This is a genomic window from Micromonospora sp. NPDC004540 (genome assembly GCF_040610095.1).
Classification (GTDB): domain Bacteria; phylum Actinomycetota; class Actinomycetes; order Mycobacteriales; family Micromonosporaceae; genus Micromonospora.
The window spans coordinates 1-49,559 of the sequence record NZ_JBEXLR010000042.1; the positions used below are offsets into that span (position 1 = coordinate 1).

Here is a 49,559-nt window from a genome sequence, read left to right on the forward strand (position 1 = left end):
TCGACGTGCAGGAGCTGGTCGCGGACGGGTACGGCGACGCCGCGCAGGGCGCGTTGCCACTGATCGTCCGCTACCAGCAGCCTGCCGCCGGCCGGCGCCGACCTGCCGGCGCTGCGCCCGGCCGAGCTGGCCGCGGCGCTGCGGGCCGCGCCGACCGACGGGGTACGCGGGTTCGTGGCCGACGCCCCGGGCAGCGGCACCGTGCTGCTCGCCGCGCCGCCCGGGCTGCCCCTGGCGCCCCGCTTCGGCCCCGGCTCGGCGGCGGCGCACGCGGCGAGCGGGGCGCTGCCGCTGGCCGGCGGCTGGCCCACCCTGCGTCGGGACGTGGACACCCCGGCCGACCTGACCGCTGCCGCCCGGCTCGGCGCCGGCCCGCGTACCGCCGCGCTGCTGGCCCGGGCCGGCCGCGACGTCGGGTACGGTGCTGGCATGCAGGGCACGGTGGCCACCTACGACGCGTCGACCCGCAGCGGGATGCTGCTCCTCGACGACGGCACCGAGCTGGCCTTCCCGGCCCGTGCCTTCGACGCCTCCGGGCTGCGGCTGCTCCGGCTCGGGCAGCGGGTCCGGATCGAGCGGGACGCCGCCGGCGAGGTCGTCCGGGTGACATTGCCGACGATGGCGTGACCAACCTGCCCCGAGTTCATTTTCCGTTCACCGTTCTCGGGGAATCATGAGGTGGTGAGCACCCCTCGCGAGCACCCCGACCGTCCCCGGCACCTCATCGACCCCGGCGCGCCCCGCAACGGCGCGTCGACCCGCGGCGCCGACGGCCGGTTCCGCCGCGTCCGCCCGCCCGAGGAGAGCGTCAGCCCCGAGCCCGCGGCGGCGGCCTCCGCCGGGCTGGAGGAGTCCCTCGACCCCGTCGAGGGGCCGGGCCCGGAGGCCGCGGCGCCGGCGGCCCTCCCGTTGCCCGAGGACCGGTTCTTCAACCGGGAACTCTCCTGGCTCGACTTCAACGCCCGGGTGCTGGCGCTGGCCGAGGACCCCCGAACGCCGCTGCTGGAACGGGCCAAGTTCCTGGCCATCTTCGCCAGCAACCTGGACGAGTTCTACATGGTGCGGGTGGCCGGACTGAAGCGCCGGCTCTCCGCCGGCCTGCCGGTCCGCGGCGGCGACCGGCTGCCGCTGCGCACCCAGCTGGAGCGGATCACGGAGAAGACCGCCGACCTGGTCTCCCGGCACGCCGCCTGCTTCGTCGACGACGTGCTGCCGAAGCTCGCCGAGGCGGACATCCGGATCCTGCGCTGGAGCGACCTCGACGACGCCGAGCGGGAGCGACTGCGCACCTGGTTCCGGGAGCACATCTTCCCGGTGCTCACCCCGCTCGCGGTCGACCCGGCGCACCCGTTCCCCTACATCTCCGGCCGGTCGCTGAACCTGGCCGTCTCGGTGCGCGACCCGGACGGCGGCTCGGAGCTGTTCGCCCGGGTGAAGGTGCCGAACAACGTGCCCCGGTTCGTCCGGGTGGCCCGCGACCAGCCGGGGGTGCGCTTCCTGCCGGTGGAGGACCTCATCTCGGTGCACCTCGGCCAGCTCTTCTCCGGCATGCAGGTGGTCGAGTGCCACCTGTTCCGGGTCACCCGCAACGCCGAGGTGGAGGTGGACGAGGACCGCGACGAGGACCTGCTCCAGGCGCTGGAACGGGAGCTGGCCCGACGCCGGTTCGGCCCGCCGGTGCGGCTGGAGGTGGCCGCCTCCATCTCCGACCACATGCTGGAGCTGCTCGTCCGCGAGCTGGACATGGACGGCCACGACGTGCTCCGGGTCCGCGGCCTGCTCGACCTCTCCGCGCTCTGGCAGGTCTACGGCGAGGCCGACCGCCCGGACCTCAAGGACCCGCCGTTCGTGCCGGCCACCCACCCCCGGCTCGCCGAGGGCGAGGTGCCGCGCAGCGTCTTCGCCACCCTGCGGGACGGGGACGTGCTGGTGCACCACCCGTACCACTCGTTCGCGACCAGCGTGCAGCGCTTCATCGAGCAGGCCGCGGCCGACCCGAACGTGCTGGCCATCAAGCAGACCCTCTACCGCACCAGCGGCGACTCCCCCATCGTCGACGCGCTGGTCGACGCGGCCGCCGCCGGCAAGCAGGTGGTGGTGCTGGTCGAGCTCAAGGCGCGTTTCGACGAGGTGGCCAACATCGGCTGGGCGCGCACCCTGGAGCGGGCCGGCTGCCACGTGGTCTACGGCCTGGTCGGCCTGAAGACGCACTGCAAGACCGCGCTGGTCGTACGCCAGGAGGGCAACCAGATCCGCCGCTACTGCCACATCGGCACCGGCAACTACCACCCGAAGACCGCCCGGCTCTACGAGGACTTCGGCATGCTCACCGCCGATCCGGAGATCGGCGCCGACCTCACCGACCTGTTCAACGTGCTCACCGGCTACAGCCGGCAGACCGCGTACCGGCGGTTGCTGGTGGCCCCGCAGGGCATCCGCAGCGGCCTGGTCGAGCGGATCGAGCGGGAGATCGAGCACGTCCGGCTGGGCATGCCGGGCCTGGTGCAGTTCAAGGTGAACGCGCTGGTCGACGAGGAGATCACCGACGCGCTCTACCGGGCGTCCCGGGCCGGGGTGCACGTGGATCTGCTGATCCGGGGCATGTGCACGCTGCGGCCGGGGGTGCCCGGGCTGTCGGAGAACATCCGGGTCCGCTCGATCGTCGGCCGGTTCCTGGAGCACTCGCGGATCTTCCGGTTCGGCAACAACGGCGACGCGGAGTTCTGGATGGGCTCGGCCGACCTGATGCACCGCAACCTGGACCGCCGGGTGGAGGCGCTGGTGCAGGTGAGCGACCCGGTGGCCCGGGCCGAGCTGGACCACGTACTGACCGCCGCGTTCAGCCCCGAGGTGGACGCCTTCGAGCTGGCCGCCGACGGCGGCTGGCACCGGCGTACCGGCACCGACGACACGCCGCTGACCCATCTCCAGGACCTGCTCCTGCAGCGGGTCGGCGGGAGGGCGGGCTGAGCGGACCACGGCGCGCTCGGGGCGGGCATACGGTGAGCGGATGACGGACGACGAGCCGGTGCGGATCCGGGCCGCGGGCGGGGTCGTCTGGCGTCCGGCCGCCGGCGGCGTCGAGGTCTGCCTGGTGCACCGTCCCCGGTACGGCGACTGGTCGCTGCCCAAGGGCCAACTCGACGCCGGCGAGCACCCGCTGCGGGCCGCCGTCCGCGAGGTCGCCGAGGAGACCGACGTCCGGGCCGTGCCGCAGGTACGCCTGCCCACCGCCCGCTACCGCAGCGAGGGCCGGTCGAAGGCGGTCGACTACTGGTCGATGCGGGCCGCCGCGGAGGGCGGCTTCCAGCCGGACACCGAGGTGGACGAGGTCGCCTGGTTCCCCGCCGACCGGGCGGCACGACAGGTCAGCTACCCGCACGACGCCGAGGTGATCGCCGCGTTCGCGGCGCTGCCGCCGGTCACCGCCACCCTGCTGCTGGTCCGGCACGCGCACGCCGGCAAGCGGGGCACCTGGACCGGCCCGGACAACGGCCGGCCGCTGGACGCCGAGGGCTGGGCCCAGGCGCAGGCGCTCGCCGCCCTGGTGGCGCTGGTCCGCCCGGCGCGCCTGGTCTCCGCCTCGGCCCGGCGTTGCGTGCAGACCCTCGACCCGGCGGCCGCCCTGCTCGACCTGCCCATCGAGGTGGTCGGCGACCTCGACGAGCCGCGGCCCGGCCAGCAACCGGACGAGTGCGCGCTGGCCGCCGCGGCCCGGCTCGTCGCGCTGGCCGGTGCCGGGGAGACGGTCGCGGTGTGCAGCCAGGGCAAGGTGATCCCGGGCGCGCTGGAACGGCTGACCGGCCTCGCCGACGACTTCACCACCCCGAAGGGCGGCGGCTGGCTGCTCGCCTTCACCGGCGACCGTCTCCTCTCAGCCGACCGGCTCTGAGCCCGCCCAGTCCCGGCGGCTCAGGGCAGGGCGAGGGTCACCGCGACCGGCAGGTGGTCGCTGGCGGTGCTGCGCGGGGCGGTCACCCCGGACGGGGTGAGGCCCGGCGAGACGAGGACGTGGTCGATCTGGGTGCGCGGGTCGTCGGCCGGGCTGGTGGCCAACGGGCGGGCCGCGGCCAGCCCGTCGACCAGCCCGGCCCGGGTGAACTCGGTGAACGCCGGATCGCCGGGCTCGGTGTTCAGATCGCCGCCGAGCACCAGCGGGCGGCCGGCCGCGTACCGGGTGGCGACGGCGGCGACCTCGCGGGCCTGGGCCACCGGGCCCTCGCCCGGCGGCGGTTGCAGGTGGGTGGCGACCACGGCGAGGTCCCGGCCGCCGAGGTCGAGCGTGACGCCGAGCGCCTGCGCCCCGGTCGGCGCGCCGTGCGCGGCCAGCGGTCGGGTTTCGCCGGCCCGCACCGGGAAGCGGCTCAGCACCGCGTCGCCCCACACCGGATCGGCTGCGGGGGCGAAGACGTACGGCATCCGCAGCCGCCCGGCGAGCAGGGCGAGGGTGTCGTGGCCGCCGTTGAGCAGCCAGCCCCGGTCCACCTCGCTGAGCAGCACCACGTCCGGTCGGCTGCCGTCGACCGCCCGGGTCAACGCGTCGAGGTCGAGCCGTCCGTCCAGCCCGAACCCCATCCGGATGTTGTACGCCACCACCCGTACCGCCGCGGCCGGCGTCGCGGGCGGGTGCGGCGCCGGGGCCGGCCGGTGGATCCCGCCGCCGACGGCGGTCAGCAGCATCGCCCCGAGGACCGTCCACGCCGGCACCGGCGGGCGGAACAGGCGGGCGGCGCCCGGCGGAGCGACCACGGCCACGGCGGCGACGGCGAGCGCCGCCAGCACGGGCACCCAGCCGTTCGGGTAGCCGAGGTCGTAGGCGGCGTAGTAGGCCACCGCGCCGACCGCGAAGCCCAGCATCCCGCCGACGACGGCGAACCCGCGCCGCCCGCTGCCGTCCCTGCCGCCCGCGTCCGGCTCGGCCGGCTCGCCGAAGCCCGCACCCGCGCCCGGCCCGGTCGCCAAGCCAGCACCCGCGCCGGCGGCGGAGTCGGGCGTCGTGGCGGATTCCGGGGCCGTGGTGAGGTCCGAGGCCGTGGCGCGGTCCGGGGAGGTTGCGGCGGAGCCGGGCGTCGCGGCCGCGTCGCGGCCGTTGCCCGGGCCGGTCGTCGCGCGGACGAGCGCCCGGCCGGAGCGGCGACGGGCCAGCGCGTCCCCGCGCTCGGCGATGGTGTCGACGAGGGCGAGGCAACCGCCGAGGCCGGCGGCGGTGAGCAGGACCGCCGCCGCCAGCCAGCCGGCCCGGTCGGACGCGAACAGCCCCGCGCCGGCCACCAGCGCCGCCGGCCAGAGCAGCCGGGCCACCAGTCGAGGCGGCCGGACGAGCACCGCCACCAGGAACAGGCCGATCGCCAACTCGGGCACCGCCGCGAGGTGGGCCGGGGGCAACGCCAGGCCGGCCAGGGCCGCCGAGCCGGGCCAGTACGAGGCGGCCGCGTCCCACACCGCCGGTGCGAGCGCCAGCTGACCGGCCAGCAGCAGCACCGGGCCCACCAGCAACCAGGTCAGCCGTCCGGTTCCCCCGCCCGGCCACGACGCCGCTCCGGCACGACCGGCCGAGGCAGGACCGGGGAACTGGGTGGAATCGGCTGACGGGGCGGCCGCCGGCCTTTCCGCGCGGCGGAGCACGGCCGGCGGCCACGAGGCCGACTGCGCGACGAGGAAGGCGCCGACCAGCAGGACGCTCACCGTCCATCCGAGCACGCCGCCCCGCCAGACCGCGTCCTCGGTGCCGGACAGGGCATGCCCGACGGCGGCCCCGGCCAGGCCGAACGCCAGTCCCGGCACCGGCCGGACGAGCGTCGCGGCGGTGGCGGCGAGCCAGATCAGGCCGGCGAGCAGGCCGGTGCAGGCCAGCCAGAGCTGGATCCGACCACCGGGCGCGGCGGTCAGGGCGAGCCGGGTGGCGGCCAGCGCCCCGGCCGCGACCAGGCCCACCGGGCGCGGGCCGAGCCGGCGGGCCAGGACGGGCGCGGCGAGGGCGAGCACGAACCAGCCGAGGGCGAAGGCGCCGAGGAGTTCGGCCGGGGTCTCGGCCGCCCGGCCGAAGATGGTGATGATCGACGGCAGCCACACCCGCAGCACGTCGAGCAGGACCACGACGCCCAGTGCGAAAGCGGCGGTGGGGAGGTGACGGTGGCGCACGGGCGCCCCTCTTCTCGTGACCGACGGGGGTTTTCGGCACGAGGATTCTGCGGGCCCGCACGACGGTGGGTCAACGCGTACCCACGAAAAAGGGCGCTCACCGCGAACGGTGAGCGCCCTTCAGGCCGTGCGGTCAACGCCGGGTGGCGGCCTTCTTGGCCGGAGCCTTCTTCGCCGGCGCCTTCTTGGCGGCCGGCGCCTTCTTGGCAGCCGTCGTCTTCTTCGCCGCGGTGGTCTTCTTGGCCGCGGTGGTCTTCTTGGCGGCGGTCGTCTTGGCCGCGGCCTTCTTCGCCGGCGCGGCCTTCTTGGTCGCGGCGGTGGTCTTGGTGGCCTTCGCCGCCGTGGTCTTCTTGGCGGCGCCGGCCGCCGCGGTCTTCTTCGCGGCGGTCGCCTTGGCCCCGGCCGCCTTCGCGCCGGTGGTCTTCGCGGCGGCCGCGGCGGTCTTCCTGGCGGCGGCCGTGGCCTTCGGCACCTTGCCGCTGGCCACCATCTCCTTGAAGCCCGCGCCCGCGCGGAACGTCGGGACGGAGGTCTTCTTGACCTTCACCGCCTCGCCGGTCCGTGGGTTGCGCGCTGTTCGGGCGCCCCGGACGCGCTTTTCGAACGCTCCGAATCCGGTGATCGCCACCTTCTCGCCCTTGGTGACCGCCGCCTGGACCTCAGCGAGAACCGCGTCGAGAGCGGCCGTCGCCGTCTTCCGGTCCCCCAGGCGAACGGCGAGCGCCTCGATGAGCTCGGCCTTGTTCACGACTTCCTCCCGATTGTGCAACTGACTCGACGCGAGCCATTCTGCGCGCACGGTATGCCCTGTGCTGCCTGGACACAAACATTCGGTGGAAAAAAGCCCTTGTGTCGTAACGGATTCGCCCCCACCGGCCGGGCCGGTGGGGGCGAAAAGCTATCTGCGGTCAGGCGACCGAGGGCAGGAACGACGGCCGGGACGCCTCGTAGGCGCTGATCTCGGGCTCGTGCCGAAGGGTGAGTCCAATGTCATCCAAGCCCTCCATCAGCCGCCAACGGCTGTGGTCGTCCAGCGGGAACGCCCAGGTGGCATCGCCGGCGTGGACCTGGCGGGCGGCGAGGTCGACCGTGATCGGGGTGGTCGGCTCGGATTCCACGAGATCCCACAGTTCTTCCACGGCTTTCAATTCCAGCTCGACCGGAAGGAGACCTTCCTTGAGCGCGTTGCCGCGGAAGATGTCGCCGAAGCGCGGCGCGATGACGGCCCGGAAGCCCCAGTCCCGCAGCGCCCAGACGGCGTGCTCCCGGGAGGATCCGGTGCCGAACTCGGGGCCGGCGATCAGAATCGACGCACCCGAATGGGCGGGATCGTTGAGCACGAATGACGGGTCCTCCCGCCACGCGTTGAACAGACCGTCCGCGAATCCCGTCCGGGTCACCCGCTTGAGGTACACGGCGGGGATGATCTGGTCGGTGTCCACGTTGGATCGCCGCAGCGGCACGGCGGTGCCGGTGTGGGTGGTGAACTTGTCCATCTCTCGGCTGCCCTTCTACAGGTCGGCGGGGGCGGCCAGCCGGCCGACCACGGCGGTGGCGGCGGCGACCGGCGGGGACACCAGGTGGGTACGCCCGCCCCGGCCCTGGCGGCCCTCGAAGTTGCGGTTGGAGGTCGAGGCGGAGCGCTCGCCCGGCTTCAGGGTGTCCGGGTTCATGCCCAGGCACATGGAGCAGCCGGCGAAGCGCCACTCGGCGCCGGCGTCGGTGAAGACCTTGTCCAGCCCCTCCGCCTCGGCCGCCTCGCGGACCGCGGCCGAGCCGGGCACCACCAGCATGCGTACGCCGTCGGCGACCTGGTGCCCGCGCAGCACGTCGGCGGCGGCCCGCAGGTCCTCCAGGCGGCCGTTGGTGCAGGAACCGACGAAGACCACGTCCACGGCCAGGTCACGCAGTGCCGTGCCGGGCGTGAGGTCCATGTACTCCAGGGCCCGGCGGGCGGCGACCCGCTCCGGCTCGGTGACGAACTCCTCCGGGTCCGGCACGGCCGCGCCCAGCGGCGCCCCCTGACCGGGATTGGTGCCCCAGGTGACGAACGGGGTGATCCGGCCCGCGTCCAGGGTCACCTCGGTGTCGAAGCTCGCCCCCTCGTCGGTGGGCAGCGTCCGCCAATACTCCACCGCCGCGTCCCAGTCGGCCCCCTGCGGCGCGTTGGGCCGCCCCTTGAGGTACGCGAAGGTGGTCTCGTCCGGCGCGATCATGCCGGCCTTGGCGCCCCACTCGATGGACATGTTCGCGATCGTCATCCGGCCCTCCATGGAGAGGTTCCGGATCGCCTCGCCCCGGTACTCCACGATGTGACCGCGCCCGCCGCCGGTGCCGACCTGGGCGATCAGGGCGAGCACGAGGTCCTTGGCGGTGACGCCCGGGCCGAGTTCACCGGTGACGTTGACGGCCATGGTCTTCGGGCGGGCCTGCGGGAGCGTCTGGGTGGCCAGCACGTGCTCGACCTCGCTGGTGCCGATGCCGAAGGCGAGCGCACCGAACGCGCCGTGGGTGGCGGTGTGCGAGTCGCCGCAGACGATCGTCATGCCCGGCTGGGTGAGGCCGAGCTGCGGGCCGATGACGTGCACGATGCCCTGGTTCTCGTCGCCCAGCGGGTGCAGCCGTACGCCGAACTCGGCGCAGTTGCGGCGCAGCGTCTCGATCTGGGTGCGGGAGGTGGGGTCCGCGATCGTGAGCAGGTCGCCGCGCCGGGAACGGAAGGCCGGGTCGTCGTATCCGGTCGGGGTGTTGTGGTCCTCGGTCGCGATCGTCAGGTCGGTGCGGCGGACCCGCCGGCCGGCCAGGCGCAGCCCGTCGAACGCCTGCGGGCTGGTGACCTCGTGGAGCAGGTGCAGGTCGATGAAGAGCAGGTCCGGCTCGCCGGCGGCGGAGCGAACGACGTGCGCGTCCCAGACCTTCTCGGCCAGGGTCCTCGGTTGAGTGACTCCCACCATCTGGACATCCTAAATTCTGGGAGGTAAGTTTCGGCTTGTGGGACACAGTATGAGCGGTGTCGGCGTTCTCGACAAGGCGGTGGTCATCCTGGCCGCCTGTGTCGACGGCGCCAGCCTGGCCGAACTCGTTGAACGCACCAAGCTGCCCCGGGCCACCGCGCACCGGCTGGCACAGGCGCTGGAGATCCACCGGATGCTGGTCCGGGACACCCAGGGCCGCTGGCGCCCGGGCCCCCGGCTCGGCGAGCTGGCCAACGCCGCGCCGGACGTGCTGCTGACCGCGGCCGAACCGCTGCTCGCCGCGCTGCGCGACGCCACCGGGGAGAGCGCCCAGCTCTACCTCCGCCGCGCCGACGAGCGGATCTGCGTGGCCGCGGCCGAGCGGGCCAGCGGCCTGCGGGACACCGTGCCGGTCGGCTCGGTGCTGCCCATGACGGCCGGTTCCGCGGCGCAGATCCTGCTCGCCTGGGAGCCGCCCGAGGCGGTCATGCCGCTGCTGCCCCGGTCGAAGTTCACCGGCCGCACCCTCGCCGAGGTACGCCGCCGCGGCTGGGCGCAGAGCGTCGCCGAGCGGGAAGCCGGTGTGGCGAGCGTCTCGGCCCCGATCCGCGACCGCACCGGCCGGGTAATCGCCGCGATCAGCATCTCCGGCCCCATCGAGCGCCTGGGCCGCCGCCCGGGCGAACGCCACGCCATGGCCGTCGTCCGCGCCGGCCAACGCCTCTCCGGCCTGTAACCCTGCCCCCCAGACTGGTTGATCATGAAGTTAGCGGCGGTCTCGGAGATCAGGAACGCCGCCAACCTCATGATCAACCGGGCAAGGGGTGGGGTGGAACGGCGAACGGCCCGTCTCGCTCTCGCGAGACGGGCCGTTCGGTTTGGTAGCCCCGACCGGATTCGAACCGGCGCTACCGCCTTGAGAGGGCGGCGTCCTGGGCCGCTAGACGACGGGGCCAGGCACTTTTCCTGCTTCACCGCCCTGCCGGGCGGTGCGGCAGTAGTCTAGCGGCACCACCTCCGGCCCCGGCGAGGGGGTCGGGCAGCAGACGAAGCGACGGAGCAGACAAAAACAGCCCGCCCCACGGGGTGGGACGGGCTGTCAGCGCTTGTAGCCCCGACCGGATTCGAACCGGCGCTACCGCCTTGAGAGGGCGGCGTCCTGGGCCGCTAGACGACGGGGCCAGAACTTCGTGCTTCCGCGCCCTCGCGGGCGGGAAGCTGCACTCTATCAGAGATCATCTGCCGCCTCTCTCGCGAGAGGCGGAGCGGAACTCCGCCAGAATCCAGCGTCCGGGATTCTCGCGAATCCGCGGCTGCGCTGGGGTACCAGGACTCGAACCTAGACTAACTGAACCAGAATCAGTCGGGCTGCCAATTACCCCATACCCCATTGGCCCCTTGCGGCGCCAGGAATGAACTTTACCCTCCCGGTGCCGACAGGCCAAATCCAACCCCCCGAACCGCCCCTGAGCTGCGGAAACGAGGCGTCGGACGCATCAGGCGACCGGTACCACCGGGTTGGTGAGTTCGCCGATCCCCTCGATCCGCACGGTGACCGTATCCCCGTCGGTGAGCGGACTAACCCCGGCCGGCGTGCCGGTCAGCACCACGTCACCGGGGAGCAACGTCATGACGTGGGAGATGTACGACACCAGGGCCGGCACGTCGAAGACCATGTCCTTGGTCCGGCCGAGCTGGCGTACTTCCATCTCCTCCGGGTTGCGGCCCACCTCACAGCGGACCTCCAGGTCGGCGACGTCCAGCCCGGTGGTGATCCACGGCCCGATCGGGCAGAACGAGTCGAAGCCCTTGGCCCGGGTCCACTGCCCGTCGGAGCGCTGAAGGTCCCGCGCGGTGACGTCGTTGGCGCAGGTGTAGCCGAAGATGGCCCGCTCGGCGGCGGCCCGGTCGGCCCGGCGCGCGCCCGGCGCGCCGATCACCACGGCCAGTTCCGCCTCGTGCTCGACCTGCTTCGAGAAGATCGGCAGCCGGATGGCGTCCCGGGGACCGATCACGGAGGTGGACGGCTTGAGGAAGAGCAACGGCTCCTTGGGCACCTCGCTGCCGTGCTCGGCGGCGTGCTCGGCGTAGTTGCGGCCGACGCAGACCACCTTGCTCGGCAGGATCGGCGAGAGCAGCCGGACGTCGGAGAGCGCCCAGCGGGCGCCGGAGAACTGGATCTGCCCGAACGGGTGGCCCTCGATCTCGGCGATGGTCAGGCCCTGGGGCCCGGCCTCCGACTCGCCCTCGACGACCCCGAACGACATTCCCTTGGCATGAGCGAAACGAGCGATACGCACCCGGCCAATCTATCCCCGGCGACCGGCCGGGCCACGCCGGACGCGGCCACGGGCTCCGCCGGGCGGGCGGCGCGCCACGATACGCCGGCCCGGGCGGCCCGGGGCGGGATTGCCGGCTTCGTACCCGCCCGGCGGTCCCGGGCCCATAGCTTCGGGGCCGGAGGTTCGTTCGTATGCCTGCATCGAGACGACACCACAGGACCCTGGCAGTGCTGGTGAACTGCCTCGGCATCATCGCCGCCGTGCCGGCGCTGCCTCTGGCGGCGCCCCGGGCGGCGGCCGCGCCCCCGCAAGCGGCGGCTCCGGCGGCAGCGGCGGAGCCGGCAGCGCAACCGGCGGCTCCGCCGGGTGCGCCGGCCCGGGCCACCCCGATCCCGACCGGGATGCCGGCGGCGCCGCCGGCGATGCCGACCACCAAGGCGGCGCCGATCCAGCTGAGCAAGCCACCGGTCACCGTGGCGGTGGCGGCGGCCGGCACCCCGGCCCCGGGTTACCGGATCCGGGTCCACAACGCCGGGCCCACGCCGGTAGAGACCACCGTCCGGCAGGAGTTGCCGGCCGGGTCCCGGGCGACCGCGGTGACCGGCGGCGGCCGGGCCAACCGCCCGATCGGGTCGGCCACCGCCAACGAGGTGACCTGGCGGCTGCGGCTGCCGGCGCGGAGCACCACCACGCTGAACACCGCGCTGAGCGGGGCCTCTGGGGGCCGGTCGGTGACCGCGCCGACCTGCGCCTACGGCACCGACGGCACCCGCCCGTACGACTGCGCCACGGCGACGTGGACGGGGCCTACGGTCCCGGCGGCGAAGGTGACCGCGGCCCCGGCCTGGCGCCGCCCGCCGGTGCTGCTGGCCGCGCTGGCCGCGCTCCTGGTCGTCACCGGTGGCGTGCTGTGGTGGGCGTGGCGGCGCCGGCGACCCGGCCCGGCGCGGGCGGCCACCGGCACCCCGCCCGGCCCGACCCGGCTCGCCGCCGGCCTGCCGCCGACTGCGGGCGGGGCGGGTGGCCCGGCGGACCGTGGCACGGTCTACCCACGCGCGGCCATGCCCGCCCCCGCCGGGCGACGCCGGCGGCCGCCGATCTGGCTGGTGGTCGGGGTCGCGGCGGCGGTGCTGGCCGGCGTGGTCGGCGCGGCGGCGTGGACGGCCACTCAGCGGGTCGCCGCGATGGACACCACCAAGCAGCCGACCAGCGGGGCCTGGGTGGGCAACAGCGTCACCGGCGCGCTCGGCGTCCCGCTGCGGGAGACCGCGTTCGAGTTCACCGTCTACCGGCTGGCCTGCGGCGCCGGGACGCTGCCCGCGACCACGGCGGGCGGCCGGCAGTGCCTGGCCACGGTCGGGGTGCGCAACCTCACGCCCGGCGAGCAGACCTGGCACGGGCAGTTGCAGCGCGCGTACCTGCCCGGGGGCAACTGGGTGGCCACCGACGAGAGCGCCACCCGGGTGGCCAACCTGGGCCGGGACGTCTTCGCCCAGCCGGTCGCGGCGGGTTCCCGGGTGCTGCTGCCGCTGGTGTTCACCGTGCACGGCGACGACCCGCCGAAACAGTTGGAGCTGCGCAGCGGCGTCTTCTCCGCCGGGGTGCGGGTGGACGTGCGGTGACCGGGGGCCGGGCGGCGGTCGTACCCTGGGGTCCGTGACCGCCGCCCTCGCCCCCGCCACCGCGCTCGACGCGGCCGACTGGCAGGCCCGGCGTCGCGCCCACGAGGAGCGGGTGGACGCCTGGCTGGCGCCGCACCTGGCCCGCCGGCGCTCCGGGGTGAAGCATCCGGTCGAGGACTTCCTCTTCACCTACTACTCGCACCGCCCGGCGCAGCTGCGCCGCTGGCACCCGGGGGCCGGGGTGGTGCTTCGCGACGCGGACCCGGCCGAGTTCGGCCGGGACTACCGCGCCACCGCCGCCGGGCTCACCCTCGACACCGCCGGGGTACGCGCGCGGCGCGCCGAGTCGATCGACTGGATCCGTACGCTGCTCGCGGCGACCGCCGGCCGCCCGGCCCACTTCGGCTGCTTCGGCATGCACGAGTGGGCGATGGTCTACCGGCAGACCCAGGACGAGGTGCGGCACAACGCCTGGCCGCTGCGGCTCAGCCCGGCGGCCACCGCCGCGGTCGTCGAGGAGCGCGGCGTGCGGTGCAGCCACTTCGACGCGTACCGGTTCTTCACGGCGCCGGCCCGGCCGCTCAACGTGCTCACCCCGACCCGGGAGAGCCAGCACGCGCTGGAGCAGCCGGGCTGCCTGCACGCCAACATGGATCTCTACAAGTGGGCGTACAAGCTCTCTCCGCTGGTGCCGTCCGAGCTGGTCGCGGACGCCTTCGCGCTGGCCCGGAAGATCCGCACGCTGGACATGCGGGCCAGCCCCTACGACCTGGCCGACCTCGGTCACCCGCCGGTGCGGGTGGAGACCCCGGAGGGCCGGGCCGAGTACGCCGCCGCCCAGCGGGGTTTCGCCGAGCGGGCCAGCGAGCTGCGGGCCCGGCTGCTGGCCGCCCTCGACGAGGCGGAGCAGCCGGGCTGAACGGGGGTCAGCCGGCCGGGTGGCCCCGGTGCGCGGCCCACTCCGCGGCGAGGATCGACATCACGGTGGCGTCCACCCAGCCGTCGCCGTCGCGGAGCACCTGCCGCAGCGTGCCCTCGGCCACGAAACCGACCTTCTCGTAGGCCCGGCGGGCCCGCGGGTTGAAGGCGAACACCTCCAGCCCGATCCGGTGCAGGCCGAGCTGCTCGAAGCCGTACCCGACGATGAGCCGGACCGCCTCGGTGCCGAGCCCGCGGTCCCGCCCGGCGGGGCCGATCAGGGTGCGGAAGTTGCAGCTGTCGTTGTGCCGGTCCCACTCGTTGAGGACGACCTCGCCGACGCAGGCCCCGGTCGCCCGCTCCACCACGGCCAGGTCGAGCCGGTCGGGCTGGCTGTTGCGGCTGCCGTACCAGGCCCGCAGCCGGGCCGGGTCGAGCCCCTCCCCGGGCGGGCTGCCGGTGAGCCGGCCCACCTCCGGGTCGGCCAGGATCGCCTCGAAGGCCGCCACGTCGTCGTCGACGAACGGGCGTAGCAGGACGCGCTCGCCGGTGAGGGTGGGCTTGACGGAGAAGTCGCTCGGCACCCGGGCATTCTGGGCGGCGGCTGATCCCCGGCTCAAACCCTTTTCGGGTCCGCGGCGGTCAGTCGCCGTCCACCCGGCGGTCGCGCTTACGCTGGGACTGCCGCTTCTTCTCGGCCAGCCGGCGTTCCTTGGCCGCGCGGGACGGGCGGGTGGGGCGGCGCGGCTTCGGCGGCGGCGCGACCGCCTCGCGCAGCAGCGCGCCCATCCGCTCGCGGGCCGCCTCCCGGTTGGCCAACTGCGCCCGGTACTCGCTGGCCGCCACGGTCAGCACCCCGTCGACCAGCCGGCCGGCGAGCCGGTCCAGGGCACGGGCGCGCAGCGCCTCGGGCACGCTCGGCGACCCGGCCAGGTCGAAGCTCAGCTCCACCCGCGAGTCGGTGGTGTTGACCCCCTGACCACCCGGGCCGGACGAGCGGGAGAAGCGTTCCCGCAGCTCGGCATCCGGGATCACGAGCCGGTCGGTCACCCGCAGTCCGTCGTCCACGCACCGAGGCTAACGGTCGGAGCGGTGACCCGGGGTGGCGGTCACGGTCGGGGTCGGGGTGGGCCCGGGGCCCTCCCGTTCGTGGTCCGACCCGGCCGCCGCGTACGCCGCCGCCCCGACCAGCAGCAGCGCGATCACGCCGATCTTCAGGACCACCGCCCGGATCGCCATCCAGGCGGTGCGCCGTGCGCCCGGGACGGTGGTGCGGATGGTCTGGTAGTCCTTCCAGCCCCGCTGCGCGCGGGCGTACGACGCGCCGACACCGGCGCCGATGACCAGGCCCACCAGGAGGAGGGCCGCGATGACAGCTTGCTCCACCCACGCCAGTATCCATACTCAGCGTAATATTTCCATGGCCCGATGCTCCCAGGCCGGATATCCGACAGTTCTCCCTTCCGGTCCGGACGGTTCGGCGGGACGGCGCCGGCCAGGGCGCCGGGCCGGTCAGCCGCCGCGGCCGATGATGGTGTCGGCGGTCTGCTGGACCTGGTCGATCGGGATGGCGAACCCGATGCCGATCGAGCCGTTGCCGTCGATGGTGGCGATGGCCGTGTTCACCCCGACCACCTCGCCCCGCGCGTTGACCAGCGGCCCACCCGAGTTGCCCGGGTTGATGGAGGCGTCGGTCTGCACCGCGGTGTGCCGGCCGCTGCCGATGCGCACCTGGCGGTTGAGCGCGCTGACGATACCGGCGGTGACGGTGCCGGCCAGGCCGAGCGGGGAGCCGACCGCGAGCACCGGCTCGCCCACCCGGGTGGAGTTCGGCTTGGCCAGCGGCAGCGCCGACAGCCGGGCCGACGCCGGGACCTTCAGCACCGCCAGGTCGCTGCCCGGCTCCCGCCCCACCACCTCGGCGGTGAACCGGCGCCCGTCGGAGGTCTCCACCGTCACCGGTCCGGAGCCGCCCCGGGCCAGGATGTGGTCGTTGGTCACGATGTGCTGCTCGTTGTCGATGGCGAAGCCGGAGCCGGTGGCCGACGCGCCGGACGTCCCGCCGACCATCACCGAGACCACCCCGGGGACGGTCTTCTCGGCGGCGGTGACCAGCTCCGCCGGCACCGGCGCGGCGGCCGCCGCCGCCGGCCCGGGCGCGTCCCGGTCGGCCGCCCAGGTGCCGGCCGCCGCCCCGGAGACGGTGGAGAGGGCCACCACCGCCGCCGCGCTCAGCAGCCGGCCGCGCCAGCTCCGCCGCGCCGCGTCCCGCTCGGACCCGGGTACGTCCCAGCGCGGGCGTCCGTCCGGGTCCAGCTCGGGCGAGACGAACCACGGGCCGCGCGGCTCACCGAGTCCGGTCTGCACTGCCATACCTGGGCTCCTCACGTGTCGTGCGTCGTCCGGTGTCGTGCGTCATCGGGTGCGGGGTCAGGGCAGCCGGGAGAACCACCGCAGCGATCCGGCGGCGGCCCCCATGGCGAAGATCAGCCCGAGGCCGATGAAACGGGCCGAGATGTCCTGCCGTTCCTTGCGGTAGCCCACCGAGGTGCCGATGTCCTCGTAGACGGCGCGCAGCTCGGCGCTGGTGGACGCCTCGTGGAAGCCGCCCCCGGTCTCCTCGGCGACCGCCTTGAGGGTCTGCCCGTCGACCGGCACCTGGATCGCCCGCCCGCCCCGGTCCACGGAGCCGGACGGCGTGCCGAACGAGATGGTGTGCACCGGCACCTTGGCCGCCACGGCCTGGCCGGCCGCCTCCATGGGGTCCATGCCGGAGGTGTTCGCGCCGTCGGAGAGGATGATGATCCGCGCCGGTGGCGGGTCCTTGGCCGCCTTGGCGTCCAGGCTCTTCACGGCGCCCAGCGAGGTGCTGATCGCCTCCCCGATGGCGGTGCCCTGCACCCCCGTGATTCCCTCGGCGAGCCGCTCGACCCCCTCGTCCAGCGCCTCCCGGTCGGTGCTCGGCGGCACCAGCACCGCCGCGCTGCCGGCGAACGCGACGAGCCCGACGTTGAACTCCTCCGGCAGCCCGTCGACGAACCGGCGGGCGGCCTCCTTGGCGGCGGTCAGCCGGTCCGGGTCGACGTCGCCGGCGAGCATCGAGGTGGAGACGTCCACCGCGACCACCACGGTGGCCCGCTCCCGGGGCACCCGTGCCTCGGCGTTGGGCCGGGCGAAGCCGACCACCAGCAGCGCGAGCATGGCGAGGAAGAGTCCCGCCGGGACGTGCCGGCGCCAGGCCGGCCGCCGCGGCGCGACCCGGTCGAGCAGCCGGAGGTTGGTGAAGCGGACCGCGTACCGGCTCTGCCGGCGCTGCAGCACCAGGTAGCCGGCGACCAGCCCGACCACACCGAGCAGGAGCCAGAGGCGGGCGGGCGACTCCCAGGTCACGCCGCACCTCCCCGGGCCGCGGCGGGTGCGGCGGCCAGCCGCCGTTGGGCGTGCACGTGGCGGACGATGTCCGCGCTCCAGTCCCGGTCGGTACGCAGCGCCAGGTGCGTCGCCCCGGACCGGCGCAGCGCGTCCCGCACCTGGTCGCGCTGGGCCACGGCGGCCTGCGCGTACCGCTCGCGCAGGCCCGGGTCCCCGGTCCACACCTCGCGGTGCGAGCCGGTCTCCGGGTCGACCAGGGTGACCAGCCCGACGTCGGGCAGCTCCAGCTCGCGCGGGTCGGTCACCTCGACGGCCAGCACCTGGTGCCGGACGGCCAGCCGGCGCAGCACGGCCTCCCAGGCCGGGACGGCGTCCGGGTCGTCGGGCAGCCCGTCGAGGAAGTCGGAGACGACCACCACCAGCCCGCGCCGGGTGGCCATCCGCTGGATACCGTCCAGCCCGTCGTGCAGGGCCGGCAGGGGTTTCTCCCGGTAGCCGTCGGTGCGTGGCGCGCCCAGCAGGGCGCGAAGCAGCCCGAGAAGGTGGGTCCGCCCGCCGCGGGCCGGGAACCGACGGACACCGTCCGGGGTGAGCACCTGGCCACCGAGGCGGTTGCCGACGCCGGCGGTGAGGAACCCGACCGCCGCCACCGCGGCCACCGCGAGTTCCCGCTTGTCCAGTGTGGCCGTGCCGTACTCCATGCTGGGGCTGGCGTCGACCAGCAGCCAGGTGGTCAGCTCCCGGTCCGCGTCGACCTCGCGCACGTGCGGGACGGTGGTCCGGGCGGTGACCGCCCAGTCCATCCGACGTACCTCGTCCTCGCCGGGGCGGTACTCCCGGCTGCCGGCCGCCTCGCTGCCGGGGCCGGGCAGCAGGCCGCGGTACTGGCCGTGCAGCAGCCCGTCGAGCCGCCGGGTGACGGTCAGTTCCAGCCGGCGCAGCCGCTGGTCGGGAGCGAGGTCGGCCAGTCCGGGCTCGGCCAGGGTGGGTGCGTCCCGGCGTCTCATGCCGCCGCCAGGTCGGGCGCCGCCTCCGGGTGCCCGGTGACCACCCGGGGTGGCGGCACCGCCTCGACCAGCCGGCGCACCAGCGACTCGGCGGAGATTCCGTCGGCCACCGCGTCGAAGGAGAGCACCAGCCGGTGGGCCAGCACGTCCACGGCCAGGTCCCGGACGTCCTCCGGGAGCACGTAGTCCCGGCCGTGGATCAGCGCCTGCGCCCGGGCCGCCGCCACCAGGCCGAGCGTGGCCCGGGGGCTCGCCCCGTACGCCAGCAGCGGCGCGATCTCGGGCAGCCCGAACCGCCCCGGGTCCCGGGTGGCGAGGATGAGCCGGACCACGTACTCGGCGAGCGCGTGGTGGACGAAGACGTCCGCGGCACGGCGCTGGAGCTCGCGTAGTCGGGCCGGGTCGAGCACCGGGCGGGCGGTCGGCTTCTCGGTGCTCATCCGGTAGAGGATGGCCAGCTCGTCGGCGTCGCTCGGGTAGTCGACGACGATCTTCATGAGGAAGCGGTCGCGCTGCGCCTCGGGGAGCTGGTAGACGCCCTCCGACTCGATCGGGTTCTGCGTGGCCAGCACCAGGAACGGGTCGGGGACCGGCCAGCTCCGGCCGCCGATGGAGACCTGCCGTTCGGCCATCGCCTCGAGCAGCGCCGACTGCACCTTGGCCGGGGCCCGGTTGATCTCGTCGGCGAGCACGAGGTTCGCCATGATCGGGCCGAGCTCCACATCGAACGCCTCGGTGGAGGCCCGGTAGATGCGGGTGCCGACGATGTCGGAGGGGACCAGGTCGGGGGTGAACTGGATCCGGGAGAAGGTGCCACCGACCACGGTGGCGAGGGTCTGCGCCGCGAGGGTCTTGGCCACCCCCGGCACGCCCTCCAGGAGGCAGTGGCCGTCGGCGATGAGGGCGGTGAGCAGGCGGTCGACGAGGCGATCCTGCCCCACGATCACGCGTTTGACCTCGAAGAGGGTCTGTTCCAGCTCGACGCCGCTCGCGTCGGCATCGACCGGGCTGGGCACGCTGGCCAGGGTGTCCGAGATGTCCGTCACGGTGCTTGCTTCCCGTGCCGACGTACGGGCAAACGTCGGATTATCGGCCCCTGGCCGACCCTTCCCGGCCCGGACCGGGACGACTCCCCCGGCCGGTTCGCAACGGCGCGAGCAGGGCCGGGCCGGGGCAGACCGGGTCAGGCGGCGACGGCAGCCGGCCCCCGCCCGGGGCGGGAACCGACTGCCGCGCGGCGGTGGTCAGTTGGCGATGAGCAGGTGGAACGGCCGGTCCGCGTACCCGCCGCCGGAGCTGCGCGTCTGGACGAAGACCGCGTTCGGGATCAGGTAGCGGGGCGCCACCGACACCTCGCCCGCGGGCGGCACGTTCGCCGCGTCGTTGGTGCCGATCGTGGCGTGCAGACCCTTGAGGTGGACGGCGTAGTCGAGCGTCACCTGGTACTGGCCGGCGTACTGGCCCGGCACCGAGGGAGAGAACTTCTTGGCGCTCACGACGTTCGCGGAGTGCTGGAGCAGGGTTCCGTTGCTGCTGATCACCGCCCACGCGACGAGCCCGGGCGTCGGCGCGGCGAGGGTGGCGTTCAGCGCAGCCTTCGCCGCCCGGCTCTCGGCCGCGCTCACCGCGGGCTGGTGGCCGGGCTGCCGGGCACCGGGCTGGCCGGCCTCGGCCGGGGCCTTCGCCGCCGGGTGGGCGGCGGCCGCGATACCCCCGCCGGCCAGGGTGAGGGACAGCGCGGCGAGGGCCACCACCGTCGCCTTGCGCTTGAGGAATGTGGCCATGACAGATCTCCCTTTTCTGACCGTGGTGACACGGCCGACCCGCGTGCGGTGCGGGACGGCTGGATTCGACACGCCAGCCAGGTGCGGAAAATTGCGGGCCATCGGGGGACCCCACGTCGTCAGCGCACCGTGAATGTCGAGCTGCACCTGGCTCTGAACTGGGCTTACTACGGAGAGTCGCGACTCCTCGACCACGTGCAACCTAACACCGGAAAAAGCGGAGGGTCAATATTTCGCATTACGGCGCGCCATTGGAAATACGCTTTCGACAATTGTGAGAGGTGAGGGTCCGCCCATTCACGAAACGCCCGCGTGGGCACCGCCCCGGGCGGCCGGCCGGTAGCGTGACGGCCGTGATCACGACGAGTGGGCCGGCACCGACCGGCACCCGGGTCCGCCGGTTCGCCACGATCGCCTGCTGGCTGGCGGTCGCACCCGTGGCCGCCTGGGCGGTGCTCCGGCTGGCCGGGCTGGAACGGGGGCCGCTGGTGCAGGCGGTCGCCTTCACGCCGTACGTCGCCGCCGCCGCGCCGGCCACGGTGGCGCTGGCGCTCGCCCTCCGGCGCCGCGCGCCCGCGGTGGTCGCGGCGCTTGCCGCCCTGGCGCTGCTCGGCGCGGTGGCGCCGCGCGTCGTCCGCGACGACCGGCCCACGGTCCACGGACCCGTGCTCCGGCTGCTCACCGCCAACCTGCGCAAGGGCGGCGCCGACCCGGCCCGGGTGGTGGAGCTGGTCCGCACGCACCGGGTCGACGTGCTGACCGTGCAGGAGTTCACCCCGCAGATCGCCGCCGAGCTGGACCGGCTCGGGCTGGCCACCCTGCTGCCCTACCGGATGCTCAACCCTGAGGTCGGCACCACCGGCTCCGGCCTGTACGCGCGCCACCCGCTCAGCGGGACCGGCTACCGGCGCAACCAGGGCTCCCTCTTCAGCCAGGCGTACGGGACGGTGGCCGTGCCGGGCGCGCCCCCGCTGCGGGTCGAGTCGACGCATCCGGCCGCCCCGGCCGTGGTCGGGTGGGTGCCGAACTGGTGGACCGACCTGCGGGCCCAGCCGCCGGCCACCCCGCGGGGCGGATTGAGCATCCTGGCCGGTGACTTCAACGCCACCCTCGACCACGCGCCGCTGCGCGACCTCATCGACACCGGCTACGTCGACGCCGCCGCCGCGGCCGGCGCCGGGCTCTCCGGCACCTGGGGCCCGTACGACGGCGACCCGATCCCGCCGGTCACCATCGACCACGTGCTGGTCGACCGGCGCATCGCGGTGGACGCGGTCAGCGTGTACGTCGTGCCCGGCAGCGACCACCGCGCCGTGCTGGCCGAGCTGCGACTGCCCGCCGGGTGAGCCGGCTCAGACCCGGGCCCGGTCCAGGCCGTAGGTGAGAGCGTCGACCAGGGCGTGCCAGCTCGCCTCGACCACGTTGGGGTGGACGCCGACCGTGGTCCAGTCGCGGCCGGCCCCGGCTGTCTCCACGAGCACCCGGGTCACCGCGCCGGTGCCGTGGCTGCCCTCCAGGATGCGGACCTTGTAGTCGGCCAGCTCGAACTCGCGCAGCTCCGGGTAGTGCCGCGCGAGTGCCACCCGCAGCGCCTCGTCCAGGGCGTTGACCGGGCCGTTCCCCTCGGCGGTGGCGATGACGCGCTCGCCGCGTACCCGGATCTTGACGGTGGCCTCGGAGACCACGGCGCCGTCCTCGCGGTGCTCGACCAGCACCCGGTAGGACTCCAGCGCGAACGGCCGGGCCGGCGCGGCGTCCGGCAGCTCGGAGCGGACCAGCAGCTCGAACGAGGCGTCGGCGGCCTCGAACGACCAGCCGCCGGCCTCCAGTTCCTTGACCCGGCTGGTGACCTTGGACAGGGCGTCCGGATGGCCGGCCAGGTCCAGGCCCAGCTCGCGGCTCTTGAGCTCGACGCTGGCCCGGCCGGCCATCTCGGTCACCAGGATCCGCATGTCGTTGCCCACCACCGAGGGATCCACGTGGTTGTAGAGCAACGGGTCGACCTTGATCGCGCTCGCATGCAGCCCCGCCTTGTGGGCGAAGGCGGCGGCCCCGACATAGGCCTGGTGGGTGTCGGGGGCGATGTTGGCGATCTCGGCGATGGCGTGCGAGACCCGCACCATCTGTTCCAGGCAGCCCTCCGGTAGGACGGGCATGCCGAGCTTGAGCTGGAGGTTGGCCACGATCGCGAAGAGATCGGCGTTGCCCGGGCGCTCGCCGTAGCCGTTGGCGGTGCCCTGGACGTGCCGGACGCCGGCCTCGACCGCGGCGATCGTGTTGGCCACCGCGCAGGCGGTGTCGTTCTGGGCGTGCATGCCGAGCAGCTCCGGGGTGATCCCGGTGCGCGCGGTGAGGTCGGTGATGGCGGCGGTGACCTGGGAGGGCAGCATCCCGCCGTTGGTGTCGCAGAGGACGAACCGCTCGGCCCCGGCGGCGAGCGCGGTCTCCGCCACCGCGGCGGTGTAGGCCGGGTCGTACCGGTAGCCGTCGTAGAAGTGCTCCCCGTCGACGAAGACCCGCCGCCCCTGCGCCACCAGGTGCGCGACCGTGTCCCGGATCATCGCCAGGTTCTCCTCGGCGGTGGTGCGCAGCGCCCGCTCCACGTGCCGCAGGTCCGCCTTGGCGACCAGCGCCACGGCCGGGGTCCCCGCGTCGAGCAACCCGCGCACCTGCGGGTCGTCCTCGACCGCGACGCCGGCCTTGCGGGTGGCCCCGAAGGCGACCAGGATCGCGTGCCGCAGCTCCAGCTCGGTGCGGGCCCGACGGAAGAACTCGGTGTCCTTCGGCACGGCGCCCGGCCAGCCGCCCTCGATGAAGCCGACCCCGAGATCGTCGAGCAGGCGGGCCACCGCCAGCTTGTCGACCACCGAGTAGGTGAGCCCCTCGCGCTGGGCGCCGTCGCGCAGCGTCGTGTCGTACACCTGGAAGGTCATGGGAGTCCTCTTCTCGAACCTGCGGGGAGCAACAAAAAGACCCCCCGCGGATGCGGGAGGTCTGCGCGCTCGGCGAGGGGGAAGGCCGGCGCGCTAGCTGCCAATAATCAGGACGGAGCTGGTCACGGTCCGTACTCTGCCACCCCGCTCCGGGTTTTGGGAGGAGAAACCCACATCGCGGGACGGGCCGGTGATCGACTTAACAAGGCGGGCCGCCCGGAGTCAGGCGGGAACCGGGTTGGGGAAACATCTGGAACAGATCCAGTTACCGGCCCGGCGTCGTTGCCGGGCCGCCGTCAAGGAGGACCCGTGCTCACTGTCGGTGACCACTTCCCCGAGTACGAACTCACCGCCTGCGTCTCGCTCGACGCCGACAAGGCGTTCGAGACGATCAACCACAAGACCTACGAGGGCAAGTGGCGCGTCGTCTTCTTCTGGCCGAAGGACTTCACCTTCATCTGCCCCACGGAGATCGCCGAGTTCGGCCGCCTCAACGGCGAGTTCGCCGACCGGGACGCCCAGGTCCTCGGCGTCTCCGTGGACAACGAGTTCGTCCACTACGCCTGGCGCAAGGACCACCCGGACCTGCGCGAGCTGCCCTTCCCGATGCTCAGCGACATCAAGCGTGAGCTGACCGCCGACTGCGGCGTGCTCGGCGCGGACGGCGTCGCCCAGCGGGCCACCTTCATCGTCGACCCGGACAACGAGATCCAGTTCGCCATGGTGACCGCGGGCTCGGTCGGCCGGAACGTCTCCGAGGTGCTGCGGGTGCTCGACGCCCTGCAGACCGACGAGCTCTGCCCGTGCAACTGGAACAAGGGCGGCGCCACGCTGGACGCCAACGCGCTGCTCGCCGCCGGGGCCTGAGCATGGGTCTGGACGCGGTCAAGGCGGCCCTGCCCGAGTACGCGAGGGACATCAAGCTCAACCTCGGCTCCACCATCACCACCTCGACGCTGAAGCCGGAGCAGGCCTGGGGCACCGCCCTGGCCTGCGCGGTGGCGGCCCGCAACCCGGTGGTGCTGCGCGAGATCGCCGCCGAGGCGGCCGGTCACCTCACGCCCGAGGCCGTCGAGGCGGCCAAGGGCGCGGCCACCATCATGGCCATGAACAACGTCTACTACCGGGCCAAGCACCTCATCGGCGACGAGCAGTACGCCTCGCTGCCGGCCCGGCTGCGGATGCAGATCATCGCCCGGCCCGGGGTGGAGAAGGTCGACTTCGAGCTCTGGTGCCTCGCCGTCTCGGCGATCACCGGCTGCGGCGTCTGCCTGGAGTCGCACGAGAAGACCCTGCGCGCCGCCGGGTTCAGCCGCGACCAGGTGCACGAGGGGCTACGCATCGCGTCCGTGGTGCACGCCGCCGCGGTGGCCCTCGACGCGGAGGCCGCACTGGCCTGAGCCGGTCAGGTGTATCGATCTTCGCATCCGGGTAGGAAGGGATCCGACAGGCACATCCCCCAAAAGTCGAGAAAGGGAGTGTTGACGCCATGGAGCGGCTCGACCCTCGAACGACCCACGGGACGCCGGACCCGCTGACCCAGGGTGGTCAGGGCGCCTTCGCGGGCGGCGCGCCCGCCGGGCGTTTCGATCCGTGGAGCTACCGGGACGACGCCGGGGTGACCGGCATCGACCTGGTCGGCTACAAGGTGGAGGCGAGTGACGGCGGTATCGGCAAGGTGGACCGGGCCAGCCACGAGGTGAACTCCAGCTTCCTCGTGGTGGACACCGGGCCCTGGATCTTCGGCAAGAAGGTCATGCTGCCGGCCGGCACCGTCAACCACGTCGACCACGACGAGCGGAAGGTCTACGTCGACCGGAGCAAGGACCAGATCAAGGCCGCGCCCGAGTTCGACGAGACCACCGACACGGATCCGGCGTACCGGGACAAGCTCGGCGGTTACTACGACGACACCTACTCGTCGATTCCGCCGGGCACGGCCCGGTAATCGGAGACACCTGTAACCAGCGGCCGGCGGGGCACATCGTGGCCCCGCCGGCCGTTACCGTGTCAGGGGTGGACGCCCTGGAGACCCCCTTCCCCACGCTGTTCAACTTCCGCGACGTAGGCGGCTACCGCAGCCAGGACGGGCGCACCGTCCGGCACCGCCGGCTCTACCGTTCCGATTCGCTGCACCGCATCGAGGAGACCGACCAGGCCGCGTTCACCGCGCTCGGCATCCGCACCGTCATCGACCTGCGCCGCCCCACCGAGGTGGCGCGGGACGGCCGGGTGCCCGCCTACGACGGTCTCACCTACCGGCACATCCACCCCGAGCACGAGGACTGGGCCGAGCGGCGTTACGAGCCCGGCAGCGACCTGGCCCGCTACCTCGCCGACCGCTACGCCGACCTGGCCCGCACCGGCACCGCCGGGCTGGCCGAGGCGGTCGGCCTCATCGCCGACAGCGCCAACGCGCCGGTGGTGGTGCACTGCGTCGCCGGGAAGGACCGCACCGGCATCGTCTGCGGCCTCGCCCTCGCCGTGCTCGGCGTGCCCGACGAGGACATCGCCGCCGACTACGCGCTCAGCACCGCCGCGTCCGAGCGGTTCAGCGCCTGGGTCCGGGCCACCGTGCCGGACGCCGAGGAGCCACCGCCGCCGTTCCTCGCCTCCCCCGCCGAGGCGATGATGCTGTTCCTCACCGAGCTGCGCGAGGGCTACGGCTCGCCCGAGGGCTACCTCCGCCACGCCGGCGTGACCGACGCGCAGATCGGCGCCCTCCGGACCCACCTGCTCGACTGACCCCGGCAGGAAACGCGCACGGCCGGCGCCGTCGAAACGGAGCCGGCCGTGCGGACGAGCGGGTGGACGGTCAGAGGACGCGGGAGACCCAGCCGTGCCGGTCCTCGGCGCGGCCGCGCTGGATGTCGACCAGCTTCTGCCGCAGCGCCATGGTGGAGCGGCCCGGCTCGCCGCCGCCGATCAGGAACTCGCCGTCCGGGAAGCGCACCCCACCGATCGGCGTGATGACGGCGGCGGTGCCGCAGGCGAACACCTCGCGCAGCCGCCCGCTGGCCGCGTCGGCCTGCCAGTCGGCGAAGCTGACCGGCCGCTCCTCGACCCGGTGCCCCGACTCGGCGGCCAGGGTGAGGATCGCGTCGCGGGTGATGCCCGGCAGGATGGTGCCGGTCAGCGGCGGGGTGACCAGCGTGCCGTCGTCGTAGACGAAGAAGACGTTCATGCCGCCCAGCTCGTCGACGAAACGCCGCTCCACCGCGTCGAGGAAGACCACCTGGTCGCAGCCGGCCTCGATGGCCTCGGCCTGCGCGGCCAGCGAGGCCGCGTAGTTGCCGCCGCACTTGGCCGCGCCGGTGCCGCCGGGGGCCGCCCGGGTGTAGTCCGGCGAGACCCAGACCGTCACGGGCTTGACCCCACCGGCGAAGTACGCCCCGGCCGGCGAGGCGATCACGCAGTAGAGGTATTCGTTGGCCGGGCGGACGCCGAGGAAGACCTCGCTGGCGAACATGAACGGGCGCAGGTAGAGGCTGGCGTCCTCGTGCTCGGGAATCCAGTCCTGGTCGATCTCGACCAGCCGGCGCAGCGACTCGACGAATGTCTCCGCCGACAGCTCCGGCATCGCCAGCCGGTGCGCGGAGGCGGCGAAGCGGGCGGCGTTGGCCTCCGGGCGGAACATGGTCACCGACCCGTCGCCGGTCCGGTACGCCTTCAGCCCCTCGAAGATCTCCTGCGCGTAGTGCAGGACCGCGGCGGCCGGGTCCATCGGGATCGGCGCGCGCGCCTCCACCCGGGCGTCGTACCAGCCCTTGCCCTCGGCGTAGCGGATGGTCACCATGTGGTCGGTGAACACCCGACCGAAGCCCGGGTTCGCCAGCAGGGCGGCCCGGTCGGCGGCGGATACCGGCGCGGGATTCGGACGGATCTCGAAATCGAGCTTGTCACCACCGCTCATCGCGCTGACCTCCCTGCGGGTCCACGGCATGCGGGATCGCACGCCGACGTCACTGGTGCCAGAAACTTACCCCGAACGGTCGTTCAGCGGATAGCTCCGCCCCGGCACATCGCGCGCCGGACGGGCGGCCCGGCCGGGACCGGAACTCAAGCGGGCCCGGGTACGGGTCTGGCGGCCCGATCCCGGGCCGAGGTGACGGCCCGGTCAGGCTACGGCGTACCCGGCGAGCCGGTCGCCGACCTCCTCGGTGCGCAGCGGCGCGCCGGACGTACGGCCGGCCAGCTCGGTGCCGACCGCGGCGGTGACCCGCGCGGCGGCGTCGGCGTGGCCGAGCTGGTCGAGCAGGAGCGCGGCGGAGAGCACCGCGGCCACCGGGTCGGCGACGCCCCGGCCGGCGATGTCCGGCGCGGAGCCGTGCACCGGCTCGAACATCGACGGGTAGCGCCCCTCGGGGTTGATGCAGCCGCTGGCCGCCAGCCCGATGCCACCGGTCACCGCGGCGGCGATGTCGGTGAGGATGTCGCCGAAGAGGTTGTCGGTGACCACCACGTCGTACCGCGACGGGTTGGTCACGAGGAACATGGCGGCGGCGTCGACGTGCTGGTATTCGGTGGTCACGTCGGGGTGCTCGGCGGCGACGTCCGCGAAGGCGCGCGCCCAGAGCGAGCCGGCGTGGGTGAGCACGTTGGTCTTGTGCACGAGTGTGACCTTGCGCCGCTCCCGGCGACGGGCCCGGGCGAACGCGTCGCGGATCACCCGTTCGACGCCGTGCCGGGTGTTCAGGCTCTCCTCGGTGGCGACCTCGGCCGGGGTGTCCCGGTGCAGCGAGCCGCCGGCGCCCGCGTAGAGGCCCTCGGTGCCCTCGCGGACCACCACCAGGTCGACCTCGCCGGGCTTGACGGCGGCCAGCGGGCCGGCGACGCCGGGCCAGAGTCGGGAGGGGCGGAGGTTGACGTACTGGTCGAAGGCGAAGCGGAGCTTGAGCAGCAGGCCCCGCTCCAGCACGCCTGGGGGCACGGTGGGGTCGCCGACCGCGCCGAGCAGGATGGCGTCGTGCCCGGCCAACTCGTCGAGGACCGAGTCGGGCAGCACCTCGCCGGTGCGGTGGTAGCGGGCCGCGCCCAGGTCGTATTCCGTGGCCTCGACCCCGGGGAGCACCGCGTCGATGACCTTGCGGGCCTGCCCGACCACCTCGGGTCCGATGCCGTCCCCGGCCACCACCGCGATGCGTGCCACCTGGCGCTCCTCACCTCGTCGTTCCGCGCAACCGTACGTCGCCGTCCCGGCTCCCGGTACGCGTCTTCCAGCATTCGGGATACTCGGATGCACAGGAGTCTCCCAGGTGGCATTCATGGTGCGGTCATGTCAGCTGCCTAGGGTCAGTGGGGACAGGGTCGACGGGGGCCCGTGACCGGCTTTCGCCGCGACGCTGCGGCGTGGTCAGCGAGGGAGCAGTGTCATGCGGATCGAGGAGCAGCGGCGGGCCCGCTGGACGGACGAGCAGCCCCGCACCCGGTGGATCGACCAGTCCGCCTTCCGCCAGCGCCGCCCCGACCTGCGCCTCGGCACCCGCAGCCACCGGCTGGAGCGGGCCGGTGGCACCGCCGGAGGCCGGATCAGCGTCCGGCACACCGTGCGCACCTCCACCGCGGAATACTCCCTGCTGCTCAACGCGCCCGAGTGGCTGGGCCGCCGGGGCGTCGGGGAGGCGCTCCGGGACGCCGTCGCCGAGCTGCGCGCCATCGACCTCACCTACGGGCCGAATCAGCCGGACAGCCTGGTGTCGAAGCTGCGCCGGGGTGAGATCGGCCCCGAGTCGTACCCGCCGCTCGCGGACCTGGTGGACCGCTGCGCCGCGATGCGGGCGGCGACCGACGGGTGGTTCGACGCCTGGGCCGTGCCGGGCGGCTTCGACCCGGGCGGCCTGCTCGGCGGCTGGGCGGTGGAGCGGGCCGCGGCCCGGCTGCGCGCCGCGGGCGTGCACGACTACGCCGTGCTCGCCGGCGCCGACCTGACCGTGCGGGGCCACGCCGCGCACGGCGGCCCGTGGCGGGTCGCGGTGCACCACCCGACCGACGGGCACCGGGCGCCGCTGGTGCTGGAGATGACCGCCGGCGCGGTAGGCACCTCCGGGGTGAGCGGGCGGCGGGGGCACGTGGTGGACCCGCACACCGGCGAGCCGGCCGACCAGATGGTCGCCGCCACGGTGATGGGCCCGGATCTCGCGGTGGCCGACGCCTACGCCACCGCCCTGTTCGCCGCCGGCCCGGCCGGCCTGGCCTGGTTCCGCAACGGCTCGGACTACCGGGCGCTCTTCGCCCACCGCCGGCGCTGACCGTGGAGGGCCGCCCCGCCTTCGCATCCGCGACATGAACCGCGATCGGCCCCCACGGTCTCGGCAACGACCGTGAGGGCCGGTCAGCGACGAGTGCGCGTGGCTCGCGCAATCGAGGGGTGCGGGCCGGTGGGCCGGACGGCCGACCGCGCCACCCGAAGACGGGCCGGGGTATCGACTCAGCCAGTGACCGCACGGGTACGCTAGCGAATCGACGTAACTCGACGCAAGAGCCTCCACAGCGGACCGTCGGGCGCCCTGTCGGTTATCGGCGAGTCAACCTGCGGCGGGGCAGGGGTGACGGCGCGGACCGGGGATGGCACGCTGTCCGCCGTGAGTTTCGATCTGAGCGTGTGGGCCCTGCCGGCCGGGGCCACGCCCGACGAGGTGCGGGCGGCGGTGCAGCGGTGCAGCGAGGGGCGGCACGGCGAGCGGTACCCCGACCCGCGGGTGGTCGCCTTCTACCGGGCCATCACGGCCAGCTATCCCGACCGTCCGGCGGGACCGGGCACGCCCTGGGAGGTCACCCCGCTGCACGCGGCCGGCGACCACTTGGAGATGAACCTCTTCCCCACCTGCGCCGACGAGGTGCTGCTGGACATCGAGCGGCTGGCCGGCGAGCACGACCTGATGCTCTTCGACGCCCAGGACGGCTCGGTCTACCCGCCACCGGCCCGCGTCACGCCCTGACCCCCGGATACGACGAGGGGCCCGGCCGTCCGGCCGGGCCCCCGATGTGTCGTGGGCGGACTACTCGTCGCGCAGGTCCGCCGCGCTGGCCGCGACCGCACCGATCGAGTCGGCCGCCGAGGTGAGCAGGTCCGCGCCGAGCGCCTGGTCGACGGTGAGCGTCATCAGCGTCTCGCCGCCGGCCTCGCGGCGGGCCACCTGCATGGCGGCGATGTTCACGCCGGCCTCGCCGAGCAGCGTGCCGACGGTGCCGACCACGCCCGGCCGGTCCACGTAGCGCAGGAAGACCAGGATGCCCTCGGCGCCGATCTCGACGTCGAAACCGTCCACCTCGGTCAGCTTGAGCACGTCGCGGGTGCCGGTGTGGGTCACCGTGCCGGAGACGCTGACCGTCCGGCCGTCCGGCAGCGCGCCGCGGACGGTCACCAGGTTGGCGTGGTCGACCGTCTCGGCCTGCGTGGCGAGGGTGACCTCGACGCCCCGCTCGGCGGCCAGGTGCGGCGCGTTGACGTAGGTGACCTGCTCCTCCACCACCGAGCTGAACAGTCCCTTCGTGGCGGCGAGCTTGAGCACCGACACGTCGTTGGTGACGATCTCGCCGCGCACCTCGACGGTGACGCTGGCGGCCACCCCGCCGGCGACGGCCGTGAAGGCCCGGCCCAGCTTCTCGGCCAGCGGCAGCAGCGGCCGGACGTCCTCGGCGACCACGCCGCCGGCCTGCACGTTCACCGCGTCCGGCACGAACTCGCCCTGGAGCGCCAGCTTGACGCTCTTCGCCACGGCCAGACCGGCCTTGTCCTGCGCCTCGGCGGTGGAGGCGCCCAGGTGCGGGGTGGCCACCACGTTGTCGAACGCGAACAGCGGCGAGGAGGTGCAGGGCTCCTTGGCGTAGACGTCGACGCCGGCGCCGGCGACCCGGCCCTCGGCGATCGCGTTCGCGAGCGCCTGCTCGTCGACGAGGCCACCGCGGGCGGCGTTGACGATCCGGACGCCCGGCTTGACGATCGCCAGCTCCTTCTCGCCGATCAGGCCCACCGTCTCCGGGGTCTTGGGCAGGTGGATCGAGATGAAGTCGCTCTCCCGGAGCAGCTCCTCCAGGCCGACCAGCCGGACGCCGAGCTGCGCGGCGCGGGCCGGCTGGATGTAGGGGTCGTACGCGATCAGGCGGGTGCCGAAGGCGGCGATGCGCTGCGCGAAGAGCACGCCGATGCGACCGAGGCCGACCACGCCCACGGTCTTGCCCTGGATCTCCACGCCGGTGTACTTCGACCGCTTCCACTCCCCGGCCTTCAGCGCGGCGCTGGCGCTGGCCGTGTTGCGGGCCACGGCGAGCAGCAGCGCCACCGCCTGCTCTGCGGCGGAGACGATGTTGGAGGTGGGCGCGTTGACGACCATGACGCCCCGCGCCGTGGCGGCCGGCACCTCGACGTTGTCCAGCCCGACGCCGGCCCGGGCGACCACCTTCAGCCGCGGGGCCGCCGCGATCGCCTCGGCGTCGATCTGGGTGGCGCTGCGTACGATCACCGCGTCGGCCTCGGAGAGCGCGGAGAGCAGGGCCGGGCGGTCGGTGCCGTCCACGTGGCGCACGTCGAAGTCGTGCGCGAGCACCTCGATGGCGGCGGGAGCGAGTTCTTCGGCGATCAGTACGACAGGATTCATCGGTCCTCGTAGACGCTCGGTTTCTTGGTCGGCCTGGGGCGTCGGGACGCCGCGCTGCGCCCTGCGCCGATCCGTGCCGTGGCCGTCGGGTGCCGGCTGGAGCAGCACCTCACCAAGGATGGTAGGGGTCGGCCCGCCCTCCGGGTCGCGGACCGCGGGGTGAGCGCCCTCACACAGGCTCGTCGCACGTCCGTCATCCCCCGTTCACCCGGGACCGGCTGGCGTGCCCCCGGTACAACGGGAGCCAGCAGCCGCGCGGGAGGGAGCCACCGATGTCGCTCGTGGTCCGGATCGCACTGCTCCGTCCGCTGGCCCGGCGGCGCCCGCTGCGCTGGGGGCCGTGGCTGGCCGAGGCGTTGGTCACCCGGTCCCAACTGGTGAGCGGACTGCCCGGCGGGACGGCCCGCCGCTCCGCCTCCGGCGAGGAGGCGGTGGCGCTGTGCCGCCGACTCGCCGCGGACCGCCCGGACCGGCACCGGGTGGACCTGGCCCGGGCACTGGTGGCCCGGGTCGGTGTCCCCGACGCGCAGGCAATGGCCGAGGCGGTCGACCAGCTCCGGGAGGCCATCGGGTACGTCGAGGACGCGCCCGACCGGGCGGCCCTGGTGGTGCTCGCCGCCGCCCGGGGAGGGCTGGCCGGTCACCTGTCCGCCCGTGGTGACTTCCGCGAGGCGCTGACGCTGGCGCTGCGCGCCCGGGCCACCTGGGACGCCGCCGCCCCACTGGACGAGTGGGAGCGGATGCGGCGGGCCAGGACGCTGCTGGTGATCGGCGACTGCCAGGCAGCGCTGGGCCGGCCCGAGCCGGCGCTCGCCGTGCGGCAGGAGGCGTGGGACGCGTTCCGGGCGCTCTCCCGCTACCAGCGGCTGCGGTGGCACTCGATGGGAGCGATCGCGGCGGCTGACCTCGCCGGCAGCCTGGCCGCAACCGGCCGCGCCCGGGACGCGCTCGCTCTGCTCGACGTCTCCCGGGAGGGCCGGGAGTGGCTGCGAATCGTCCAGCCGGCGCACGGGCGCGCGCTGACCGCGCAGGCGCTGCTGGTCGAGGCGGAGTGCCGGGCGGAGCTGGGCGAGCCGGACGCGGCTCTGCGGGCCGCCGGGGAGGCGGTCGACCGACGGCGGGAGCAGCTCCCCGCCCGACGTGGCGAGCTGGCCGCGGCGCTCCGCGTGCACGGGCAGTTGCTGCTGCGGTGCGGGCAGCGCGAGGCGGGCGTCGACCGGCTCGCCGAGGCGGTCGAGGTGGCCCGGGATGCCAACGACATCGAGCTTGCCGCCGGCCTGGTCCGGCTCGCCGCCGCGCGGATCGTGGACCGGCGGTGGGACGCGGTCGGGCCGCTCCTGGACGAGGCGCTCACCGTCTGCCGGCGGTGGGCCGAGCACCTGCCGGAGGTGTTCCGGCCGCTGCTGGTCGAGGCGCTGAACCTGGTCCTGTCGATGACCGCGTTCGACGCGCCGGCCGCGGACGCGCACCCGGAGGGCCCGCCGCGCGACCGGATCGCCGGGCTGGACGGGGTGACCGCCGGGCGGGAGGCGGTGGAGCTGGCCCGCAAGCTGGCCACGGCCGACCCGCGGCACCGCGCGCTGCTGGAGCGGTCCCTGCGCAACCTGGCCCGCGCCCTGCTGGCGCTGGGCCGCGCCGACGAGGCGGAGCACGCCGCCGCCGAGGCGGAGACCCTGTCCGCGGCCCGGGAGTGACGGCGGCCCGCCGCCCGACGCCGGGGAGAGCGTCGGGCCGCGGGCCGCGTCGGAGCTGCCTGAGGCGGGCTCAGGCGGTTTCGGTGATGGGCCGGTCGACCCAGCTCATCATGGCGCGCAGCTTCTGCCCGGTCTCCTCGATCGGGTGCGCCGCGCCCTCGGCCCGCCACTTGGCGAAGTTCGGCCGGCCGGCCTCGTCCTCGGCCACCCACTCGCGGGCGAACTCGCCGGACTGGATCTCGCCGAGGATCTTGCGCATCTCCTCCTTGACCCGGGAGTCGATGACCCGGGGACCGCGGGAGAGGTCGCCGTACTCGGCGGTGTCCGAGATGCTGTAGCGCATCCGGGCGATGCCGCCCTCGTACATGAGGTCGACGATGAGCTTCAGCTCGTGCAGGCACTCGAAGTAGGCCACCTCGGGGGCGTAGCCGGCCTCGGTGAGCACCTCGAAGCCGGTCTGCACCAGCGCCGCCGCGCCGCCGCAGAGCACCGCCTGCTCGCCGAAGAGGTCGGTCTCGGTCTCCTCGGTGAAGGTGGTCCGGATGGCGCCGGCCCGGGTGCCGCCGATCGCCTTGGCGTAGGCCAGGGCCAGGCCGAAGGCGTTGCCGCTGGCGTCCTGCTCGACGGCGACCAGGCAGGGCACGCCCTTGCCGTCGACGTACTGGCGGCGGACCAGGTGGCCGGGGCCCTTCGGGGCGACCATCGCCACGTCCACGTCGGCCGGGGGCTTGATGAGGCCGTACCGGATGTTGAAGCCGTGGCCGAAGAAGAGCGCCTTGCCGGGGGCCAGGTTGGGGGCGATCGCCTCGGCGTAGAGGCCGCGCTGGGCGGTGTCCGGCGCCAGGATCATGATCACGTCGGCCTCGGCCGCCGCCTCGGCCGGCGTGAGCACGCGCAGGCCCTGCTCCTCGGCCTTCGGCCGGCTCTTCGAACCGGCGGGCAGGCCGATCACCACGTCGACGCCGGAGTCGCGCAGCGACAGCGCGTGGGCGTGGCCCTGGCTGCCGTAGCCGATCACGGCGACCTTGCGGCCCTGGATCAGGCCCAGGTCGGCGTCGTCGTCGTAGAACACCTCAACGCTCATTGACTTCCCTTTCGTACGGCGGTGCCCGTCGGCCCGTCGAAATCTGGTGGGGTGCGAATCAGGCGGCGCGCAGCGCCGGGCCGGCGGTGATGGAGCGGGAGCCACGCCCGATGGCCACCGTGCCGGACTGGACCATCTCCTTGATGCCAAACGGCTCGAGGTCACGCAGCAGCGCGTCAAGCTTGTCCGGGGTGCCGGTGGCCTCGATGGTCAGCGTGTCCGGCGCGACGTCGACCACCCGGGCGCGGAACAGGGCGACCGTCTCCAGCACCTGGCCCCGGGCGTTGCGGTCCGCGCGGACCTTGACCAGCAGCAGCTCCCGGGCCACCGAGACCTGCGGGTCCAGCTCGACGATCTTGAGTACGTTGACCAGCTTGTTGAGCTGCTTGGTCACCTGCTCCAGCGGCGACGACTCGGCGTTGACCACGATGGTGATGCGGGAGACGTCGGGGTTCTCGGTCTCCCCCACGGCGAGGCTGTCGATGTTGAACCCGCGCCGGGAGAACAACCCGGACACCCGGGCCAGGACACCCGGCTTGTTCTCCACCAGCACGGACAAGGTGTGCATCGTCATCAGAGCTCGTCCTCGTCGAAGGCGGGGCGGACGCCCCGGGCGAACATGATCTCGTCGTTGCTGGTGCCGGCGGCGACCATCGGCCACACCATGGCGTCCTTGCCGACCACGAAGTCGATGACCACCGGGGCGTCGGTGATCGCCATGGCCGCCTCGATGGTCTTGTCCAGGTCGGCGGCGTTCTCGCAGCGCAGGCCGACGCAGCCGAGCGCCTCGGCGAGCTTGATGAAGTCGGGGATGCGGTGCTTGTGGGTGCCCAGCTCGGTGTTGGAGTAGCGCTCCCCGTAGAAGAGGGTCTGCCACTGCCGGACCATGCCCAGGTTGCCGTTGTTGATCACGGCGACCTTGATCGGGATGCCCTCCAGGGCGCAGGTGGCCAGCTCCTGGTTGGTCATCTGGAAGCAGCCGTCGCCGTCCACCGCCCAGACCGTGGTGTCCGGCTTGCCGACCTTGGCGCCCATCGCCGCCGGGACGGCGTAGCCCATGGTGCCGAGGCCGCCGGAGTTGAGCCAGGTGTACGGCTTCTCGTACGAGATGAACTGGCTGGCCCACATCTGGTGCTGGCCGACGCCCGCCACGTAGATGGTGTCCGGGCCGGCGATCTCGCCCAGCCGCTTGATCACGTATTGCGGGGAGAGCGTGCCGTCGGCCGGCTCCTCGTAGCCCAGCGGGTAGCGCCCACGCAGGTCGTCGAGCTGGTTCCACCAGTCGGCGAGGTCGGCGGCCGGCCGGGCCGCCTGCTCGGTGGTGACGGCCGCGATCAGCTCGTCGATGACGTGCCGGGCGTCGCCCACGATCGGGACGTCGGCGTGCCGGTTCTTGCCGATCTCGGCCGGGTCGATGTCGGCGTGCACCACGGTGGCGTCCGGCGCGAACGAGTCCAGCTTGCCGGTGACCCGGTCGTCGAAGCGGGCGCCCAGCGCCACGATCAGGTCGGACTTCTGGAGGCCGTAGACCGCGGCGACGGTGCCGTGCATGCCGGGCATGCCGAGGTGCTGCCGGTGCGAGTCGGGGAACGCCCCGAGCGCCATCAGGGTGGTGACCACCGGGATGCCGGTCAGCTCGGCCAGCCGGCGCAGCCCCTCGGTGGCGCCGGCCTTGAGCACGCCGCCGCCGACGTAGAGCACCGGGCGGCGGGCGCTGGTCATCAGCCGGGCCGCCTCGCGGATCTGCTTGCCGTGCGGGTGCAGGGTGGGCCGGTAGCCGGGCAGGTCCAGGGTGGGCGGCCAGGTGAAGGTGGTCGGCGCCTGGAGGACGTCCTTGGGGATGTCGACCAGGACCGGGCCGGGCCGGCCGGTCGAGGCGAGGTGGAACGCCTCGGCGAGCACCTGCGGGATCTCCTCGGCCGTCTGCACCAGGAAGTTGTGCTTGGTGATCGGCAGGGTGATGCCCTGGATGTCCGCCTCCTGGAAGGCGTCCGTGCCGATCGACGGGCGGGCGACCTGGCCGGTGATGGCCACCATCGGCACCGAGTCCATGTAGGCGTCGGCGATGGGCGTCACCAGGTTGGTCGCGCCCGGGCCGGAGGTGGCCATGCAGACGCCGACCTTGCCGGTGGCCTGGGCGTAGCCCGTGGCGGCGTGCCCGGCGCCCTGCTCGTGCCGGACCAGGATGTGCCGGACGGTCGAGTCGTAGAGCGGGTCGTACGCCGGCAGGATCGCGCCGCCCGGGATGCCGAAGACGACGTCGACGCCGAGCGCCTCGAGCGACCGCACCAGCGACCCGGCGCCGGAGACCTGCGCAGAAGCCGGCTGCCGTACGGCCGGGGCGGCCTGGGGGGCGCCGGTGCGGGGGGCGGGGGCGTGGTCGGCGTCAACCGCCGGCTCGGTGGCCGGGCGGGCTCGCCGGACGGAGTGGGCGAGGGTCTCTGGCGTGGGTTTCGTCATGGCGGTTCATGCCTTCGGCTGGAGTGGGTGATGCGCTTCTCAGGATGGGACGCGGGCGTCCCGGCGATGGTCCGACGGCAACAAAAAAGCCCACGTGCAGATGCACGGGGCCAGCGCACTCTCGGTGGGGAGAGTGCGCTCAGGTAAGTACTCGCAGCGACCGGTTCGACGACATGCGGCTAAGCCTGACGCATCTCACGCGCTGAGTCAACTGATCCCACATTCTGGTTCACGGACGTGGGCGTGTCGGCTCCGGAGACGCCCTCCGCAGCCGGCGCGACCTGCGAAGATCCCTCGTTCGAGGTGCGCGGCGCGGGTATCTGGGCGGGCGGATTCGACCGGAGCCGGGGCAGCAGTGGCGACGGCCCGGTCCGCACCGGCGGGACCGGCGGGGCGGGCGGCACCGAGGTCGGGCGGTTGCCCGGCGAGGTGGCCGCCTCCAACATCGCCTCCAGGTGCTCGGCGGGCACCCCCCAGCCGAAGGCCGCGCCCTGCCCGAAGCGGCAGCCGGCGGCCACCACGGCGGCCAGCTCGGTGGGAGTGGTGACGCCCTCGGCGATCACCTCCAGGCCGAGCTGGTGCCCGAGGCGCATGACGATGTCGACCATCGGGGCGAACGCCGGGCCGTCCCGACCGATCGGCCGGACCGGCTCGTGCTCGGCGACCAGGCTGTGGTCGATCTTGAGGATGTCGATCGGGAGCCGGCGGAGCTGCCCCAGCGAGGAGTAGCCGGCGCCGAAGTCGTCCAGCGCGATCCGCACCCCGGTGAGGCGCAGCGCGGTGAGCCGCCGGATCAGCTCGTCCAGGTCGGTGGCGACGGCGTGCTCGGTGACCTCCAGCACCAGCCGCTGCGGCGGCACGTGGTGGGCGCGCAGCGCGTCGGCGACCTGCACCACGTATTCCGGGGCGTGCAGCTCCCGGGGCGAGACGTTCACCGACACCCAGACGTCGTGGCCGTCGGCCAGCCAGCGGGAGAGTTGGTAGCAGGCCTGGTGCAGCACCCAGGCGCCGAGCTTGGAGATCATCCCGCACTCCTCGGCGAGCGGGATGAACTCGTCCGGCCGGACGTTGCCCAGCTCCGGGTGGTGCCAGCGGAGCAGCGCCTCGGCGCCGACCGGGCGGACCGAGGGCAGCGAGGCCACCGGCTGGAAGGCCAGCCGCAGCTCGTCGCGCTCGATCGCGCCGCGCAGCTCGTGCTCCAGCGTGGTGCGGCGGCGCAGCAGCTGGTCGTAGGTGGCGTCGTAGCGCTCGATCCGGTTCTTGCCGCGCTGCTTGGCGTAGCGCAGGGCCAGGTCGGCGTTGCGCAGCAGCAGCTCGACGTCGGTCTCCCCGCAGGTGCCGGCCACCCCGATGCTGACCGAGAGGAAGACCGGCCCGTCGGCCTCGTCGTAGGGGCGGCCGAGCACCCCGAGCAGCCGCTCGGCGACCGGCCCGGGCTCGGTCGTGCCGTGCATGAGCACCGCGAACTCGTCGCCACCGAACCGGGCGGCCAGGTCGCCCGGGCGCAGGTTGCCGCGCAGCCGGCGGCCCACCTCGGCCAGCACCGCGTCGCCGACGTCGTGCCCGCGCATGTCGTTGACGTTCTTGAAGCCGTCCAGGTCCAGCCCGAGCAGCACGCAGGGGACGCCGGCCTCGGCGCAGCGGTGCAGCGCGCGCAGCAGGCCGCGCCGGTTGGCCAGGCCGGTGAGCGGGTCGGTGTGCGCCAGCTCGCGGAAGTGCGCCTCCCGCTCGACCAGCCGGCCGGCGTAGGCGCGGACGTCGTTGAGGGCCAGGTACTGCCGGGCCACCAGGGCGAAGCCCTCGACGCTGCCCGCCGCGATGCCGAACACGTCGAACCGACCGCCCTGCAGCAGGTGGTACATGGCGGAGGCGGCCATCGCGAACATCGGGACGAAGGCGTACTCGCCGTCGCGGCGGATCAGGTCGACGTCGACCTGCGGCAGGTCGTCCCGGTGCGCGGCCAGCGCGGTGGCCAGCAGGCCGACGGCGATCACCGCGGCGCCGGCGAAGGCCAGGCCCGCACCGGCCTGGCAGAGCCCGGCCGCCAGGCCCAGGCCGCCGCAGGTCACCCCGGTGGCGCCGGCGCCGAGCAGGACCAGCCGGCCGCGCGGCGGGGCCGCCCGCAACACCATGATCAGGGTCAGCCCGGCGGTGAGCGCCGCGCTCACCGTGGCCAGCAGGATGGGTACGCAGAGGGCCGGGGTAGCGTCGCCGAGCAGCCGGGTCGGTGGGCTGAACACCGCCCAGCCGACGAACCAGAGCGCGCCCGCCATGATCAGGCCGTCGAGCAGCAGCCGGGCGGTGGCCGCCCGGGCGGCGGCGGTGCCGGGCAGCCGGAGGAGGGTGACGCCGAGGCCGAGCCCGGCGAGCGTGGTGCCGACCGAGACGAGGGTGGCCCAGCCGGTCCGCTGCCCCTGCCGGTGCGCCCAGTGGTCGCCGGCCGCCAGCGTGCCGGCCAGCCCGAGGAGCAGGCTGAGCAGGGCGACCCCGGCGGCGGCCGCGAGCAGCACGTGGGCCCGCCGGTGCGGCCCGCCCCGGCGGCGCGCCGACGCGGCGAGCAGGGCGGCGGCGCCGGCCGCGGCGAGCCCGCTCAGCACCGCGACGGTGACCATGCCCGGGGACGACTGCACGACCTCAACTGTGCCGGATCGGCGCCTCCCGTGGGGCACCGGGTGTGCAACTGTTGGGACACGGCGCGCGTGCGCGGGGGCCGTGTCGCCGGCGGTGTCAGACTGGTATGCATGCCTGAGCTGCGGTCGAGGACCTCCACCCACGGTCGGACGATGGCCGGCGCCCGGGCCCTGTGGCGGGCCACCGGGATGACCGACGACGACTTCGGCAAGCCGATCGTCGCCATCGCCAACAGTTTCACCCAGTTCGTCCCCGGTCACGTACACCTCAAGGACCTCGGCGGCCTGGTCGCCGACGCGGTGGCCGAGGCCGGCGGGGTGGGCCGGGAGTTCAACACCATCGCGGTGGACGACGGCATCGCCATGGGCCACGGCGGCATGCTCTACTCGCTGCCCAGCCGCGAGCTGATCGCCGACGCGGTCGAATACATGGTCAACGCGCACTGCGCGGACGCCCTCGTCTGCATCTCCAACTGCGACAAGATCACCCCGGGCATGCTGCTGGCCGCGCTGCGGCTCAACATCCCGACCGTCTTCGTCTCCGGCGGCCCCATGGAGGCCGGCAAGACGGTGGCGATCGAGGGCGTCGTCCACTCCAAGATCGACCTGATCGACGCCATGATTGCCTCCTCGAACGAGGCGGTCACCGAGGACCAGCTCGGCGAGATCGAGCGCTCCGCCTGCCCGACCTGCGGCTCCTGCTCCGGCATGTTCACCGCCAACTCGATGAACTGCCTCACCGAGGCCATCGGCCTGGCGCTGCCCGGCAACGGCTCGACGCTGGCCACCCACGCCGCCCGCCGGTCGCTCTTCGTCGAGGCCGGCCGCACCGCCGTGGAGATCGCCAAGCGCTGGTACGACGCCGACGACGCCTCCGTGCTGCCCCGGTCGATCGCCAACCGGGCCGCCTTCGAGAACGCGGTCGCGCTCGACGTGGCCATGGGCGGCTCGACCAACACCGTGCTGCACCTGCTCGCCGCCGCCCGCGAGGCGGAGCTGGACTTCGGGGTGGCCGACATCGACGCCATCTCCCGCCGGGTGCCCTGCCTGGCCAAGGTCGCGCCGAACTCGCCGCAGTACCACATGGAGGACGTGCACCGGGCCGGCGGCATCCCGGCCATCCTCGGCGAGCTGGACCGCGCCGGCCTGCTCCACCGGGACGTGCACGCGGTGCACTCGCCGAGCCTGGAGCGGTGGCTGGCCGACTGGGACGTGCGCGGCGGCGCCGCCACCCCGGCCGCGGTCGAGCTGTTCCACGCCGCCCCCGGCGGGGTGCGCACCACCGAGCCGTTCTCCACCACCAACCGCTGGTCGTCGCTGGACACCGACGCGGCCGGCGGCTGCATCCGGGACCGGGAGCACGCGTACAGCGCGGACGGTGGGCTGGCCATCCTGCACGGCAACCTGGCGCCGGACGGCTGCGTGGTGAAGACCGCCGGGGTGCCCGAGGAGTGCCTGACCTTCCGCGGGCCGGCCAAGGTCTACGAGTCGCAGGACGACGCGGTGTCGGCGATCCTGGCCAAGCAGGTCGTCGCCGGGGACGTGGTGGTGATCCGCTACGAGGGCCCGAAGGGCGGCCCCGGCATGCAGGAGATGCTCTACCCCACCTCGTTCCTCAAGGGCCGCGGGCTGGGCCGCTCCTGCGCGCTGCTCACCGACGGCCGGTTCTCCGGCGGCACCTCGGGCCTGTCCATCGGGCACGTCTCCCCCGAGGCGGCCTCGGGCGGGCTGATCGCGCTGGTGCGGGAGGGCGACGAGATCGTCATCGACATCCCGGCCCGGTCGATCCGGCTCGACGTGCCCGACGACGTGCTCCAGGCGCGCCGGGTGGCCGAGGAGAAGCGGGACCGCCCGTACACCCCGGCCGACCGGGTCCGGCCGGTGTCCGCGGCGCTCCGCGCGTACGCCTCGATGGCCACCTCGGCCAGCGACGGCGCGTACCGGCGGGTGCCGGAGTAGCCGCCCCCACGGGTCGCCACGTCGCCGGTAGGGTCCGGCGGCGTGGAGACGACCGTGAGCTACGCGCGCATGATCCGACCGGCCATCGACCGGGTGTACGTGGGCGCCCGCTGGGCCGCCCGCGCCCGGATGGAGAAGTTCTACGCCGAGCGCGGCGCGGACCTCGGCTTTGAGAACAGCTTCTTCTCCGGCGTGCTGGCCCGGCCCATGCCGGCCGACGCGCTCGCCGACGGCCTGGCCTACACCGACGGCGACCTGAGCCGGGAGCTGGCCCAGGGCGTGGCCACGGTGGACGCCGAGGGCGCCTGGCACCTCACCGAGCTGGGCCGGGAGCTGGCCCGCTACGCGCAGCGGGCCACCGCCGAGGCCGCCGGGGAGCTGTGGTCGGCCATGCCGGGAATGCTGCCCGGCCTCGGCGTCGTGCCCCGGCTGGCCGACCTCGTGGGCCGGGTGCTGGTGCACGGGCAGGCCACCGGCGGGCCGGCGTTCCGCGCCATGTCCCCGCCGTACGAGCCGGACGACGCCTCGCCGGTGCTGCTGCTGGTCACCCGGCTCGGGTCGCTGCGCCACCACCGCGCCGACGCGCACCGGGCGGCGTGGCGGGCGGCCGGGCTGACCGCCGACGGGATCCGGGCGCTGCCGGACGGGCCGGAGCGCGCGGCCATCGAGGCGGAGACCGACCGTCGGGACGAGCCCGCGTACGCGGTGCTCAGCGACGCCGAGCGCTGGGAGCTGCTGGCCGGCCTGGCCGCCCTGCCGGGCTAGCCGCCCAGCGCGATGGTGCGGGCGTGGCGGATGGCGGCCGGGGTGTCCGGGAAGATGAGCCCCTCCCGGCGCAGCTCCGCCGCCACGCCCAACGTGCTGAGCACCTGGTCGTGGCCCGGTGTGATGCCGGAGAGCAGCACGGCGATCCCCCGCCCGCGCAGCCGGTCGACGGCGTCGCCGAGCACCTGCGCGCCGGTGGCGTCGACGGTGGACACCCGGGACATCCGCAGGATGACCACCCGGACGTCGGCCACCTCGGCCAGCTCCAGCAGGAAGGTGTGCGCGGCGGCGAAGAAGAGCGGCCCGTCCAGCCGGTAGGCGACGATGTGCTCGGCCAGCAGCGCGTGCTCCTCGGCGCTGTGCTCGCCGGGATCGAGGGGCACCTGTTCCAGCCGGGCGCTGCGCGCCACCGCGCGCAGCGCGAGCACGACGGCCACGGCCAGCCCGACCGCCACCGCGGTGACCAGGTCCCAGATCACGGTGACCGCGAAGGTGAGCACCAGCACCACGGCATCGGCCCGGGTGGCCCGGAACAGCGCCCGCAGCGACCCGGCCTCCACCATCCGTACGGTGGTGGCGAGCAGCACCCCGGCCAGCGCGGCGAGCGGGATGCGGCCGACGAGCGGGGCGGCGGCCAGCACGATGGCGGCGAGGGCGACGGCGTGGGTGAGCGCGGCGAGCTTCGACGAGGCACCGGCCCGCACGTTGACGGCGGTGCGGGCGATGGCGGCGGTGGCCGGGATGCCGCCGAAGACCGGGGCGGCCAGATTGGCCAGGCCCTGGCCGAACAGTTCCCGGTCCGGGTCGTGCCGTTCGCCGACGGTCATCCCGTCCGCCACGGTCGCCGAGAGCAGGCTCTCCAGGGCGGCGAGCGCGGCCACCGCGAGCGCGCTGGGCAGCAGCACGCCGAGCGCTCCGGGGTCGAGGAAGTCCAGCGAGGGGGCGGGCAGCCCCTGCGGCAGGGCGCCGATGCGGACCAGGTCGACCGGGGCGAGTTCGGCGAGGAGCGTGGCGGCGGCCACCCCGAGCAGCGAGAACGGCAGGCCCGGCCGCCATCGGGCACCGAGCAGCATCAGCGCGGCCACCCCGAGCGCGACGGCGACGGCCACCGGCCGCGGGTGGGCGGCGAACCGGGCGACCGCGTCGGCGGCCATCGCCCAGACCTTCTCGCCGTGCGCGTCGGCGACGCCGAGCGCCGCCGGGACCTGTTGCAGGGCGATGACCACGGCGATGCCGGCGGTGAAGCCCTCGATCACCGGGGTGGGCAGGTAGCGGACGTATCGGCCGAGGCGCGCCAGGGCGAGGGCGAGCAGGATCAGGCCGGCCAGCGCGCCGACCATCAGCACGCCCCGGGCGCCGAAGCGCTGCACCACCGGGACGAGCACCACGGTCATCGCACCGGTGGGGCCGGAGACCTGCAGGTTGGAGCCGCCGAAGATCGCGGCGACGGCCCCGGCGACCACGGCGGTGACCAGCCCGGCCTGCGCGCCGAGCCCGGAGGTGACGCCGAAGGCGAGCGCGAGGGGCAGCGCCACCACGGCCACGGTGAGCCCGGCGAGCAGGTCGCGGCGGGGCGAGCGGCGTACCGCCATCCAGTCGGACCGCCCGGGCAGCAGCCCGAACAGCCGGGTCCGGAGCAGCCGACCGGCCCGCCGCGGCCCGCCGCCGGGGACGCCGGGCCGGGACGGGGGGCCGCCGGCGGCGGGGTGGGCCGGTGCGGCCGCCCGGCCCGGGGCCACCGCGTTCACCGCTCCCCCTCGGCGCGCAGCTCGCCGAGGAGGGCGTCCCGGTCGGTGAGGACCGCGCCGAGGATCCGCCGGCCGGCGGCGAGCAGGTCGGCCACGTCGGGGGTGCTGAGCGAGTACACGACCAGCGGACCGTCCCGGTGCGAGGTGACCATGCCGGCCCGGCGCAGGACGGCGAGCTGCTGGGAGAGGTTGGACGGCTCGACGTCGATGGCGGCGAGCAGGTCGCGGACCGGCTTCGGCCCGTCCTGGAGCAGTTCGAGCACCCGGATCCGGACCGGGTGCCCGAGGGTGCGGAACAGCTCCGCCTTGGCCTGGTACAGCGGCACGGACACGACGACCCCTCCCCGAGAACCCTGAAGACTTTACCACTTGCAAAAGTCTTCAACTCGGCGCGGGGCGCCGCTACCGGGTGAGGTCGTTGACGGCGCGGAGGACCGGGCGGGCGGTGAGCGCCGCCGCGTCGAGCGGGACGGTCGCGGTGACGGTGAAGGTGGCCGACTCCCCCGGCAGCAGGGTGACCAGGGCCCGGTCGACCTCCGCCGACGGGTGCAGCCGGTCCGGGAAGAGGGTCAGGTCGCGCAGCACCGTCCGGGCGGTCACCCGGACCCGCTGGGCGTCGCCCGCCGGCTCGACCGTCGCGTCCAGCTCCGCCGCCGGCCACTCGACCTCCCGGTCGGTGGCGAAGAACCACAGCGCCCGCTCCGCGGTCTCCCCGGCCTCCGCGACCAGCAGCTCCCGTCGGGCCTCGTCGGGAAGCGCCAGCTCCGCCGGCAGCGCCAGCACCACCGAGGAGTACGCGGGGACGTCGAGCTCCACCGAGGTCTTCGCCCTCGGCTCCCCGGCGAGGGTGAGCCGGGTGACCGTGGCCGGCGCGTGCCACACCTCCCCGGTCTCGTTCACCGCCACCAGCGCCAGCCCGCCGTCGCGCGGCTGCACGGTGAGCAGCCGGGTCGCGTAGGCGCGGCGGAGCGCGTACCAGAGGGGCTTGCGCCGGCCGTCGCCGTCGACGGCCGCCCACGAGGTGACCGGCCAGCAGTCGTTGAGCTGCCAGACGATCGCCCCCATGCAGACCGGCCGGTGCGAGCGGAAGTGCTCGACGCCGAGCTGGATGGCCCGGGCCTGGTTGAGCTGGGTGAGGTAGTGCCAGTCGTCGAAGTCGGCGGGCGCCGGCAGGTGGGCGTCGAGCCCGCGCTGGAGTTTCCGGTCCCCGTCGATCGCCTTCTGGTGGTGCCTCATGCCGGGCGAGTCGTGGGCGAGCGGCTCGTCGGAGAGGGCCCGGCGCAGGGTCGCGTACGCGGGGGGCGCCTGGTAGCCGAACTCGGCGACGAAGCGGGGCACGTATTCCCGGTACTTCGTGTAGTCGTCGGTGTTCCACACGTCCCAGATGTGCGTGGTGCCGTGGGCCGGGTCGTTCGGGTGCACGTCCTCGCTGCCCGACCAGGGGCTGCCCGGCCAGTACGGCGTGGTCGGGGCCAGCTCGGCCACGATCGCGGGCAGCAGTTCCAGGTAGTAGCCGCGCCCCCAGGTGCGGCCGGCGAGGGCATCCTGCCAGTCCCAGTCGTGCCAGCCCCAGATGTTCTCGTTGTTGCCGGTCCAGAGCACCAGCGAGGGGTGGCTGGCGAGCCGGGTGACCTGCTCGCGCGCCTCCGCCTCGACCTCGGTGCGGAACGGCTCCTCCTCGGGGTAGGCGGCGCAGGCGAAGAGGAAGTCCTGCTGCACCAGCAGCCCGAGTTCGTCGGCCAGCTCGTAGAAGTCGGCCGACTCGTAGCGGCCGCCGCCCCAGACCCGCAGCAGGTTGACGTTCGCGCCGACCGCCTGCGTGAAGCGCTCGGTGAGCCGGGCCCGGGTGACCCGGTTCGGGAAGGCGTCGTCGGGGATCCAGTTGACCCCCTTCACGAAGACCGGCGCCCCGTTGACGTGCAGGGTGAACGCGGAGCCGTGCGCGTCGGGGGCGGTGTCCAGGCGGACCGAGCGGAAGCCGATCCGGCGGGACGAGCCGTCCAGCGCCCGGCCGTCCCCGGCGCGGAGGGTCACGTCGAGGTCGTACAGCGGCTGGTCGCCGTGCCCGACGGGCCACCAGAGCGCCGGGTCGCGCACGGTGAGCGTCGCCACGGCGTGGCGCTCCCCCGCCGGAACGGTGACCTCGACGGCGGCGTCGGCCACGGTGGCGTGCACGGTGAGCGGGCCGTCACCCGCCCGCTCGACCTCGACGTGCAGCTCCACCCGGCCGGTGCCGCCCTCGACCGTGACCAGCGGGCGGACGGTCGCCAACCGGGCGGTGGACCAGGCGTGCAGCCCGATCTCCTGCCAGATGCCGGCGGTGACCACGGTCGGTCCCCAGTCCCAGCCGAAGTTGCAGGCGGTCTTGCGGATGAAGTTGAACGGCTGCGGGTAGGCGTTCGGCCGGTCGACGAGCCGGTCCCGCTGCGCCTCCGCGTAGCGGTAGGGCGAGTCGAAGCGCACGGTGAGCGTGTTGGCGCCGGGCCGGAGCAGCGGGCCGATCGGGAACCGGTAGCCGCGGTGCTGGTTCGCGGTGTGGCCGAGCTCGGTGCCGTTGAGGGTGACCGTGGCGACCGTGTCCAGGCCGGCGCAGACCAGGTCGACCCGCTCGTCGTCGCCGGGCCGCCGCTCGAAGGTGGTCTCGTAGACCCAGTCGGTCCGGCCGATCCAGCCCAGCCGGTTCTCGTTGTCGTCGAGGTACGGGTCGGGGATGAGGCCGGCCGCCAGCAGGTCGGTGTGCACGCAGCCGGGCACGGTCGCCGGCACCGCCCGCCCGACGACCTCCGGCGGCACCTGCGGACCGGGCACGGCCCGCAGCGTCCAACCCTCGTGCAACGACTGACGGCTCACGACTTCACCGCGCCTTCCATGATTCCGCGGACGATCTGACGTCCACCGATGAACAGCATGACCAGCAGGGGGACGATGGATCGAGAGATGTTGACTGAACCGGATAAGTGAGCACACCGTACGAGGGACACCCTGGACTGTCAACGGCCGGTTACGGCGGGACTGTGCCGTAACCTGACCAACGCCGCGGGAGCGCAGTCATGCGGGGTGAAGCGCTTTCCGGAACAGGAACGGGAGGCGCGGCGCGGCGCGGACCGCTGGGTCGGGTCGGACGCTTAACCGCGCAAGTGACGGCGCGCCGTTCCGCGGCGACCGGGCTGGGGCCTGGGTGCAGTACCGTGACAGCCGCCGGTCACCCCCGGCGGTCGAAACGGGCCCCGCGCGGGCCGGACGAGTGGAGGAGCGCGCCGGTGAAGCGGCCGACCATCGCCGATGTCGCCCGGCGGGCCGGGGTCTCCAAGGGCGCGGTGTCCTACGCGCTGAACGGGCAGCCCGGCGTGTCCGAGGCGACCCGCCAGCGGATCCTGGCGATCGCCGCCGAGATCGGGTTCAGCCCGAGCAGCGCCGCCCGGGCGCTCTCCGGCGCCACCGCCAAGGCGGTCGGCCTGGCCCTGTGCCGGCCCGCCCGGATACTGGGCATCGAGCCCTTCTTCATGGAGCTGATCAGCGGCGTGGAGGCCGAACTGTCGGCCCGCTCGTACGCGCTGACCCTCCAGGTGGTGGCCGACCACGAGGCCGAGATCGCGGTCTACCGCCGCTGGTGGGCAGAGCGCCGGGTCGACGGGGTGTTCGTCTGCGACCTGCGCACCGACGACCGGCGGGTGCCGGCCCTGGAGGAGCTGCAACTGCCGGCCGTGGTGATCGGCGGCCCCGGCCACACCGGCAGCCTGGCCAGCGTCTGGTCCGACGACGCGGCCGCCCTGGTCGAGACGGTGGAATACCTGGTCGCGCTCGGTCACCGGCGGATCGCCCGGGTCGGCGGGCTCCCCTCGCTGCTGCACACCGAGATCCGCACCGACGCGTTCACCGAGGTGTGCCGCCGGCTCGGGCTGGACGAGGCCACCACGGTCTGGTCCGACTACACCGGCGAGGAGGGGGCGCGGGCCACCCGCCGGCTGCTCAGCTCCGCCGGGCGGCCCACCGCGGTGATCTACGACAACGACGTGATGGCGATCGCCGGGCTCTCCGTCGCCCAGGAGATGGGGCTGGCCGTGCCCGGCGACCTATCCATCGTGGCCTGGGACGACTCCCCGCTCTGCCGGCTCGTGCACCCGCCACTGACCGCGCTCGGCCGGGACATCCCCGCGTACGGGGCGCACGCCGCGCGGCAGCTCCTGGCCGTGATCGCGGGCGAGCCGGTGACCGGCCTCCAGGACGAGACCGCCCACCTCACCCCGCGCGGCAGCACCGCACCGCCACGCACCCGGTGAACCGGTTCAGCGATCCGGCTGAACGGCCAGGTCAGCGAGGTGTCGAGGGGAACTCCTCGAACCACGCCTCCACCCGCTCGGCGGGCGCCGGACGGGCCAGCGCGAAGCCCTGCCCGTAGCGGCAGCCGGCCCGGCGCGCCCCGGCCACCTGGGCGTCGGACTCCAGCCCCTCGACCACCACCTCCAGGCCAAGCCGGTCGCCCAGGTTGGCCACCACGTCGATGAGCGGACGCTGGCCGTCGGCGCCCGGCCCGACCAGGTGCGGGCCCACCTTGAGCAGGTCGATGGGGAGCCGCCGGAGCTGGGCGAGCGAGGCGTGCTCGGCGCGGAAGTCGTCCAGCGCGGTGCGGACGCCGAGCGAGCGGAGGCCGGCGAGCCGGGCCACCACCGTGGACAGCTCGGCGGCCACCGAAGGCTCGGCCACCTCCACCACCAGCCGCTCCGGCGGCACGTCGTACGCGGCCAGGGCGGTCGCGGTGCGGGCCACGAAGTCCGGCGCGGCCAGCTCCCGGGGCGTGACGTTGACCGCCATCCACAGCTCCCGGCCCCCCTCCGACCAGCCGGCGAGCTGCCGGCAGGCCCGGTCCAGCACCCACCGCCCGATCTCGCCGAGCAGGTCGAGGTCGGCCGCGACGGGCAGCAGCTCCTCGGGCAGCACCGTGCCCAGCGCGGGGCTGCGCCAGCGCAGCAGCGCCTCGGTGCCCACCGGCAGCCGGTCGGCCAGCGCCAGCACCGGCTGGTAGACCAGGTCCAGCTCGCCCCGGGCCACCGCGCCCGGCAGCTCCCGTTCCAGGTCCAGCCGGCGGACCAGCTGTTCCTCCAGGTAGGCGTCGTACCACTCGACCCGGTCCCGGCCGAGCTGCACCGCTCGCCGCCGGGCCAGGTCGGCCTGACGCAGCACGTCCTCCGGCTCACCGCCGGTGGTCTCGGCCAGCCCCACGCTGGCCCGGACCCGGCTCACCCCGCCGGGCCGCGGGTAGGGCTCGGCGAGCGCGGCCACCAACCGGGTGCCCAGTGCGTACGCGAGCACCGGCCCGAGGTCGGTGAGCACGGCGAACTCGGTGTCGGTGAGCCGGGCCACCAGGTCGTGCGGGCCGCAGCCGGACCGCAGCCGGTGGGCGACCTCGGCCAGCACCGGCCGGTCCAGCACCGCCGTCTCGTCGGCGCCGTGCAGGTCGACCACGAGCAGCGCGCCGCCGGCGCGCCGGACGAGGGCGTGGACCAGCTCGGCCCGGTCGACCGGCGGGGCGTCGGCGGGCGGGGCGTCGGCGGGCGGCCGGCCGGGGCCCCCCAGGAGCGGCCGCCGCCCCGCCCGGGCGGCCCCCCGCC

42 protein-coding genes, 3 tRNA genes and 1 pseudogene are annotated in these 49,559 nt (G+C 74.3%); 18 read left to right on the top strand and 28 right to left on the bottom strand.

From position 1 onward, the window contains the following. Positions 1 to 96: 96 nt before the first annotated feature. From ABZV78_RS16145 to ABZV78_RS16160, 4 genes and pseudogenes are all read left to right on the top strand, one after another. Positions 97 to 390, top strand: a pseudogene (locus ABZV78_RS16145) (2-phospho-L-lactate guanylyltransferase); the annotation flags it as partial. A 39-nt stretch (positions 391 to 429) separates the two neighbouring features. Beyond that, positions 430 to 627, top strand: a complete 198-nt coding sequence (locus ABZV78_RS16150; protein WP_107077622.1) for a cold-shock protein — start codon at positions 430 to 432, stop codon at positions 625 to 627. 54 nt (positions 628 to 681) lie between these two features. Further along, positions 682 to 2,970 carry an RNA degradosome polyphosphate kinase gene (locus tag ABZV78_RS16155; RefSeq protein ID WP_355639223.1) on the top strand — a complete coding sequence of 763 codons (2,289 nt, stop codon included), beginning with the start codon at positions 682 to 684 and terminating at the stop codon, positions 2,968 to 2,970. Positions 2,971 to 3,010: 40 nt separating this feature from the next. Continuing rightward, positions 3,011 to 3,892: an NUDIX hydrolase gene (locus ABZV78_RS16160; RefSeq protein WP_355639225.1), complete on the top strand. Its 882-nt coding sequence runs from the start codon at positions 3,011 to 3,013 to the stop codon at positions 3,890 to 3,892. Positions 3,893 to 3,912: 20 nt separating this feature from the next. Here ABZV78_RS16160 and ABZV78_RS16165 read toward each other — a convergent pair whose 3' ends face one another. The 4 genes from ABZV78_RS16165 to leuC form a co-directional block, all read right to left on the bottom strand. Next, positions 3,913 to 6,141: an endonuclease/exonuclease/phosphatase family protein gene (locus ABZV78_RS16165; protein WP_355639227.1), complete on the bottom strand. Its 2,229-nt coding sequence runs from the start codon at positions 6,139 to 6,141 to the stop codon at positions 3,913 to 3,915. A 133-nt stretch (positions 6,142 to 6,274) separates the two neighbouring features. Next, positions 6,275 to 6,889, bottom strand: coding sequence for an HU family DNA-binding protein (locus ABZV78_RS16170; RefSeq protein WP_355639229.1), 615 nt, complete (start codon positions 6,887 to 6,889; stop codon positions 6,275 to 6,277). 160 nt (positions 6,890 to 7,049) lie between these two features. After that, positions 7,050 to 7,637 (bottom strand): 3-isopropylmalate dehydratase small subunit, encoded by a 588-nt coding sequence (gene leuD, locus ABZV78_RS16175; RefSeq protein WP_355639231.1) that lies wholly within the window; start codon positions 7,635 to 7,637, stop codon positions 7,050 to 7,052. A 15-nt stretch (positions 7,638 to 7,652) separates the two neighbouring features. Further along, a complete protein-coding gene (gene leuC / locus ABZV78_RS16180; RefSeq protein WP_355639233.1) occupies positions 7,653 to 9,095 on the bottom strand; it encodes a 3-isopropylmalate dehydratase large subunit in 1,443 nt (480 codons plus the stop codon). A gap of 49 nt (positions 9,096 to 9,144) precedes the next feature. On the opposite strand from leuC, the gene ABZV78_RS16185 reads away from it, so the two are divergent. Further along, positions 9,145 to 9,831: an IclR family transcriptional regulator gene (locus ABZV78_RS16185; protein WP_013284529.1), complete on the top strand. Its 687-nt coding sequence runs from the start codon at positions 9,145 to 9,147 to the stop codon at positions 9,829 to 9,831. A 143-nt stretch (positions 9,832 to 9,974) separates the two neighbouring features. Here ABZV78_RS16185 and ABZV78_RS16190 read toward each other — a convergent pair. From ABZV78_RS16190 to ABZV78_RS16205, 4 genes are all read right to left on the bottom strand, one after another. Next, positions 9,975 to 10,050 (bottom strand) — tRNA-Glu (locus ABZV78_RS16190). 154 nt (positions 10,051 to 10,204) lie between these two features. Then, a tRNA-Glu gene (locus tag ABZV78_RS16195) sits at positions 10,205 to 10,277 on the bottom strand. Between the two features lie 136 nt (positions 10,278 to 10,413). Beyond that, positions 10,414 to 10,485, bottom strand: a tRNA-Gln gene (locus ABZV78_RS16200). Positions 10,486 to 10,591: 106 nt separating this feature from the next. Beyond that, on the bottom strand, positions 10,592 to 11,395 hold the full coding sequence (locus tag ABZV78_RS16205) for a fumarylacetoacetate hydrolase family protein (protein ID WP_355639235.1): 804 nt from the start codon (positions 11,393 to 11,395) through the stop codon (positions 10,592 to 10,594). A gap of 173 nt (positions 11,396 to 11,568) precedes the next feature. Between ABZV78_RS16205 and ABZV78_RS16210 the strand changes: the two genes are divergently transcribed. Both ABZV78_RS16210 and ABZV78_RS16215 read left to right on the top strand, forming a co-directional pair. After that, positions 11,569 to 12,999 (top strand): hypothetical protein, encoded by a 1,431-nt coding sequence (locus ABZV78_RS16210; protein WP_355639237.1) that lies wholly within the window; start codon positions 11,569 to 11,571, stop codon positions 12,997 to 12,999. A gap of 34 nt (positions 13,000 to 13,033) precedes the next feature. Next, positions 13,034 to 13,918, top strand: coding sequence for a 3-methyladenine DNA glycosylase (locus ABZV78_RS16215; RefSeq protein ID WP_355639239.1), 885 nt, complete (start codon positions 13,034 to 13,036; stop codon positions 13,916 to 13,918). A gap of 7 nt (positions 13,919 to 13,925) precedes the next feature. Here ABZV78_RS16215 and ABZV78_RS16220 read toward each other — a convergent pair whose 3' ends face one another. From ABZV78_RS16220 to ABZV78_RS16255, 8 genes are all read right to left on the bottom strand, one after another. Beyond that, entirely contained in the window at positions 13,926 to 14,501 is a 576-nt protein-coding gene (locus ABZV78_RS16220) for a GNAT family protein (RefSeq protein WP_355639241.1), read from the bottom strand. A 58-nt stretch (positions 14,502 to 14,559) separates the two neighbouring features. Next, positions 14,560 to 14,985, bottom strand: a complete 426-nt coding sequence (gene arfB / locus ABZV78_RS16225; protein ID WP_355639243.1) for an alternative ribosome rescue aminoacyl-tRNA hydrolase ArfB — start codon at positions 14,983 to 14,985, stop codon at positions 14,560 to 14,562. Positions 14,986 to 14,994: 9 nt separating this feature from the next. Beyond that, a complete protein-coding gene (locus ABZV78_RS16230; protein ID WP_355639245.1) occupies positions 14,995 to 15,303 on the bottom strand; it encodes a hypothetical protein in 309 nt (102 codons plus the stop codon). 126 nt (positions 15,304 to 15,429) lie between these two features. Beyond that, complete coding sequence (locus ABZV78_RS16235) at positions 15,430 to 16,290, bottom strand: trypsin-like peptidase domain-containing protein (protein WP_355639247.1); 861 nt, start codon at positions 16,288 to 16,290, stop codon at positions 15,430 to 15,432. 57 nt (positions 16,291 to 16,347) lie between these two features. After that, complete coding sequence (locus ABZV78_RS16240; RefSeq protein WP_355639248.1) at positions 16,348 to 17,307, bottom strand: VWA domain-containing protein; 960 nt, start codon at positions 17,305 to 17,307, stop codon at positions 16,348 to 16,350. Next, on the bottom strand, positions 17,304 to 18,296 hold the full coding sequence (locus ABZV78_RS16245; RefSeq protein WP_355639250.1) for a DUF58 domain-containing protein: 993 nt from the start codon (positions 18,294 to 18,296) through the stop codon (positions 17,304 to 17,306). The genes ABZV78_RS16240 and ABZV78_RS16245 overlap by 4 nt, the downstream gene beginning before the upstream one ends. Further along, positions 18,293 to 19,342 (bottom strand): MoxR family ATPase, encoded by a 1,050-nt coding sequence (locus ABZV78_RS16250; RefSeq protein WP_355639252.1) that lies wholly within the window; start codon positions 19,340 to 19,342, stop codon positions 18,293 to 18,295. Before ABZV78_RS16250 ends, ABZV78_RS16245 begins: the two co-directional genes overlap by 4 nt. A gap of 198 nt (positions 19,343 to 19,540) precedes the next feature. Beyond that, the gene (locus ABZV78_RS16255; protein ID WP_355639254.1) at positions 19,541 to 20,080 is read right to left on the bottom strand and encodes a hypothetical protein; all 540 of its coding nucleotides are present in this window, start codon (positions 20,078 to 20,080) and stop codon (positions 19,541 to 19,543) included. 410 nt (positions 20,081 to 20,490) lie between these two features. On the opposite strand from ABZV78_RS16255, the gene ABZV78_RS16260 reads away from it, so the two are divergent. Beyond that, positions 20,491 to 21,426, top strand: coding sequence for an endonuclease/exonuclease/phosphatase family protein (locus ABZV78_RS16260; protein WP_355639293.1), 936 nt, complete (start codon positions 20,491 to 20,493; stop codon positions 21,424 to 21,426). Positions 21,427 to 21,432: 6 nt separating this feature from the next. Here ABZV78_RS16260 and cimA read toward each other — a convergent pair whose 3' ends face one another. Then, a complete protein-coding gene (gene cimA / locus ABZV78_RS16265) occupies positions 21,433 to 23,013 on the bottom strand; it encodes a citramalate synthase (RefSeq protein WP_355639256.1) in 1,581 nt (526 codons plus the stop codon). A gap of 309 nt (positions 23,014 to 23,322) precedes the next feature. Between cimA and ABZV78_RS16270 the strand changes: the two genes are divergently transcribed. The 4 genes from ABZV78_RS16270 to ABZV78_RS16285 all read left to right on the top strand — a co-directional run bounded on the left by ABZV78_RS16270 (position 23,323) and on the right by ABZV78_RS16285 (position 25,758). Further along, positions 23,323 to 23,880: a peroxiredoxin gene (locus ABZV78_RS16270; RefSeq protein WP_355639258.1), complete on the top strand. Its 558-nt coding sequence runs from the start codon at positions 23,323 to 23,325 to the stop codon at positions 23,878 to 23,880. Positions 23,881 to 23,882: 2 nt separating this feature from the next. Beyond that, a complete protein-coding gene (locus ABZV78_RS16275) occupies positions 23,883 to 24,413 on the top strand; it encodes a carboxymuconolactone decarboxylase family protein (protein ID WP_355639260.1) in 531 nt (176 codons plus the stop codon). Positions 24,414 to 24,502: 89 nt separating this feature from the next. Next, positions 24,503 to 24,961, top strand: a complete 459-nt coding sequence (locus tag ABZV78_RS16280) for a PRC-barrel domain-containing protein (RefSeq protein ID WP_355639262.1) — start codon at positions 24,503 to 24,505, stop codon at positions 24,959 to 24,961. 59 nt (positions 24,962 to 25,020) lie between these two features. Next, complete coding sequence (locus tag ABZV78_RS16285; RefSeq protein ID WP_355639263.1) at positions 25,021 to 25,758, top strand: tyrosine-protein phosphatase; 738 nt, start codon at positions 25,021 to 25,023, stop codon at positions 25,756 to 25,758. Positions 25,759 to 25,828: 70 nt separating this feature from the next. Here the strand turns inward: ABZV78_RS16285 and ABZV78_RS16290 are convergent, their stop codons facing one another. Both ABZV78_RS16290 and ABZV78_RS16295 read right to left on the bottom strand, forming a co-directional pair. Then, a complete protein-coding gene (locus tag ABZV78_RS16290) occupies positions 25,829 to 26,926 on the bottom strand; it encodes a branched-chain amino acid aminotransferase (protein WP_355639265.1) in 1,098 nt (365 codons plus the stop codon). A 204-nt stretch (positions 26,927 to 27,130) separates the two neighbouring features. Beyond that, a complete protein-coding gene (locus ABZV78_RS16295) occupies positions 27,131 to 28,162 on the bottom strand; it encodes a 3-isopropylmalate dehydrogenase (RefSeq protein WP_355639267.1) in 1,032 nt (343 codons plus the stop codon). Between the two features lie 223 nt (positions 28,163 to 28,385). Here ABZV78_RS16295 and ABZV78_RS16300 point away from each other — a divergent pair, with 223 nt between their 5' ends. Continuing rightward, positions 28,386 to 29,261, top strand: a complete 876-nt coding sequence (locus ABZV78_RS16300) for an FAD:protein FMN transferase (RefSeq protein ID WP_355639269.1) — start codon at positions 28,386 to 28,388, stop codon at positions 29,259 to 29,261. Positions 29,262 to 29,594: 333 nt separating this feature from the next. After that, positions 29,595 to 29,951 (top strand): hypothetical protein, encoded by a 357-nt coding sequence (locus ABZV78_RS16305; protein ID WP_355639271.1) that lies wholly within the window; start codon positions 29,595 to 29,597, stop codon positions 29,949 to 29,951. A gap of 60 nt (positions 29,952 to 30,011) precedes the next feature. On the opposite strand, the gene serA is transcribed toward ABZV78_RS16305, so the two are convergent. Further along, complete coding sequence (gene serA / locus ABZV78_RS16310; protein WP_355639273.1) at positions 30,012 to 31,610, bottom strand: phosphoglycerate dehydrogenase; 1,599 nt, start codon at positions 31,608 to 31,610, stop codon at positions 30,012 to 30,014. A gap of 272 nt (positions 31,611 to 31,882) precedes the next feature. Between serA and ABZV78_RS16315 the strand changes: the two genes are divergently transcribed. Further along, a complete protein-coding gene (locus ABZV78_RS16315; protein WP_355639275.1) occupies positions 31,883 to 33,304 on the top strand; it encodes a hypothetical protein in 1,422 nt (473 codons plus the stop codon). Positions 33,305 to 33,374: 70 nt separating this feature from the next. Here the strand turns inward: ABZV78_RS16315 and ilvC are convergent, their stop codons facing one another. The 4 genes from ilvC to ABZV78_RS16335 form a co-directional block, all read right to left on the bottom strand. Then, positions 33,375 to 34,388 (bottom strand): ketol-acid reductoisomerase, encoded by a 1,014-nt coding sequence (ilvC, locus tag ABZV78_RS16320; RefSeq protein ID WP_212837621.1) that lies wholly within the window; start codon positions 34,386 to 34,388, stop codon positions 33,375 to 33,377. A 58-nt stretch (positions 34,389 to 34,446) separates the two neighbouring features. Then, positions 34,447 to 34,962, bottom strand: coding sequence for an acetolactate synthase small subunit (ilvN, locus tag ABZV78_RS16325; protein ID WP_046563652.1), 516 nt, complete (start codon positions 34,960 to 34,962; stop codon positions 34,447 to 34,449). Next, on the bottom strand, positions 34,962 to 36,848 hold the full coding sequence (locus tag ABZV78_RS16330) for an acetolactate synthase large subunit (protein WP_355639277.1): 1,887 nt from the start codon (positions 36,846 to 36,848) through the stop codon (positions 34,962 to 34,964). Before ABZV78_RS16330 ends, ilvN begins: the two co-directional genes overlap by 1 nt. 179 nt (positions 36,849 to 37,027) lie before the next feature. Beyond that, positions 37,028 to 39,478, bottom strand: coding sequence for a bifunctional diguanylate cyclase/phosphodiesterase (locus ABZV78_RS16335; RefSeq protein ID WP_355639279.1), 2,451 nt, complete (start codon positions 39,476 to 39,478; stop codon positions 37,028 to 37,030). 111 nt (positions 39,479 to 39,589) lie between these two features. Between ABZV78_RS16335 and ilvD the strand changes: the two genes are divergently transcribed. Together ilvD and ABZV78_RS16345 are read left to right on the top strand one after the other, a co-directional pair. After that, positions 39,590 to 41,437 carry a dihydroxy-acid dehydratase gene (gene ilvD, locus ABZV78_RS16340; RefSeq protein WP_355639281.1) on the top strand — a complete coding sequence of 616 codons (1,848 nt, stop codon included), beginning with the start codon at positions 39,590 to 39,592 and terminating at the stop codon, positions 41,435 to 41,437. Positions 41,438 to 41,479: 42 nt separating this feature from the next. After that, a complete protein-coding gene (locus ABZV78_RS16345; protein ID WP_355639283.1) occupies positions 41,480 to 42,202 on the top strand; it encodes a hypothetical protein in 723 nt (240 codons plus the stop codon). Here ABZV78_RS16345 and ABZV78_RS16350 read toward each other — a convergent pair. From ABZV78_RS16350 to ABZV78_RS16360, 3 genes are all read right to left on the bottom strand, one after another. After that, entirely contained in the window at positions 42,199 to 43,794 is a 1,596-nt protein-coding gene (locus ABZV78_RS16350; RefSeq protein WP_355639295.1) for a SulP family inorganic anion transporter, read from the bottom strand. The genes ABZV78_RS16345 and ABZV78_RS16350 overlap by 4 nt on opposite strands. 152 nt (positions 43,795 to 43,946) lie before the next feature. Continuing rightward, positions 43,947 to 44,282, bottom strand: coding sequence for a metalloregulator ArsR/SmtB family transcription factor (locus tag ABZV78_RS16355; RefSeq protein WP_355639285.1), 336 nt, complete (start codon positions 44,280 to 44,282; stop codon positions 43,947 to 43,949). Positions 44,283 to 44,352: 70 nt separating this feature from the next. Continuing rightward, on the bottom strand, positions 44,353 to 46,800 hold the full coding sequence (locus ABZV78_RS16360) for a glycoside hydrolase family 2 protein (RefSeq protein WP_355639287.1): 2,448 nt from the start codon (positions 46,798 to 46,800) through the stop codon (positions 44,353 to 44,355). Between the two features lie 410 nt (positions 46,801 to 47,210). On the opposite strand from ABZV78_RS16360, the gene ABZV78_RS16365 reads away from it, so the two are divergent. After that, entirely contained in the window at positions 47,211 to 48,230 is a 1,020-nt protein-coding gene (locus ABZV78_RS16365) for a LacI family DNA-binding transcriptional regulator (protein WP_355639289.1), read from the top strand. Positions 48,231 to 48,261: 31 nt separating this feature from the next. On the opposite strand, the gene ABZV78_RS16370 is transcribed toward ABZV78_RS16365, so the two are convergent. After that, positions 48,262 to 49,559 (bottom strand): GGDEF domain-containing phosphodiesterase (locus ABZV78_RS16370; RefSeq protein ID WP_355639291.1); only part of this gene is annotated, 1,298 nt, incomplete at its 5' end.

Excerpts from the sequence above, each read along its gene's own strand:
- ABZV78_RS16275 (WP_355639260.1), top strand. The coding sequence starts at position 23,883 with ATGGGTCTGGACGCGGTCAAGGCGGCCCTGCCCGAGTACGCGAGGGAC.
- ABZV78_RS16245 (WP_355639250.1), bottom strand. The coding sequence starts at position 18,296 with ATGAGACGCCGGGACGCACCCACCCTGGCCGAGCCCGGACTGGCCGAC.
- ilvN (WP_046563652.1), bottom strand. The coding sequence starts at position 34,962 with ATGACGATGCACACCTTGTCCGTGCTGGTGGAGAACAAGCCGGGTGTC.
- leuC (WP_355639233.1), bottom strand. The coding sequence starts at position 9,095 with ATGGTGGGAGTCACTCAACCGAGGACCCTGGCCGAGAAGGTCTGGGAC.
- ABZV78_RS16300 (WP_355639269.1), top strand. The coding sequence starts at position 28,386 with ATGCGGATCGAGGAGCAGCGGCGGGCCCGCTGGACGGACGAGCAGCCC.
- ABZV78_RS16280 (WP_355639262.1), top strand. The coding sequence starts at position 24,503 with ATGGAGCGGCTCGACCCTCGAACGACCCACGGGACGCCGGACCCGCTG.
- serA (WP_355639273.1), bottom strand. The coding sequence starts at position 31,610 with ATGAATCCTGTCGTACTGATCGCCGAAGAACTCGCTCCCGCCGCCATC.
- ABZV78_RS16150 (WP_107077622.1), top strand. The coding sequence starts at position 430 with ATGCAGGGCACGGTGGCCACCTACGACGCGTCGACCCGCAGCGGGATG.
- ilvC (WP_212837621.1), bottom strand. The coding sequence starts at position 34,388 with ATGAGCGTTGAGGTGTTCTACGACGACGACGCCGACCTGGGCCTGATC.
- cimA (WP_355639256.1), bottom strand. The coding sequence starts at position 23,013 with ATGACCTTCCAGGTGTACGACACGACGCTGCGCGACGGCGCCCAGCGC.
- ABZV78_RS16350 (WP_355639295.1), bottom strand. The coding sequence starts at position 43,794 with ATGGCGGTACGCCGCTCGCCCCGCCGCGACCTGCTCGCCGGGCTCACC.
- leuD (WP_355639231.1), bottom strand. The coding sequence starts at position 7,637 with ATGGACAAGTTCACCACCCACACCGGCACCGCCGTGCCGCTGCGGCGA.
- ABZV78_RS16290 (WP_355639265.1), bottom strand. The coding sequence starts at position 26,926 with ATGAGCGGTGGTGACAAGCTCGATTTCGAGATCCGTCCGAATCCCGCG.
- ABZV78_RS16315 (WP_355639275.1), top strand. The coding sequence starts at position 31,883 with ATGTCGCTCGTGGTCCGGATCGCACTGCTCCGTCCGCTGGCCCGGCGG.
- ABZV78_RS16330 (WP_355639277.1), bottom strand. The coding sequence starts at position 36,848 with ATGACGAAACCCACGCCAGAGACCCTCGCCCACTCCGTCCGGCGAGCC.
- ABZV78_RS16235 (WP_355639247.1), bottom strand. The coding sequence starts at position 16,290 with ATGGCAGTGCAGACCGGACTCGGTGAGCCGCGCGGCCCGTGGTTCGTC.
- ABZV78_RS16160 (WP_355639225.1), top strand. The coding sequence starts at position 3,011 with ATGACGGACGACGAGCCGGTGCGGATCCGGGCCGCGGGCGGGGTCGTC.
- ABZV78_RS16185 (WP_013284529.1), top strand. The coding sequence starts at position 9,145 with ATGAGCGGTGTCGGCGTTCTCGACAAGGCGGTGGTCATCCTGGCCGCC.
- ABZV78_RS16210 (WP_355639237.1), top strand. The coding sequence starts at position 11,569 with ATGCCTGCATCGAGACGACACCACAGGACCCTGGCAGTGCTGGTGAAC.
- ABZV78_RS16255 (WP_355639254.1), bottom strand. The coding sequence starts at position 20,080 with ATGGCCACATTCCTCAAGCGCAAGGCGACGGTGGTGGCCCTCGCCGCG.
- ilvD (WP_355639281.1), top strand. The coding sequence starts at position 39,590 with ATGCCTGAGCTGCGGTCGAGGACCTCCACCCACGGTCGGACGATGGCC.